This window comes from Halococcus sediminicola, from assembly GCF_000755245.1.
Lineage (GTDB): Archaea > Halobacteriota > Halobacteria > Halobacteriales > Halococcaceae > Halococcus > Halococcus sediminicola.
Map to the genome: position 1 here is coordinate 219653 of NZ_BBMP01000022.1, position 54588 is coordinate 274240.

The 54588-nt window shown below is 65.7% G+C and carries 60 protein-coding genes, 2 tRNA genes, 2 rRNA genes and 1 other RNA gene (2 of these 65 only partly in view); 28 read left to right on the forward strand and 37 right to left on the reverse strand.

The features are described from left to right. Both ACP97_RS10250 and ACP97_RS10255 read right to left on the reverse strand, forming a co-directional pair. Positions 1-11, reverse strand: the start of a protein-coding gene (locus tag ACP97_RS10250; RefSeq protein WP_049997727.1) for a DsbA family oxidoreductase. The gene continues 604 nt to the left of window position 1, outside the view; only the first 11 of its 615 coding nucleotides appear in the window; the start codon lies at positions 9-11; the stop codon falls past the left edge of the window. Between the two features lie 70 nt (positions 12-81). Then, on the reverse strand, positions 82-927 hold the full coding sequence (locus ACP97_RS10255; RefSeq protein WP_049997728.1) for a MinD/ParA family ATP-binding protein: 846 nt from the start codon (positions 925-927) through the stop codon (positions 82-84). A gap of 92 nt (positions 928-1019) precedes the next feature. On the opposite strand from ACP97_RS10255, the gene prf1 reads away from it, so the two are divergent. Both prf1 and ACP97_RS10265 read left to right on the forward strand, forming a co-directional pair. Then, positions 1020-2267, forward strand: a complete 1248-nt coding sequence (gene prf1, locus ACP97_RS10260) for a peptide chain release factor aRF-1 (RefSeq protein ID WP_049997729.1) — start codon at positions 1020-1022, stop codon at positions 2265-2267. 66 nt (positions 2268-2333) lie between these two features. Continuing rightward, positions 2334-3314, forward strand: coding sequence for a TackOD1 domain-containing metal-binding protein (locus tag ACP97_RS10265; protein ID WP_049997730.1), 981 nt, complete (start codon positions 2334-2336; stop codon positions 3312-3314). Here the strand turns inward: ACP97_RS10265 and ACP97_RS10270 are convergent. Together ACP97_RS10270 and ACP97_RS10275 are read right to left on the reverse strand one after the other, a co-directional pair. Beyond that, positions 3311-3691, reverse strand: coding sequence for a DUF6276 family protein (locus ACP97_RS10270; RefSeq protein ID WP_049997731.1), 381 nt, complete (start codon positions 3689-3691; stop codon positions 3311-3313). The genes ACP97_RS10265 and ACP97_RS10270 overlap by 4 nt on opposite strands. Positions 3692-3996: 305 nt before the next feature. Continuing rightward, positions 3997-5970, reverse strand: coding sequence for an aconitate hydratase (locus ACP97_RS10275; RefSeq protein WP_049997732.1), 1974 nt, complete (start codon positions 5968-5970; stop codon positions 3997-3999). Between the two features lie 361 nt (positions 5971-6331). Between ACP97_RS10275 and ACP97_RS10280 the strand changes: the two genes are divergently transcribed. Continuing rightward, positions 6332-6799, forward strand: coding sequence for a deoxyuridine 5'-triphosphate nucleotidohydrolase (locus ACP97_RS10280; protein WP_049997733.1), 468 nt, complete (start codon positions 6332-6334; stop codon positions 6797-6799). A gap of 4 nt (positions 6800-6803) precedes the next feature. Here the strand turns inward: ACP97_RS10280 and ACP97_RS10285 are convergent, their stop codons facing one another. Further along, positions 6804-7664 carry a PspA/IM30 family protein gene (locus ACP97_RS10285; protein ID WP_049997734.1) on the reverse strand — a complete coding sequence of 287 codons (861 nt, stop codon included), beginning with the start codon at positions 7662-7664 and terminating at the stop codon, positions 6804-6806. 54 nt (positions 7665-7718) lie between these two features. Here ACP97_RS10285 and ACP97_RS10290 point away from each other — a divergent pair, with 54 nt between their 5' ends. From ACP97_RS10290 to ACP97_RS10305, 4 genes are read left to right on the forward strand one after another with little or no spacing between them, the layout of a single operon-like run. Next, entirely contained in the window at positions 7719-8306 is a 588-nt protein-coding gene (locus ACP97_RS10290; protein ID WP_049997735.1) for an alpha/beta hydrolase, read from the forward strand. 51 nt (positions 8307-8357) lie between these two features. Further along, positions 8358-9992: a CTP synthase gene (locus ACP97_RS10295; protein WP_049997736.1), complete on the forward strand. Its 1635-nt coding sequence runs from the start codon at positions 8358-8360 to the stop codon at positions 9990-9992. Then, on the forward strand, positions 9992-10909 hold the full coding sequence (gene guaA, locus ACP97_RS10300; RefSeq protein ID WP_049997737.1) for a glutamine-hydrolyzing GMP synthase: 918 nt from the start codon (positions 9992-9994) through the stop codon (positions 10907-10909). Before ACP97_RS10295 ends, guaA begins: the two co-directional genes overlap by 1 nt. Next, a complete protein-coding gene (locus ACP97_RS10305) occupies positions 10906-11238 on the forward strand; it encodes a DUF7126 family protein (RefSeq protein WP_049997738.1) in 333 nt (110 codons plus the stop codon). Before guaA ends, ACP97_RS10305 begins: the two co-directional genes overlap by 4 nt. Here ACP97_RS10305 and ACP97_RS10310 read toward each other — a convergent pair. Genes ACP97_RS10310 through ACP97_RS10320 form a run of 3 tightly spaced genes read right to left on the reverse strand, consistent with a single transcriptional unit; the run spans position 11219 to position 13115 of the window. Further along, positions 11219-11548, reverse strand: coding sequence for a hypothetical protein (locus ACP97_RS10310; RefSeq protein WP_049997739.1), 330 nt, complete (start codon positions 11546-11548; stop codon positions 11219-11221). The two genes, ACP97_RS10305 and ACP97_RS10310, sit on opposite strands and share 20 nt — an antisense overlap. Positions 11549-11580: 32 nt before the next feature. Next, positions 11581-12249, reverse strand: coding sequence for an MBL fold metallo-hydrolase (locus ACP97_RS10315; RefSeq protein ID WP_049997740.1), 669 nt, complete (start codon positions 12247-12249; stop codon positions 11581-11583). 47 nt (positions 12250-12296) lie between these two features. After that, positions 12297-13115, reverse strand: coding sequence for an aldo/keto reductase (locus ACP97_RS10320; protein ID WP_049997741.1), 819 nt, complete (start codon positions 13113-13115; stop codon positions 12297-12299). 83 nt (positions 13116-13198) lie between these two features. Between ACP97_RS10320 and ACP97_RS10325 the strand changes: the two genes are divergently transcribed. After that, a complete protein-coding gene (locus ACP97_RS10325; protein ID WP_049997742.1) occupies positions 13199-13513 on the forward strand; it encodes a cupin domain-containing protein in 315 nt (104 codons plus the stop codon). Here the strand turns inward: ACP97_RS10325 and ACP97_RS10330 are convergent, their stop codons facing one another. Beyond that, complete coding sequence (locus tag ACP97_RS10330) at positions 13514-14131, reverse strand: MogA/MoaB family molybdenum cofactor biosynthesis protein (RefSeq protein ID WP_049997743.1); 618 nt, start codon at positions 14129-14131, stop codon at positions 13514-13516. Between the two features lie 105 nt (positions 14132-14236). On the opposite strand from ACP97_RS10330, the gene ACP97_RS10335 reads away from it, so the two are divergent. Beyond that, positions 14237-14530 carry a hypothetical protein gene (locus tag ACP97_RS10335; protein WP_049998480.1) on the forward strand — a complete coding sequence of 98 codons (294 nt, stop codon included), beginning with the start codon at positions 14237-14239 and terminating at the stop codon, positions 14528-14530. 351 nt (positions 14531-14881) lie between these two features. On the opposite strand, the gene ACP97_RS10340 is transcribed toward ACP97_RS10335, so the two are convergent. Next, on the reverse strand, positions 14882-16462 hold the full coding sequence (locus ACP97_RS10340; protein ID WP_049997744.1) for an acetolactate synthase large subunit: 1581 nt from the start codon (positions 16460-16462) through the stop codon (positions 14882-14884). A gap of 105 nt (positions 16463-16567) precedes the next feature. On the opposite strand from ACP97_RS10340, the gene ACP97_RS10345 reads away from it, so the two are divergent. Next, positions 16568-17920 (forward strand): MmgE/PrpD family protein, encoded by a 1353-nt coding sequence (locus ACP97_RS10345; protein ID WP_049997745.1) that lies wholly within the window; start codon positions 16568-16570, stop codon positions 17918-17920. A 45-nt stretch (positions 17921-17965) separates the two neighbouring features. Beyond that, positions 17966-18802, forward strand: a complete 837-nt coding sequence (locus ACP97_RS10350) for a phosphosulfolactate synthase (RefSeq protein ID WP_049998481.1) — start codon at positions 17966-17968, stop codon at positions 18800-18802. A gap of 14 nt (positions 18803-18816) precedes the next feature. On the opposite strand, the gene ACP97_RS10355 is transcribed toward ACP97_RS10350, so the two are convergent. After that, complete coding sequence (locus ACP97_RS10355; RefSeq protein WP_049997746.1) at positions 18817-19956, reverse strand: acyl-CoA dehydrogenase family protein; 1140 nt, start codon at positions 19954-19956, stop codon at positions 18817-18819. A 95-nt stretch (positions 19957-20051) separates the two neighbouring features. Here ACP97_RS10355 and ACP97_RS10360 point away from each other — a divergent pair, with 95 nt between their 5' ends. Continuing rightward, on the forward strand, positions 20052-20390 hold the full coding sequence (locus ACP97_RS10360; RefSeq protein WP_049997747.1) for a DsrE family protein: 339 nt from the start codon (positions 20052-20054) through the stop codon (positions 20388-20390). On the opposite strand, the gene ACP97_RS10365 is transcribed toward ACP97_RS10360, so the two are convergent. The 4 genes from ACP97_RS10365 to ACP97_RS10375 all read right to left on the reverse strand — a co-directional run bounded on the left by ACP97_RS10365 (position 20387) and on the right by ACP97_RS10375 (position 24791). Next, positions 20387-21310, reverse strand: coding sequence for a sulfite exporter TauE/SafE family protein (locus ACP97_RS10365; protein WP_049997748.1), 924 nt, complete (start codon positions 21308-21310; stop codon positions 20387-20389). The two genes, ACP97_RS10360 and ACP97_RS10365, sit on opposite strands and share 4 nt — an antisense overlap. Before the next feature lie 256 nt (positions 21311-21566). Beyond that, positions 21567-22038, reverse strand: an RNA gene (gene rnpB, locus ACP97_RS14280) — RNase P RNA component. Positions 22039-22079: 41 nt separating this feature from the next. Beyond that, a complete protein-coding gene (locus ACP97_RS10370; RefSeq protein ID WP_049997749.1) occupies positions 22080-23222 on the reverse strand; it encodes a nicotinate phosphoribosyltransferase in 1143 nt (380 codons plus the stop codon). A 36-nt stretch (positions 23223-23258) separates the two neighbouring features. Continuing rightward, the gene (locus ACP97_RS10375) at positions 23259-24791 is read right to left on the reverse strand and encodes an Hvo_1808 family surface protein (RefSeq protein WP_049997750.1); all 1533 of its coding nucleotides are present in this window, start codon (positions 24789-24791) and stop codon (positions 23259-23261) included. 76 nt (positions 24792-24867) lie between these two features. On the opposite strand from ACP97_RS10375, the gene ACP97_RS10380 reads away from it, so the two are divergent. Next, entirely contained in the window at positions 24868-25440 is a 573-nt protein-coding gene (locus tag ACP97_RS10380) for a cysteine hydrolase family protein (RefSeq protein ID WP_049997751.1), read from the forward strand. Between the two features lies 1 nt (position 25441). Here ACP97_RS10380 and ACP97_RS10385 read toward each other — a convergent pair whose 3' ends face one another. Next, the gene (locus tag ACP97_RS10385; RefSeq protein WP_049997752.1) at positions 25442-25903 is read right to left on the reverse strand and encodes a PaaI family thioesterase; all 462 of its coding nucleotides are present in this window, start codon (positions 25901-25903) and stop codon (positions 25442-25444) included. 87 nt (positions 25904-25990) lie between these two features. On the opposite strand from ACP97_RS10385, the gene ACP97_RS10390 reads away from it, so the two are divergent. Continuing rightward, entirely contained in the window at positions 25991-26431 is a 441-nt protein-coding gene (locus ACP97_RS10390; RefSeq protein WP_049997753.1) for a DUF4385 family protein, read from the forward strand. A gap of 12 nt (positions 26432-26443) precedes the next feature. Here ACP97_RS10390 and ACP97_RS10395 read toward each other — a convergent pair whose 3' ends face one another. Together ACP97_RS10395 and ACP97_RS10400 are read right to left on the reverse strand one after the other, a co-directional pair. After that, a complete protein-coding gene (locus tag ACP97_RS10395) occupies positions 26444-27619 on the reverse strand; it encodes an AI-2E family transporter (protein ID WP_079977614.1) in 1176 nt (391 codons plus the stop codon). Positions 27620-27667: 48 nt separating this feature from the next. Beyond that, positions 27668-28537: a hypothetical protein gene (locus tag ACP97_RS10400; protein ID WP_049997754.1), complete on the reverse strand. Its 870-nt coding sequence runs from the start codon at positions 28535-28537 to the stop codon at positions 27668-27670. Between the two features lie 155 nt (positions 28538-28692). Between ACP97_RS10400 and ACP97_RS10405 the strand changes: the two genes are divergently transcribed. Next, positions 28693-29370, forward strand: coding sequence for a lipoate--protein ligase family protein (locus tag ACP97_RS10405; RefSeq protein WP_049997755.1), 678 nt, complete (start codon positions 28693-28695; stop codon positions 29368-29370). Between the two features lie 24 nt (positions 29371-29394). Then, positions 29395-30708, forward strand: a complete 1314-nt coding sequence (locus ACP97_RS10410; protein WP_049997756.1) for a dihydroorotase — start codon at positions 29395-29397, stop codon at positions 30706-30708. On the opposite strand, the gene ACP97_RS10415 is transcribed toward ACP97_RS10410, so the two are convergent. The 5 genes from ACP97_RS10415 to ACP97_RS10435 all read right to left on the reverse strand — a co-directional run bounded on the left by ACP97_RS10415 (position 30697) and on the right by ACP97_RS10435 (position 37498). After that, a complete protein-coding gene (locus ACP97_RS10415) occupies positions 30697-31041 on the reverse strand; it encodes a DUF7268 family protein (protein ID WP_049997757.1) in 345 nt (114 codons plus the stop codon). The genes ACP97_RS10410 and ACP97_RS10415 overlap by 12 nt on opposite strands. Before the next feature lie 13 nt (positions 31042-31054). Continuing rightward, the gene (locus ACP97_RS10420) at positions 31055-32020 is read right to left on the reverse strand and encodes an ABC transporter permease (protein ID WP_049997758.1); all 966 of its coding nucleotides are present in this window, start codon (positions 32018-32020) and stop codon (positions 31055-31057) included. A 10-nt stretch (positions 32021-32030) separates the two neighbouring features. Then, positions 32031-33083: an ABC transporter permease gene (locus ACP97_RS10425; protein ID WP_049997759.1), complete on the reverse strand. Its 1053-nt coding sequence runs from the start codon at positions 33081-33083 to the stop codon at positions 32031-32033. Positions 33084-33197: 114 nt separating this feature from the next. After that, complete coding sequence (locus tag ACP97_RS10430) at positions 33198-34952, reverse strand: ABC transporter substrate-binding protein (protein ID WP_049997760.1); 1755 nt, start codon at positions 34950-34952, stop codon at positions 33198-33200. 59 nt (positions 34953-35011) lie between these two features. Next, the gene (locus ACP97_RS10435) at positions 35012-37498 is read right to left on the reverse strand and encodes an ABC transporter ATP-binding protein (protein WP_049997761.1); all 2487 of its coding nucleotides are present in this window, start codon (positions 37496-37498) and stop codon (positions 35012-35014) included. Positions 37499-37579: 81 nt separating this feature from the next. On the opposite strand from ACP97_RS10435, the gene ACP97_RS10440 reads away from it, so the two are divergent. Then, positions 37580-38029: a DUF7529 family protein gene (locus tag ACP97_RS10440; protein WP_049997762.1), complete on the forward strand. Its 450-nt coding sequence runs from the start codon at positions 37580-37582 to the stop codon at positions 38027-38029. 1 nt (position 38030) lies between these two features. Here ACP97_RS10440 and ACP97_RS10445 read toward each other — a convergent pair whose 3' ends face one another. After that, positions 38031-38660, reverse strand: a complete 630-nt coding sequence (locus ACP97_RS10445) for a DUF5806 family protein (RefSeq protein WP_049997763.1) — start codon at positions 38658-38660, stop codon at positions 38031-38033. 90 nt (positions 38661-38750) lie between these two features. Between ACP97_RS10445 and ACP97_RS10450 the strand changes: the two genes are divergently transcribed. From ACP97_RS10450 to ACP97_RS21050, 3 genes are all read left to right on the forward strand, one after another. Further along, positions 38751-39107 (forward strand): universal stress protein, encoded by a 357-nt coding sequence (locus ACP97_RS10450; RefSeq protein ID WP_049997764.1) that lies wholly within the window; start codon positions 38751-38753, stop codon positions 39105-39107. Beyond that, positions 39104-39622: a GNAT family N-acetyltransferase gene (locus ACP97_RS10455; protein WP_049997765.1), complete on the forward strand. Its 519-nt coding sequence runs from the start codon at positions 39104-39106 to the stop codon at positions 39620-39622. The genes ACP97_RS10450 and ACP97_RS10455 overlap by 4 nt, the downstream gene beginning before the upstream one ends. A gap of 65 nt (positions 39623-39687) precedes the next feature. Then, positions 39688-39822, forward strand: coding sequence for a hypothetical protein (locus tag ACP97_RS21050; RefSeq protein ID WP_272913447.1), 135 nt, complete (start codon positions 39688-39690; stop codon positions 39820-39822). 1 nt (position 39823) lies between these two features. Here the strand turns inward: ACP97_RS21050 and ACP97_RS10460 are convergent, their stop codons facing one another. Beyond that, on the reverse strand, positions 39824-40264 hold the full coding sequence (locus ACP97_RS10460) for a universal stress protein (RefSeq protein WP_049997766.1): 441 nt from the start codon (positions 40262-40264) through the stop codon (positions 39824-39826). An 81-nt stretch (positions 40265-40345) separates the two neighbouring features. On the opposite strand from ACP97_RS10460, the gene ACP97_RS10465 reads away from it, so the two are divergent. Both ACP97_RS10465 and ACP97_RS10470 read left to right on the forward strand, forming a co-directional pair. Further along, positions 40346-40777 carry a universal stress protein gene (locus tag ACP97_RS10465; RefSeq protein WP_049997767.1) on the forward strand — a complete coding sequence of 144 codons (432 nt, stop codon included), beginning with the start codon at positions 40346-40348 and terminating at the stop codon, positions 40775-40777. A gap of 38 nt (positions 40778-40815) precedes the next feature. Continuing rightward, the gene (locus ACP97_RS10470) at positions 40816-41892 is read left to right on the forward strand and encodes a DHH family phosphoesterase (protein WP_049997768.1); all 1077 of its coding nucleotides are present in this window, start codon (positions 40816-40818) and stop codon (positions 41890-41892) included. Positions 41893-41938: 46 nt separating this feature from the next. On the opposite strand, the gene ACP97_RS10475 is transcribed toward ACP97_RS10470, so the two are convergent. Genes ACP97_RS10475 through ACP97_RS10490 form a run of 4 tightly spaced genes read right to left on the reverse strand, consistent with a single transcriptional unit; the run spans position 41939 to position 44195 of the window. Beyond that, complete coding sequence (locus ACP97_RS10475; protein WP_049997769.1) at positions 41939-42793, reverse strand: NAD+ synthase; 855 nt, start codon at positions 42791-42793, stop codon at positions 41939-41941. Between the two features lie 57 nt (positions 42794-42850). Next, the gene (locus tag ACP97_RS10480) at positions 42851-43321 is read right to left on the reverse strand and encodes a DUF5807 family protein (protein WP_049997770.1); all 471 of its coding nucleotides are present in this window, start codon (positions 43319-43321) and stop codon (positions 42851-42853) included. A gap of 38 nt (positions 43322-43359) precedes the next feature. After that, positions 43360-43791, reverse strand: a complete 432-nt coding sequence (locus ACP97_RS10485; RefSeq protein ID WP_049997771.1) for a DUF7112 family protein — start codon at positions 43789-43791, stop codon at positions 43360-43362. After that, entirely contained in the window at positions 43788-44195 is a 408-nt protein-coding gene (locus ACP97_RS10490) for a 30S ribosomal protein S6e (protein WP_049997772.1), read from the reverse strand. The genes ACP97_RS10485 and ACP97_RS10490 overlap by 4 nt, the downstream gene beginning before the upstream one ends. A 120-nt stretch (positions 44196-44315) precedes the next feature. Here ACP97_RS10490 and ACP97_RS10495 point away from each other — a divergent pair, with 120 nt between their 5' ends. Next, positions 44316-45407: a hypothetical protein gene (locus ACP97_RS10495; protein WP_049997773.1), complete on the forward strand. Its 1092-nt coding sequence runs from the start codon at positions 44316-44318 to the stop codon at positions 45405-45407. A 45-nt stretch (positions 45408-45452) separates the two neighbouring features. Beyond that, positions 45453-46697, forward strand: coding sequence for an MBL fold metallo-hydrolase (locus ACP97_RS10500; RefSeq protein WP_049997774.1), 1245 nt, complete (start codon positions 45453-45455; stop codon positions 46695-46697). Here ACP97_RS10500 and ACP97_RS10505 read toward each other — a convergent pair whose 3' ends face one another. After that, the gene (locus ACP97_RS10505; protein WP_049997775.1) at positions 46698-47648 is read right to left on the reverse strand and encodes an oxidoreductase; all 951 of its coding nucleotides are present in this window, start codon (positions 47646-47648) and stop codon (positions 46698-46700) included. An 86-nt stretch (positions 47649-47734) separates the two neighbouring features. Here ACP97_RS10505 and ACP97_RS10510 point away from each other — a divergent pair, with 86 nt between their 5' ends. Next, positions 47735-48127, forward strand: a complete 393-nt coding sequence (locus ACP97_RS10510; RefSeq protein WP_049997776.1) for a hypothetical protein — start codon at positions 47735-47737, stop codon at positions 48125-48127. Positions 48128-48163: 36 nt separating this feature from the next. On the opposite strand, the gene ACP97_RS10515 is transcribed toward ACP97_RS10510, so the two are convergent. The 3 genes from ACP97_RS10515 to ACP97_RS10525 all read right to left on the reverse strand — a co-directional run bounded on the left by ACP97_RS10515 (position 48164) and on the right by ACP97_RS10525 (position 50649). After that, positions 48164-48448, reverse strand: coding sequence for a DUF6360 family protein (locus ACP97_RS10515; RefSeq protein WP_049997777.1), 285 nt, complete (start codon positions 48446-48448; stop codon positions 48164-48166). Between the two features lie 6 nt (positions 48449-48454). Further along, positions 48455-50227, reverse strand: a complete 1773-nt coding sequence (locus ACP97_RS10520) for a nitrite/sulfite reductase (protein ID WP_049997778.1) — start codon at positions 50225-50227, stop codon at positions 48455-48457. Between the two features lie 92 nt (positions 50228-50319). Continuing rightward, positions 50320-50649 (reverse strand): hypothetical protein, encoded by a 330-nt coding sequence (locus tag ACP97_RS10525; RefSeq protein ID WP_049997779.1) that lies wholly within the window; start codon positions 50647-50649, stop codon positions 50320-50322. Positions 50650-50937: 288 nt separating this feature from the next. Here ACP97_RS10525 and ACP97_RS21055 point away from each other — a divergent pair, with 288 nt between their 5' ends. The 3 genes from ACP97_RS21055 (at position 50938) to ACP97_RS10535 (ending at position 51913) form a co-directional block, all read left to right on the forward strand. Further along, entirely contained in the window at positions 50938-51060 is a 123-nt protein-coding gene (locus ACP97_RS21055; protein WP_272913448.1) for a hypothetical protein, read from the forward strand. Positions 51061-51120: 60 nt separating this feature from the next. After that, a complete protein-coding gene (locus ACP97_RS10530) occupies positions 51121-51810 on the forward strand; it encodes a DUF7119 family protein (RefSeq protein ID WP_049997780.1) in 690 nt (229 codons plus the stop codon). 29 nt (positions 51811-51839) lie between these two features. Continuing rightward, positions 51840-51913 (forward strand) — tRNA-Lys (locus ACP97_RS10535). Positions 51914-52088: 175 nt separating this feature from the next. Here the strand turns inward: ACP97_RS10535 and ACP97_RS10540 are convergent. The 4 genes from ACP97_RS10540 to ACP97_RS10555 form a co-directional block, all read right to left on the reverse strand. Next, the gene (locus ACP97_RS10540; RefSeq protein ID WP_049997781.1) at positions 52089-53072 is read right to left on the reverse strand and encodes a hypothetical protein; all 984 of its coding nucleotides are present in this window, start codon (positions 53070-53072) and stop codon (positions 52089-52091) included. A gap of 89 nt (positions 53073-53161) precedes the next feature. Next, a tRNA-Cys gene (locus ACP97_RS10545) sits at positions 53162-53237 on the reverse strand. A 221-nt stretch (positions 53238-53458) separates the two neighbouring features. Beyond that, positions 53459-53577: ribosomal RNA gene (gene rrf / locus ACP97_RS10550) — 5S ribosomal RNA — on the reverse strand. Between the two features lie 129 nt (positions 53578-53706). After that, positions 53707-54588 (reverse strand): 23S ribosomal RNA (locus ACP97_RS10555); it runs 2051 nt beyond the window's last position.

The window sequence follows — 54588 nt, forward strand, 5'->3', positions numbered from 1 at the left end:
TGATCGGCCATACACGGGGTACGGCCGCGACGGTATATGTGTCCCCCGACCCCGACGGGTGTTCGTCCCCGAATCGACCCTTCAGCCGTCCTCGCTCCGGTCGAGCATGCCCGAGAGACGACCGACGACGGTCGATTCGGTCGGGTTCGATTCGTCGGGTCGGTTCACGAGGTCGCTATCGGCGAACTCGCTCGTACCGGGGTCGCCACGCTCTGCGAGCGTCGCCGCGAGGCGCTCGTAGGCGTCGGCCGCGTAGCTCTCGGGAGCGCTCTCGACGAGCGGTTCGTCGCCGGCGGCGTCGGTGTCGGGCACGACCGCCAGCATCTCGACGCCGAGGTCGTCGGCGAGCAGCGAGACGTCGGTCTCCTCGCCAGCGTGTGTGAGCACCGTGCCGACGATCGTCCCGCCGGCGTGGGCGGCGAAGTCGATGGTCTTCTTCGCATCGGCGATGGCCACGGGGTCGGGCGTCGTCACCACGACCACGCCGTCGGCGACGCCGAGCGGGACGGTGCTCTCGTGGCTCAGCCCCGCGCCGGTGTCACAGAGCACGAAATCGGCTGCCTCGGCGAGCGAGCGCAACACGCCACCGAGGTCGCCGGGGTCGGCGGCGGCGAACGCATCGAGCGAGCGCGACCCCGGGACGGCGACCAGATGCGGCCCCTCGTCGGGCGGCGAGCGCGTCGGCGGATCATTACTGGGGAGCCAGACCAGCGCTTCATGCAGAGCGGCTTCGTCCGCGAGCACGTCGTGCAGCGTCGGCCCGGAGAGAACGTCGACCATCGCACCGAGGTTCGCCATCGCGAGGTCGGCATCGACGACGACCGTATCGTAGCCCGCCGCGCGCAGCGCCGCGCCGAGGTTGATGGTCGAAGTGGTCTTACCGACGCCACCCTTGCCGCCCGCGAGCGCGTAGACGTGTCCGGTCATGGTCGTGCTAACCACGACCGCCTACATAAAACTGCCCGCGGTGTGAGAGGGCTGCCAAAGGGTACTTACCCCGGAAGGCGGTATTGTGGCCAATGAGTACCCAACAAACCGAACAGTCCGACCGGAAGAAATACGAGTTCCGGCGGGTCATCGAGGACCTCAAAGAACACGAGGGGTCGGGCACCCAGTTGGTGAGCATCTACATCACGCCCGACGAGCAGATCTCGAGCGTCGTCGCTCACGTCAACGAGGAGTATTCCGAAGCCTCGAACATCAAATCCAAGCAGACCCGCACGAACGTCCAGGACGCCCTGAAATCCATCAAGGACCGTCTCAGGTACTACGACACGTTCCCGCCCGAGAACGGTCTCGTGGTGTTCAGCGGAGCCATCGACATCGGTGGTGGTCGTACCGAGATGGTCACCAAAGTGCTCGAGGACCCGCCACAGCCGATCCAGTCCTCGCTTTACCGCTGTTCGTCGGAGTTCGTCACCGAACCCTTAGAGCAGATGCTCGCCGACCAGGGACTCTTTGGACTCGTCGTGCTCGACCGACGGGAGGCCAACGTCGGCTGGCTCAAGGGCAAGCGCATCGAGGCAGTCAAGTCGGCGAGTTCGCTGGTGCCCGGCAAGCAGCGAAAGGGTGGCCAGTCCGCCCAGCGATTCGCCCGCCTGCGTCTGGAGGCCATCGACAACTTCTATCAGGAGGTGGCGGGGATGGCAGACGACCTGATGGTGCCCAAACGCCACGACATCGACGGCGTGCTCGTCGGTGGGCCGTCCCCTACCAAGGACGAGTTCCTCGACGGCGACTACCTCCATCACGAGCTCCAGGACAAGGTCGTCGGGAAGTTCGACGTCGCCTACACCGACGAGTCCGGCCTCTCGGACCTCGTCGACGCCGCGAGCGACGCGCTGGCCGACCAGGAAGTGATGCAGGACAAGGCGGAGATGGAGGAGTTCTTCGCCGAACTTCACGGAGGTGACCTCGCCACCTACGGGTTCGCCCCCACGAGGGAGAACCTCGTGCTCGGCTCGGTGGATAGATTGCTGATCTCGGAGGACCTCCGCAAGGACGCCGTCACCTACGACTGCCCGGAGGGCCACGAAGACCACGAACTCGTCGACCCGCGTGCCGAGACGCCCGACCACACCTGCGAGCAGTGCGGTGCGGAGCCGGTCGAAGTCGAGCGCGAGGACGCCATCGACCACCTCATCTCCATCGCCGAACAGCGCGGCACCGAAACCCGATTCATCTCGTCTGACTTCGAGAAGGGCGAACAGCTGTTGAACGCCTTCGGCGGCATCGCCGGCATCCTGCGGTACTCGACGGGCGTCTGAACCGTTCGGCAGTCGCGTCGTGGAAGAAACTATATACCGTCGGCGACGGAGTGAACGGTATCGACCATGGTTTCGCCCGGCACACTCACGGCGCTCACCGCGCTCGCGGACGGCTCACAGGCGGAGTACGAACCCACCATCGACACCGACAGCGGCACGGTAAGCTATCCCGACGCCGCAGCGCGCCTCGGCACGGGCGATCCCGCGGCCTTCGAGGTGCTCGAAGCACTCGCCCGACGCGGGATCCTCGGCAAGACCTTCGAGGAGAAGGTGTATCTCTGTCCCGGCTGTGGCGCGGAGGGGATGGCCTACACCACCGCCTGTCCGGGCTGTGGGTCGGCCCACACGGTCGAAACCGAACTGTTCGAACACATGACGTGTGGCCACATCGCCCCGCGCGAGGAGTTCGAGGTCGGCCCGGAGGAGTACGTCTGCCCCGACTGCGAGGCACGCCTCGACTCGCTGGATGGCGTCGAACGTGGGATGCGCCACGTCTGCCAGGACTGTGGGTCGTACTCCGAGTCACCGGAACACGGGCTTCGCTGTCGTGACTGTGGCGACATCTACGCACCCGGCGACGCGACCGAGCGCGTGCTCTGTCGGTACGCGCTCACCGACGAGGGAACGCGCTGGGTCGAGGCACAACTGGCCGCCCGCGAGTCGATGGTCGAGACCTTGGAAGAACGCGGGTTCGACGCGCGCGCGAACACCACCGTCGACACGGGAGGGAGCGAGCAGCCGGTACACGTCTACGGCGAGGACGCCCTACTCGACAGCCGCGTCGTGGCGGCGGTCCACGAGCGGCCCGGACGCGAGGCTGCGACCCAGTTGCGCGACATCGCGGCCGCCACGGACGCACGACCGTATCTCGTGACGACGCTCGGTGCCGTCGAGGAGGGTGTCGTGGCGATAGCCGAAGGGGCCGACATGCGCATCCTGAGTGCCGACAGGGATGGCAGCCTCAGCAACGACTATCAGGTCGCCGAGGACAGACGCACCTCGCCGTCACTGGTACAGCGCATCGCCTCGGCGGTCAAACAGCCCTAATCGCGAAACTGCGCGACTTGCCGGCGGCGCGTCGCGAGGTCGATTTTCGGGTCGAGTTCCGGCTCGGACGCCAACCGATCGAGGACGAGCAGCGGGTCCGTCCCCTTCCGTTCGACCCGTTCGAGCAGCGTCTCGACCGCGTTTCGGTGGAGTACGAGGGAATCGAGCAGTCCAACCGTGAGCGCCATTGGCACCGCCGCCGCACCGGTCGGGAAGTCGTCACTGATGGCCGTGAAATCGGGGTTCGCGTCGCTCCTCTCGGTAGAATGGAGCGCGAGACAGCGCGTGCAGAGCGCGGCCGTGGGTTCGTCGAATCCGTCGAGGTCGTCGGGGACCGCGAACGCGACCGTGGTGGCCCCGCAGTCGGGACAGTCCATGCCCGCGTCAGGGAGTCGGCAGTGAAAAGCCTGCCCGGCGGCGGTTGCGGCGCGGCCGCCGTCGCGGTGCGGGTGCGGTTGGCGGTTGTGGCGCGGTCCTGGTGGATGAAAGGTGAGCGACCGTAGGGAGCGAGGGCTTCTGCGGAGGCGGTGCTGTGCGGAGAGCATCAGCATCCGCGCGAGTGTAACGAGCGCGGTCCACCGTGAGCGACCGCAGGGAGCGAACGGGAGTTTTTAGTCCAGGTTTTTGCGACGAGTGGTCGGCGAACGGAGTGAGCCGACCCGAGGAGTAAAAAAGTGGGTGCTTAGTCGTCAGCCGGAGCGGCGCCCGAGCCACCCTCCTGCTGGGCCTTGGTGTGGGGCAGCTTGCCGCCGGCGGCGAGGATGTCGCGCTCGCGTTCGGAGGCTTTGAGGATTCCTGTGGTCTCCCAGTCGTCGTTCACGCGGATCGTGAACTCCTCGGTGCCGGAGCGGACGGCCTCCTCGACGTCGTCGACGATCTCGATATCGTCGCCTTCCGCGATCTTCTCCTGTGCGTCAGCGTCGATCTCCAAAGGAAGGAGCCCGAAGTTGAAGAGGTTCGCCTTGTGGATGCGGGCGAAACTCTGTGCGAGGACGCCCTCAACACCGAGATACATCGGGCAGAGGGCGGCGTGCTCTCTCGAAGAGCCTTGGCCGTAGTTCTCGCCGGCGACGAGGAAGCCGCCGTCGGCGTCGAGCGCGCGCTGGGCGAACTCCTCGTCGACGCGCGAGAGGGTGAACTCCGAGAGCTTCGGGATGTTCGACCGGTACATCAGGATGTCCTGCGTTGCGGGAATGATGTGGTCGGTCGTGATGTTGTCGCCCATCTTGAGCAGCGCGGAGCCTTCGAGGTGGGCGTCGAGCGGGTCTTTGAGGGGGACGTCGCCGATGTTCGGCCCCTTCACGAGACCGTCGTCGACGGACTCGTCGGGCGCGATGAGGTCGGCCGTCGAGCCGTCGTAGGTGTCGGCCATCTCGAATCCGGGGTCTTCGAGGTCGCCGAGTTCCTCGGCGAGGTCGCGCGGATCGACGATCTCGCCGGCGAGCGCCGAGGCCGTGGCGACCTCCGGCGAACAGAGGTAGACCGAGTCGTCCTCGATGCCCGAGCGGCCCTCGAAGTTGCGGTTGAAGGTTCTGAGACTCACCGAGTCGGAGGCGGGCACGTGGCCGATGCCGATGCAGGCACCACAGGTCGCCTCGGAGAAGTTGACGCCGGCGGCCATCATCTCGGCGCTCCAGCCCTCGCGGGCGAGCAGTTCGGAGGCCTGTTTCGAGCCAGGCGCGACGATCATCTCGGTGCGCTTGTCGATCTCGCGGCCTTCGAGCATCTTCGCCCCCGGAAGGATGTCCTCGTAGGCACCGTTGGTACAGGAACCGATGATGACCTGGTCGACGTCCTCGCCGGCGACCTCGCTGACGGGCACGACGTTGTCGGGCATCGACGGCGTAGCGATGAGCGGCTCCAGACTACTGAGGTCGACGTCGATCTGGTCGTCGTATTCGGCGTCGTCGTCCGGACCGATCTCGACGTGTTCGTCCTCGCGGCCGAGCCGCGAGAGGAACTCGTGAGTTCGGTCGTCGGTCGGGAAGATCGAGGTCGTCGCGCCGAGTTCGGTGCCCATGTTGGTGATCGTGGTCCGCTCGGGCACCGAGAGGTTCTCGACACCGGGGCCGGTGTATTCGAGCACCTTGCCGACGCCGCCCTTCACCGAGAGCTCGCCGAGCAGGTGAAGGATGACGTCCTTGGCGGTCGCCCACTCGGGGAGTTCGCCTTCGAGGTGGACGTTGACGACCTCGGGCATCTCGATGTAGTACTGGCCGCCGCCCATCGCAACGGCGACATCGAGTCCGCCGGAGCCGATGGCGAGTTCGCCCATACCCCCAGGAGTCGGGGTGTGCGAGTCGCTGCCGAGCATCGTCTTGCCCGGTGCGGCGAACCGTTCTTTGTGGACTTGGTGGCAGATGCCGTTGCCGGGGCGCGAGAAGTGTGCGCCGAAGGTGCCGGCGGCCGAACGGAGGAAGCGGTGGTCGTCGGAGTTCTTGAAGTCGAACTGGTAGGTCTGGTGGTCGCAGTACTGGGCGGCGAGTTCGGTCTGGACCTCGTCGAGGCCGAGCGCCTCGAACTGGAGCCACACGAGAGTCCCCGTCGTGTCCTGTGTGAGTACCTGGTCGATGTCGATGCCGATCTCCTCGCCGGTTTCGAGTTCGCCCTCGACAAGGTGGTCGTCGAGGATCTTCTCGGTCAGCGTTTTTCCCATAGCACCGAACACTCGGCTACCCATCGGTATAAATCCCCTGCGTCTCTCCGCAACGATCGTCACACACCGCAAATATTGCCATCCCGCTCAGCAGAATCATGGGGCAAGAATCCGACCGCTGACGAAAGCGGTGGCGCGCGATGAATCCGGCCGGTGGCCGGAGAACGCGCGAGGGATGAGTGAACGACCGTAGAGTGAGCGAATCGGTTGGGGAGGGTGTGGCTTGCGGTTCTCATTGGCGTCGGGATCCGTAGCGGGGTGTGGGCCGTCGTAGCTACTCCCCACCAAACCAGTTTGATGGTCCCGAGAAGACAATGCGACAGCTTCGATACGCATTTACTCGCGGCTGGAAAGGATGGATATGTACGAGAGCGGTTCGTTCGTCGCCGCACAGCTCGCGCCCGTGGCGGACGAGCAGATCCAGCCCAACGGCGTCGACCTCACCCTCGATGCCGTCTTCGAACAGCAAGAACCGGGCCGTATCGGCGTCGACGGCAAGACGGTCGGCGAGCGCCGGGAACTCGGCACCGATGGTTCAGGCAGCTATTCGCTCGCGCCGGGTGGGTACGTCGCGCGCTACGGCGAGCGAATCAGCATCCCTGACGACCACGTGGGATTCGTCTACCCGCGCTCGTCGCTCATGCGCAATTCGTGTATGCTCCACACCGCCGTCTGGGATTCGGGTTACGAGGGCCGTGGCGAGGGTCTCTTGCAGGTTCACCACGACATCGAACTCGAACGCGGCGCGCGCGTCGCGCAGTTCGTGCTCGCCGACGCCGACCACGAGGAAACCTACGCCGGAAGCTATCAGGGCGAGAACATCGAGTAGCGACTCAGTTGTCGGGGTCGTTCTGTAGCTCTTCGAGTTCGGCCTCGACTTCGGGGTCGGACCCTTCGCTGCCGGAACCGTCTACGCCATCGGCAGCGCTCGCCTCGTTGGTCTCGGTTTCTGTACTCTCGTCGGTCGACTCGCTTGTGGAGTCGTCCGTGGTCGTTCCCTCGCCCATCTCGGCTTGCAGGGTTTCGAGTTCGGCGTCGACCTCGCTGTCGGTGCTCAGCGATTCGAGTTCGCGGTCGATGTTGTCCTGGTCGGACAGCGCGTCCTCGAACGCGCCCGACTCCTCAAGTTCGTCCATCGCGGCCGCGCGGGCCTCCATGTCCTCGGTGCGCTCGTTGGCGCGCTCGATCGAGCGGCCGACATCTTCCATCTCATCGCCAGCGCCCGTCATCGCCTCCGATACACGAGTGCTCGCCTCGGCGGCCTCGTAGCGCGCTTTCATCGTCTCCTTCTGGGTGCGGAACTCCTCGATGCGCCCCTGAAGAGTATTTTTCTTCTCGACGAGTTGGTCCTGGGTGTTCTGGAGGTCGGCGATCTGACCCTCCAAATCCTCGATCTGCGTCATCTTCTGCTTTTTCTTTTCGAGGGCCTGTCTGGCGAGGTCCTCGCGGTCCTGCCGGACGGCCTCGCGGGCCTGCTCGTTGTGTTTCTCGACGTTCTCTTCGAGCCGGCGCTTCTGGATTTCGAGGCGCTTCTTCTGGGTCGTGAGGTCGGCGATGCCGCCCTTGACGTCTTGGAGTTGGTCGCGGAGCTGTTCGTAGGAGTAATCGAGCTGTTCGCCCGGGTCCTCGGCGCTGTTGAGGATTGAATTGAGCCGTGATCGGACGACGTACGACGCGCGCGAGAGGATGCCCATAGCGGCCACTAGCGCTCCGCCATCTTAAAACACCGTCCACCCGGTAAGCGAGTGATGGACGTCGTACTCCCCGGCGGCCGGGACGCCCGCGGCACGCTCGACGAACCGGACGACGAGGCGACCGAAATCGTCGTCGCCTGCCCGCCCCATCCCCAGCAAGGCGGCACACGCTCGGACCAACGGCTCACGGCCGTGAGCGACGCACTCGGCGAGCAGAGCATCGCCTGTCTGCGATTCGATTATGGGGCATGGAACGAGGGCCGCGGCGAGCAGACAGATGTCAAAAACGCCGTCCGGTGGGCACGCGAGCGCTACGACAGGGTGGGACTCTTTGGATTTAGTTTCGGCGCGACGATGGCGCTGTGTACCGCTCCCGGAATCGACGACCTGTGGGCGGTCTGTGCGCTCGCGCCCGACAGCGGCCGGGAGGGAGCCGACGCGGTGGTCGCACTCGACGACATCGACGCGCCAGTGAAAATCCTGTACGCCGAACGCGATTCGACCGCCGACTGGGAGCCGGTGGTCGAGCGCGCCCGCGAACTCGGCATGGCTGTCGAGGGACTGTCGGCAGACCATTTCTTCCTCGGTCAGTCGGGGAAAGTGGCCGCGCGCGTCGTGGCGGTTTTCGATAGCTTCCGATAGGAACGTCGTGCGCTCCGAAACGTCTTTCCCTACCGCTTGCTCACCGTTGCTATGCCGACCGATTCGGGTCCCGATTCGGGACCGAAGTTCGTCTTCGTCACCGGAGGAGTGATGAGCGGTCTCGGGAAGGGAATCACGGCCGCGAGCACAGGACGGTTGCTCGAAAACGCGGGGTTCGACGTCACCGCCGTCAAAATCGATCCGTATCTCAACGTCGATGCCGGGACGATGAACCCCTACCAGCACGGCGAGGTCTACGTCCTCAAGGACGGCGGCGAGGTCGATCTCGATTTGGGAAACTACGAGCGCTTCCTCGACGCGGACATGGCCTTCGACCAGAACATCACGACTGGCAAGCTCTACAAGAACGTGATCGAGAAGGAGCGCGCGGGCGACTACCTCGGGAAGACAGTTCAGATAATTCCCCACATCACCGACGACATCAAGCGCCGGGTTCGGGCGGCCGCGGCGGGCCACGACGTCTGTCTCATCGAGGTCGGCGGCACGGTCGGCGATATCGAGGGCGGTCCCTACTACGAGGCGATCCGCCAGTTCGCCCACGAGGAGCGCGAAGAAGACGTTCTGCTCGCCCACGTCACCTTGGTTCCCTACTCGAAAAACGGCGAGCAGAAGACCAAACCCACCCAGCACAGCGTGAAGGAACTCCGCTCTATCGGGCTGCAGCCGGACATCGTGGTCGGGCGGTGCGAGGACGAACTCGACGCCGACACCAAGGAGAAGATCGCGCTCTTCTGTGACGTGCCCACCGAGGCGGTCTTTTCGAACCCCGACGTCGAGGACATCTATCACGTGCCGCTGGTGGTCGAAGAGGAGGGGCTCGACGAGTACGTGATGGACAGGTTGGAGATCGGCGAGGCGGCCCGGCCGAAAACCGAGCGCGCGAGTCAGTGGCGTGACATCGTGACCCGCGAGCAGTCCGGTACCGTGACCGTGGCACTCGTCGGGAAATACGCCCTCGAAGACGCCTACCTCTCGATCCACGAGGCGCTCAAACACGCCGGTCTCGAACACGGCGTCGAGGTCGAAGTCCTGTGGGTCGACGCCGAGGAGATGGCCAACACCCACGAGCGCCGTCTCAAGGAGGCCGACGGCATCGTCGTGCCGGGCGGGTTCGGCACGCGGGGCACCGGCGAGAAGATCGCCGCGGCGCGCTACGCCCGCGAGAACCGGGTGCCCTTCCTAGGGCTGTGTCTCGGCTTCCAGATGGCCGTCATCGAGCACGCGAGAAACGTCTGTGGAATGGAAGACGCACACTCGACGGAGATGGAACCCGAAACGCCACATCCCGTCATCGCCCTGCTACCCGAACAGTACGACGTCGAGGACCTCGGTGGGACGATGCGACTCGGTGCCCACGAGACCGATATCGAACCGGGAACGCTTGCGGCGGACCTTTACGGCGGTTCGTGTGTCGAGCGCCACCGCCACCGCTACGAGGTCAACCCCGAATACATCGAGGAGTTGGAATCAGGGGGAATGACCTTCTCGGGCCGCGCGAACAACCGAATGGAGATCCTCGAACTGCCATCCCATCCGTTCTTCTTCGGCACGCAGTTTCATCCAGAATTTCGGTCGCGGCCTGGGCGGGCGAGTCCCCCATTTGTCGGGTTTCTCGACGCCGCCATCGACGAGCGCGAACAGCGGGTCGGCGAGGTGGAAGCCTGATGGTCGAAGTACAGAAGTTCATCGACGACGCCATCGCCGAGATCGACGAGGAAGTCGGCGATTCGAGCGCCGTGATTGCCCTCTCGGGCGGCGTGGACTCGTCGGTGGCGGCCGCGCTCGCCTACGAGGCGCTCGGCGACCAACTCACACCAGTCTACGTCGACACGGGATTGATGCGCAAGGGCGAGACCGAGCAGGTCGAAGAAACCTTCGCGTACATGGAGGGGTTGCGCATCGTCGACGCCCACGAGCGGTTCCTCGACGCGCTCTCGGGAGTGACCGACCCAGAGGAGAAGCGAAAGATCGTCGGCGAGCGCTTCATCCGCGAGTTCGAGCGCGAGGCCCGCGAGACCGAGGCGGAGTATCTCGTACAGGGCACCATCTACCCCGACCGCATCGAATCGGAGGGGAACATCAAGTCCCATCACAACGTCGGGGGCCTGCCCGAGGTCGTGGATTTCGAGGGTCTCGTCGAACCCGTTCGCGAACTCTACAAGGACGAAGTCCGCGAGGTCGCCCGCGCGCTCGACCTCGACGAGTTAGTGGCAGAACGGATGCCGTTTCCCGGTCCGGGTCTCGCAGTACGAGTGCTCGGTGAAGTCACCGAGGAGAAGCTCCGCGTGGCGCGCGAGGCGACCCACATCGTCGAAGAAGAATTGGAGGAGTACGACCCGTGGCAGGCGCTCGCGGCGGTCATCGGCAAGGCCACAGGGGTCAAGGGCGACAACCGGGTCCACGGCTGGGTGGTCGCGGTACGGGCGGTCGAGTCGCGCGACGGGATGACCGCTCGCGCCCAGGAACTCGACTGGGAGACCCTCCAGCGCCTCCAGAGTCGGATCACGGGCTCTCTCGACGACGTCTCCCGCGTCGTCTACGACGTCACGCACAAACCGCCCGCGACCATCGAGTACGAATGACGAAAACGGTCCTCGCCGGTCCTGACCCCGACGGACTGGGCGACGCGCTCGAAGCCGAAGGCATGGACGTGGTGCGCATCGACGGCATCGCCGACGGCGCGGCGCTCAAAGAGAGCGGTATCGGGAGTGGGGATATCTACGTTCTCACGGACGTCGGACAGGCGACCTCGATACCCGTGGCCGTGGACCTCGTCGGGGAGATTCGGGTGGTGGTCTATTCGCGCGAGTCGCTGCCGGAGTTCGCCAAGGGACAGGCCGACTTGCTGCTCGACCCCGCGCTCTTCGACCCCGAAACCGTCGCCGAGGAGCTCACCGGAACGATGCAATGACCGCTTCGGCACTCTCCTCGCCCCCGGCGCAGCGCTCGTTGTAGGACTCCATGAACTCACGGGCGGCCTCGATGGCGCTGTCGCGGCCCTCGATACCCTCTCGGAGCGGTTCGGTCGCCTTGTGGTCCGCGCCGATGACGTTGAGCCGCCAGACGTCTTGGCCCGTATCCGGAGTATTGGTCGCCGGTTGGAGGTGAACCTCGATACCGTCGCGCTCGTAGCGGATCGGCTGCTGTGGGTTGTACTGGCCGGCCTGTGCCTCGGAGTCCGGTCTGTTCCAGCCGTCGGGGAGTTCGTCGCCGTCGGTCATGGAATCGCTCGGTGCCGAACCGGCAAAGGTCCTCAGTTAGCGGCGAGGTCCGCGAGGCGCTCGTCGCCGCCCCGGACGAAGGGCACGCCGTGGCCCATGCCGAGGACGTCGAAGGGCGGTGTGCGCTCGGCGAGCGACCGCACACTCGTTTCGACCTGTGCGGTATCGTAGCTCACGAGCCACGGCGAGGACGTGAGTGCACCACTCCCCTCGAAGACGAGGTCGCCGAGAAAGCCCGCCGAGCGCTCCTCGCTCACGAAGGCGGTGTGACCGGGGGTGTGCCCCGGCGTGTGATGAGCCGTGAACGAACCCACTCGTTCGCCGTCGGCGATCGGCTCGACGGGGAAGACGGGTGAACGGACGAACGGCCCGGTCGCGCGCTGGAGCAGTCCCTTGTGGTTGCCGAGTGGTGGCTTGCGCTCCCCGGTCAGGAGGCCGGCGTCGATCGCGCCCGCACGGACCGTCGCATCGAGGTCAGTGAGGTGGGCGAGCGCGCCCGCGTGGTCGAAATCGTAGTGCGTCAGGAGGACCCGTTCGACGTCGCCGACCGTGTGACCGGCGTCCTTGATGCCCGCCTCGATGGCGGGGGCGTCGAACGGCGTGCCGGCGTCGACGAGCGTGAGCACGTCGTCTTCGACGAGGTAGGCGTTCACGCCAGTTAGCTCGAACCAGTGGATGCCGTCTGCGAGTTCGGTGGCCATAGCGAAGCGACGAGGGGCGGGAAGGAAAGCGGTCGGGTCGGCGAACCTCAGAACGGCAGTCGTGCACGGAGGAAACTCGACGCCGTGCGGGAAATCGAGGGGCGTCGAATCGCGCGCATCTCCTCGTCGGTGAGTGCGAAGTCGAATATCTGGAGGTTGCTTTCCAGATGGGCGGGACTCGTCGATTTCGGCACCGTCGAGACGTTATCTTGTTGAACCAGCCAGCGAAGCGCGACCTGGGCTGGCGTCCGCTCGTAGCGCGCGCCGATCTCTTCGAGGACGTCGTCGTCGACCGCGCCGCCGTGGGCCAGCGGGCTATATGCTGTGAGCATGAGGTCGTGGATCTGACAGTAGTCGACCATCGAGGTCTGGTCCCAGAAGGGATGGTACTGGACCTGGTTCGTGAGGATCGGCGCGGTCGCGTGCTCGCGGGCGGCGTGGAGGCGCGAGACGCCGAAGTTCGAGACGCCGATGTGCTCGACGAGTCCCTCGGAAACGAGGTCGTCCATCGCGCCGATGGTCTCGTCGAGCGGCGTCCGGGTGTTCGGCTGGTGGATGAGCAGCAAGTCCACGTAGTCGGTTTCGAGTTTCCGAAGGCTCTCGCGGGTCGACTCCAGGACGGAGTCGTGATCGCGGTTCGAGGAGCCGAGTTTCGTCGTCAGAAACAACTCCTCGCGGGCGACATCGGACCCGGCGATGGCCGCGCCGACCTGTCGCTCGTTGCCGTAGGCCTGGGCGGTGTCGATGTGGCGATAACCGAGGTCGAGGGCGGTCGCCACGGCACGCCGGCAGGTCGGACCCTGCATGCGCCACGTGCCGAGTCCGAGCGCCGGAATCTCCGTCTCCTGAACGGTGACGTACTCCATACCGGAGAGTGCATCGGCAGGCGTTTAATTCCTGTCTCCGGCAGCGCCGAAAGGACTACGCCGCTCGCGCCCGCTCTCCATCTGTGCTCGATACGTACCCCGACCTCGACCCCGCGGAGGGCGAGGTCCTGACCGAAGAACTGTTCGTGAGCGACGACGTGCTCGTGAAGGCGTTCGCCCTCGGTCCCGGCGCGAGCGTCGACCCCCACGATCACGAGAACGCGACCAACGTCTTTCACGTGCTCGAAGGGAATGTGATCGTGACCCGCGACGACGAGGAAGAGACCGTCGACGCGCCGGGCGTCGTCCCGAACGCACGCGGTGCGGTCCACGGCGCGCGCAACGAGAGCGAGGAGCGGGCGGTGCTCACCGCGAGCCTCTGTCCACTGCCGTCGTAGTCAGTTTTCGGTTCCGTCGTCGCCCGATTCGTCCACGTCGGTCTCGTCCACCTCGCCGTCAGCACCGTCGTTCGCGTCGCGCCCGGCGAGACCGACGAGATGGCCGGCCTCCGCGACGACGATCTCCGCACCGAGTCGGGCGGCGTCCTCGCTGCCCGGCAGACAGAACACGGCCACGCCGTCTGCGACGCCACCCGTAGCGCGCGTGGCGACGACGCGCGTACCAATCTCCTCGCGCGAACGGGCACGGAAGAGTTCGCCGAAGCCGGGCAGTTCCTTCGAGAAGAGCGGTCGGACCGCCTCGATGGTCACGTCGTCGGGCGTTACCCCTGTTCCGCCAGTCATGACGATGCAGTCGACGTCCTCGCGACTCGCGAGCGCATCGACCGTTCCCTGTACCTCGTCGTACTCGTCGGGGACGAGTTCGCGCGTGACCAGTTCGTTTCCCTCCTCGACGGCCGCCGCGATGGCGTCGCCCGCCGGGTCGTCTTCGAGCGTCCGCGAGGTCGAGACCGTCACGACGGCGACCCCGACCGGGCCGAAGTCGTAGTCGTGGGCGTGGACCGCCTCATTCTCGTCGTGGTCGTGGTGTGCCGAATCGTCGTGTGCGTCGCTCATACCGTGGCTCCGGTCGCCGGAAGGAAAACTCCCCACCCTTTTGGTCGTGCCAGCCCTTCGGCGGGGTATGTGGCAGCGAACGCGACGGCAGCGGAGCGGGCCGCCATGAGCGACGAGGGCTACGTCCACGAGCCGGAAAGCGACGAGCGGCCCCGGAGCGAGTACGACGCGGTCGCCGCCCGTGCCCACGAACGCGAGTTCGACTGGCGCGGTTGGGTGCTCGTCGGCGTCATCGTCGTCGCCTTTCTCGTGGTTCCCGCAACGATTCTCGCGCTCCCGCACGCCGGCGGCGTGCTCGCCGCGTTCGGGCTGACGTGGCGCGATACCTTCCTCGTGCTCCCGCTCGCGCCCGCGCTCGCGCTCGGTGTCGTGGCCATCTGGGCGACCGCACGCGTCTGACCGACCGCACGAAACGCCAATCAAACGACGTAGCTACGCGGTCGGCGCGCGGGAGCGAAGCGCGGTCCGACCGAAGGGAGGGTCGCGGATGCGAACGGGGAGCGCAAGCGACCCGTGAGCGCCCGGAGGCGCGACTCGCGCGAGCACGGCGAGTGCAGGCTCGTCAGAACTACGTTCTGACGGTGGATGAGCACCGAAGCGAACGGAGTGAGCAAAGGAGTCGGCTGGGGAGGTATGTGGCTCGCGGTTCTCGTGTGTCGGGATCGAGGTGGTTCGAAAACCGGCAACAGCTATCGAAACTATCCCCGGCGAGTCATCGGACATCGTCGTGACGCCGTTGCTGCCGGCTCGTCAGACCACCGGCACTTCGACGAGCGCCATCTCGTCGCGCGGCACGACCGTCTCCAGTACCTCGTCGAGTTCGGCCCAGCTCTCGGGTCGGTGGGCCTCGATACCGAAACTCTCGGCGAACGCCGTGAATTCGGGGTTCGTGAGTCGCGTACCGGTGTGCTCGCCCCGATGGTTCTCCTGTTTTTCGGAGATCAATCCGTAATCGTCGTCGGTGAACAGCAGGATGGTGAAGCCACAACCCAGCCGCGTCGCGGTCTCGATCTCGGCGGCGTTCATCAGGAAGCCGCCGTCGCCGGTGGCGGCCACGACATTGGAATCGACCGCGAGGTCGGCGGCCACCGCACCGGGTACCGAAATCCCCATCGTCGCCAAACCATTGGAGATGATGCAGGTGTTCGGGTCATATGTAGGAAAGTTCTGGGCGATGGCCATCTTGTGGCTGCCCGTATCCGAGAGCAAGACGTCGTCGTCGGCCATTGCCTCCCGGAGGAGCGGAAGCGTGCGCCGGACCGAAAAGTCCTCGCCGGGGTCCGGTCGGCGGGTCACGTCGGCGAGGATCGACTCGCGCAGGTCGGCGTACCACTCGGTGTCGGTATCGATGGTCACATCGGTCTGCTGAATCGCGCGCAGGCCCGCTGAGACATCCGACACGACCTCGACCTGCGGGTTGTAGTGTTCGTAGACCTCCGCCGGCTCGAAATCGAGGTGGATGACGCGCTTTTCGCCCGCCGGATTCCAGTTCTCGGGGTCGTGTTCGGCGATGTCGTAGCCCACAGCGAGCACCACGTCGGCGCGTTCGATGGCGCTCGCGGCCTGTTCGTCGCCGCCGGAATCGAGCGTCAGTAGCGAGTGCTCGTCGGCGTCCGAGACCGCACCCTTGCCCATGTAGGTGGCGACGACGGGGATGTTCGTCTCGTCGACGAACGAGCGCAGGCGCTCGGACGAACGGGTGCGGATACCGCCGTTGCCCGCCAGCACGATCGGCCGGTCGGCGTCGGCGAGGAGCGCCGCGGCGCGCTCGACGGCCTTGTCGTCGGGGCTGGGCCGGCGGACACGGTTGCGCGACGGCAACGGTCGTCGGTCGGTTTCTTCGGCCGCGATGTCCTCGGGGAATTCGAGGTGAGTAGCTCCTGGCTTCTCGTGTTCGGCGAGTTTGAACGCCTTGCGCACCGACTCGTTGACGATCTCCGGATCGGATATTTGGGTATTCCACTTCGTGATCGGCTCGAACAGGCCGACGACGTCGAGGTTCTGGTGGCTCTCCTTGTGCAGGCGTTCGAGACCGCCCTGCCCGGTGATGGCGACGACTGGACTCTTGTCGAGGTGGGCGTCGGCAACTCCAGTCAGAAGGTTCGTCGCGCCCGGTCCCAATGTACTGAGACAGACGCCGGCGTCGCCCGTGAGCCGGCCGTGGACGTCGGCCATGAAGGCCGCGCCCTGTTCGTGGCGGACGGGGACGAATTCGATCGTCGAGTCGCGCAGCGAAAAGAGAATGTCCTCTAACTCCTCGCCCGGCAGGCCGAAGACGTACTCGACGCCCTCGACTTCGAGGCTCTCGACGAGCAGGTCGGCAGCGTTCATGGCGTGTGAACGACCTCGTCGCACATGACTCCACCGCCGGCGCTCGCGGCGAGTCGTGAGCACACGGCGGCGAAAGCTTTTGCGCCTATCGGTGATAGAACAAGTATGACGACCACTGACGGACTTGCCGATCTCGTCGACGAAGTTTCCTACGACGACCTCTCGGAGGACGTCCGCGAGGAGTTGAAAAAGCGCGTGCTCGACTCGGTGGGCATCGCGATTGGCGCGCTCGGGGCCGACGCGACCGAGAGCGTTCGCCGGACTGTCGCGGAGACCGCCGGCGGCGACGCAGCCCGAATCTGGGGGTCCGAAAAACGGGCGAGTCCGACCGGTGCAGCCACGTACAACACCTCACTAACCCGGTATCTCGACTTCATGGACTCGTTTCTCGCGCCGGGCGAGACGCCCCATCCGAGCGACAACATCGGCAGTCTGATCGCCTGCGGCGAACACGCCGATGCCTCTGGTACTCAGCTCATCGAGGCCGTGGGGACGAGCTACGAGATTCAGGGCGAACTCGCGTGGAACGCCCCGGTCAGGGACCGCGGCTACGACCACGTGACCCACACCGTCATCTCGGCGGCCGCTGGCTCCGGGAAGATTCTCGGATTGGACCACGAACAACTCCGCAACGCCATCGGCATCGCCGGCACCGCCCACAACGCGCTCCGGGTCACCCGAACAGGAGGAATCAACGAGTGGAAGGGGATCGCGAGCGCGAACGCCGCCCGCAACGCGGTGTATTCGGCGCTGCTCGCCCGAAACGGGATGGAGGGCCCCGTCGATCTCTTCGAGGGCCAGAAGGGCTGGAAACAGGTAATCTCGGGCGACTTCTCGGTGGATCTCGATCCGTCCTGCGAGCGCGTCTTCGACACGATGACCAAGCGCTACGTCGCCGAGACCTACGCCCAGTCGGCGGTCGAAGGCGTCATCGAACTCGCCGAGGAGGCCGACATCGACCCCGAGCAGGTGAACTCCATCCATCTCGACACGTTCCACGGCGCGAAACTCATCATCGGCGGCGGTGAAGGGTCGCGCTACGAGGTCGAAACGAAAGCCCAGGCCGATCACTCCCTCCCGTACATGCTCGCGGCCGCACTCATCGACCGCGAGATGACCAACGCGGCCTACGACCCGGAACGCATCCGACAGGAGGACGTTCAGGAACTGCTCCGGAAGGTCGAAGTCGAGGAGAACGACGAACTCACCGACCGGTTCGAAGGAGGAGAGATGCCCGCCGTCATCGACATCGCGCTCGGCGACGACTCGACCCGTCACGTCGAAAAGGACGCGTTCAACGGCCATCCGACGAACCCGATGACGTGGGAACAAGTCGAGGAGAAGTTCACCACGATGACCGAAGAGCGCTACGACGAGGACCGGCGCGAGGAGATCGTCGACGTGGTCGAAAACCTCGAAGACCACGCGGTGGCCGACCTCACCGCACTGCTCGACTGAACGGTCACCAACGACTAAGTGCTCGGCACGCGAACACGAACGGGTATGGCAAACAGACCGTTCGACAGGGCCTTCGACTTCCTGCACGTCAACGAGCGCCCGGACAAGCCGAGAGAGAAGGGAATCACGGAGATGCGTGGGCCGTACTACGACCCGATGGGCCCCCGAGAGCTACGGGACATCCTGGAGACGATGGGTTGGTACGTCGACATCTACAAGTTCTCCGGCGGGTCCTTTTCGCTGATGCCAGAAGAGGCGGTGCGTGAACTCATCGACATCTGTCACGAGTACGATGTCAAAGTCTCCACCGGAGGATTCATCGAGAACGTGCTGATCCGTGATAACGACAAAGTGGATCGGTACGTCGAGGAGTGTGCCGAGATGGGCTTCGACATCGTGGAGATCTCCTCGGGCTTCCTCGCCATCGACGCCGACGACATGGTGGCGATGACGGAGATGGTTTCGGAGGTCGACGGCGTCGAGCCGAAACCCGAGATCAACGTCCAGTTCGGCGCGGGTGGAGCCTCCGACCCCGAGGACCTGGAGGAAGGCCAGCAGGACCCCGAGATGGCGATTCGGGAAGGCGAGCGCCATCTCGACGCCGGCGCGGAACTGCTGATGGTCGAGGCCGAGGGCATCACCGAGGAAGTCGTCGAGTGGCGCACGGACGTCGCCTACCAGATCGCCAATCAACTCGGGGCCGAAAACTGCGTCTTCGAGGCCCCCGGCCCGGAGATGTTCGAATGGTACATCAAGAACTTCGGTCCCAACGTGAACCTGTTCGTCGACAACTCACAGATCGTCGAACTCGAATGCATGCGTTCCGGTCTCTGGGGTAAGACCACCAGTTGGGGGCGCACCACGACCTACAGCAGCGACTGAGAGGTTCGAAACGGCTACTCGCCGAGAACCGCATCGGCGAGCGTATTTCGATGGAGTTCGTTCGGCCCGCCGGCGATGGTGAGCAGGCGCGCGTCCCGGAGATAGCGCTCGACGTCGCGCTCGGCCGTGTAGCCGATACCGCCGTGAAGCTGGAGCGCCTCGTTCGTGTTCGTGACGGCGGCCTCGGTCGCCTGAATTTTCGCCATGCTCGACTCACGGCTCGCGTCTTCGCCGCGGTCGGCGCGGTCGGCCGCCCGGAGCGTGAGCAGGCGGGCGGTATCGGTGCGAGTAGCCATCTCGCCGACGCGCCAGCGAATCCCCTGAAAGTCGCCGATTGACTGGCCGAACTGCTCGCGGCCGGAGACGTGAGCCACGGTGTCGTCGAGCGCCGCTCGCGCGATGCCGACCGCGCGGGCGGGGACGTTGACGCCCGTGTTTATCCGACCGCGCTCGACGTACGCTTCATCCTCCTCGCCCACGAGCCGCTCGGCCGGCACGCGGACGTCCGACAGCGAGACCTTGGGTGATTTGACGCTCCGCGCGCCGAGGGTCTCCCAGACGGTCTCGACGGCGAACTCGTCAGTGGGAATCAAGAATGCGCTAACGTTGTGCGGTGCGTCGCTCTCCGGGCCGGTCTTCGCGTAGGTAAGCACCGTATCGGCGTCGAAGAAATTCGTCACCCAGCGCTTGTGACCATTGAGGATCCAGTCGTCTCCGCGTCCGCCGGCGCGCTCGGCTCGTGTCTCCATCGCCAGTTTGTCGCTTCCAGCATGGTCCTCGCTGAGACCGAGCGCGCCGACGGTCTCGAAGCGCGCCATCGCGGGCAGGTACTCCGCTTTGAGTCGCTCCGAGCCGAAGCGCTCGACGACCGTCGCCACGCCGAGATGCAGCGCGAGCGCGCTCGCGACGGGCATCATCGCCGCCGCGAGTTCCTCGATGGCGATCACGAGTTCGACGAGACCCGCACCGCGACCGCCGTATTTCTCGGGTAAGGTGAGTCCCGTGAAGCGTCGCTCGCCGAGATCGGCGAGGATCTCCTCTGGATACTCCTCGTTTCGATCGAGTGCGCCGGCGCGCGGGACGACCTCGCTCCGTGCGTACTCGCGGAGTTCGTCCCGGAGATCGCACTGGGCGTCGGTGAGTTCGAAGCGCATGATGGGTATCGAACGATTCACTGCATGACGATAGGGATAGCGGCAAACGGCGGGCGAACCGGTCCGTTTGAACCCTCGGCGCTCGTCCCGTCGCCGTGAACGTCGTATTCCACCACACCGAGGACGACCCCGACTTCCACGCACGCGTCACCGGCAACATCGAGAACCTGCTGGACGACGAGACGGTCGAGACGGATTCGGTTGTACTCGTCTCGAACGGCGGCGGTATCGCGCTGCTCACCGAGGACTCACCACGGCGCGCGGCGGTCGAGGATCTCCAGAAACGTGGCGTCGCGTTCAAACAGTGCTCGAACACGCTCACGGGCATCGACATTACTGAATCGGACCTCATCGACGGCGTCGAACTCGTCTCGTCGGGCGTGGGCGAAGTCGCCCGGCTCGAAGCGGCCGGCTACGTCTACATCACGCCCTAGAGGAACAGCGCCGGGATCGTGTTCCGGAAGATGTTGAGCGAGATGATAAAGAGCAGCCCGATGACGAACCACGTGAATTTCTGCTCGTCGATCTCGATGCGCCGGAGGTAGGTTCCCAAGAGGAGGCCGACGATGGCGACGACGGCGATGATCGACCCGAGCCAGAGGCGATAGGGCGTCATCAGGTCGGTGAAAAAGGTCATGAGAACGATGCGGGTGGCGAAGATCGTGCCGAGCGCCATCGATAGCCCGCCGATGTATTTCTCGGCGTCGCGCTCGAAGGTGTGGAAGTACGCCGGCAGCACGGGGCCGAGGTTTGCGGCGGCGAGCAAGAATCCCTCGACGAGTCCGATCGCACCCAGCGCGATGGGATGGTGGGCCTCCTCGATGACGACGAAGTTCTCGACGACCTGGAAGACGACGTAGGCGAGGATGATGAGACCGATGAGAAACGGAACGAGCGGGCCGGTGCTGAACTGTGTGAGAAAGACCACGCCGATGACGGTGCCGATAATGGCGAGGATCATCAGCGGCCACTGCTCGCGGATGAATCCGATGCCGGTGCCGGTATCGCCCATCTGAAACACGTTGATGATCAGCGGCGGGACGGCGAGGACGACCACCGCGAGCGTCGGGTCGATGACGCTCACGAGGACGGGGGTAACGATGAGCGAAAACCCGAACCCAAGCATCCCCATGACCGTTCCGGCGAGGACGGCGACGCCGACGAGCAGGACGAACAGACCCTCCGAGACGTCCGATTGGATCCCCTGTGTGATGTTCTCCGTCCCCGGAAAGAGCACGATCGCCGTCGCGATGGCGGCGAAGGTCGCACCCGTCATCAGCACTTCGCGATAGTGAAAGTGGGTGAGATTGTCGATGAACTGTGCGACGTCGATGCTGGATTCGCGTGTTCCCATTCGATGAATACTCCTCGAAGATGGCCGACAGCGTGCCGACCGCACTTACCGAGTATACGCACAGCACACGTATGGGGGTGCGGTCCTCGGAGAGAACTGCGTGTACGTGAGTCGAAATCGTGGTCGTTCGTCCGTCGATGCCGACGCTCACGACCCCGCTACCGATGGTAATCGACTGATCGCGACCGTCGCTAAAAGGGGCAATACTGTCCTACAATATCGTTCGATCGACGACCCGTCGGTCGTTGAGAACGATGGCTGAGAGGAGTAAGCCCCCTTCTGTTCGTCCCGGCATTCGGCTGAGCGTCCACGTCCCTGCCGGGCTACCGTGCGGCTCGCGCCGCGTGGCGTGGACTTGCACCGGTGAGGATTCGCCGTTCCATCCGTTCTCCACCCTCATCCCTCGACGGGTTAGCTCCCCGTTGCTTTGTCCGACCAACGGCCGTTTTGCGCGGGGTTCGCACGCTCGCGGCATGGGAGACGGCGGAGCCGTCTCCTTTCGAGGCGGTGAAACCGCCTCGCGCCGCTCGCGCCGAGGCGGTGGCGATGCCACCGCCCGCGTCGCATCGGTCGGGCGGAGGGGTCTCGTTGCTGTTCCAGCGCCGACGGTCTCCCGTCCCGGGGTTTCCCCGGTCACCTGCCCGGCGGTGGGGGGACTTTCCTCGCGTGCGCGCCTGCTGGTACGTGTGCGCCGGCAGGCGTGCCGCGGTGGCCAGGCTCTCTCTGCCGATTCACGATAGGCTGGCAACCATGAAAAGCGGTTCGCTCGTCACGTGAACCCGACCGTATCGGCGTCCGCGGCGGCGCGCTCGGTCGCCTCGTCGATGTCGAACTCCCGAACGAGGTCGCCGTCACGAATCAGCGGGGAGAGCAGCGGTTCACCCTCCGACTCGTGGTCGGCGAGGGCGACGTGATGGCCACCGTCGCCCGTTCGATAGACCTGTTTTTTCCCCGAGAGCTTGCCCCGTTTGGCGGCTGGTTCGCCGTCGATCTCGACGATGTCGAGCGCGAAATCCACCGGGTCCGCGTTCGAGACGTAGCCGCCGACGCCGAAGCCGGCGGCGTCGCCGCGGAGTTCGTGGAGCGAATCGGGATCGAGACCGCCGCTGACGAACACTTCCACGTCCTCGCGCCCGCGCGCGTCGAGTTCCCAGCGCACCTCGCGGATGATATGGCGGATGTCGCCCCGCCGGGAACTCGTCGTGTCGATGCGTACGCTGTCGAGGTTTTCGCCGAGCGCGTCGGCTGCGCGCAGCACTTCATCGACTTCGTCCGAGTAGGTGTCACAGAGCGTGATGCGGGGGACTGAATCGGCAACCGCCTCGTCGAAGGCTGTCCACGCTTCCTCTTGATTACCCTTGCCGAAGGCGATGACGAGCGCGTGGGGCATCGTCCCGCTCGGCTCCCGGCTGAGTAACTCGCCCGCGGCCACGTGCGAGAAGCCGTCGAATCCGCCCACGAGCGCGCTCCGCTCGACGACAGCCGCGATGGACGGATGAACGTGGCGCGCGCCGAAACTCAAGAGTGAGGAATCGGGGGCCGCCCGCCGCGCACGCAGCGCGTTCGTCGCCATCCCCGACGCCTGCGAGAGAAATCCCAGGAGAGCCGTTTCGAGCCGGGCGAATTCGAGATACGAACCTTCGATGGACAGCACGGGACCGCCGTCGAACAACCGGCCTTCGTGTAGGGCGTCCACGTCGATACCCCGACCGGCGAGCAGACGGGCGGCGTCGGCGACACCCGCGAAGACCTCGAACTCACCCGTTGGAAACTGGTCGGCCGTCACCTCGGCGACGACGTGAGGGTTTTTCCCGGCGTGGTCGAGCGTCTCGACGGTGCGCTCGAAGTAGGCGTCGGTCGCGCGGCCCTCGCGGATGGTCGCGGGCGAGATGACGTCGAACGGGTCGGACATGGGGAGAGTGGTTGGTCGGCCGGCAAAAACCATTCGTCACCCGCCCGCATGAACCGCGTCGAGGTCGCCCGTCTGCGGCGCATTGACGATGGTCACCGTATCGCCCTGTCGAGAAATCCGGAAGGCGTCGGCGAAGGGACTCGACCGCTCGACCTCCCAGACGCCCTGTCGGCCGAGCACGCGCTCGCCGCCCCAGTGGGTGAGTAGTTGGCGGTAGCCACGGACGAACTCACGAGCCTCCTGTGGGGAATCCCACGCGAGTTTCCAGACGTACCCGGTCCGATTGTCCTTCTGGTAGACGGCCATCCGGTCGCCGTCCCAGCCGTTCGTGTAGTCGAGACCGTACTCGAACGGGTCGGTTCGGTTGACGTTCCCTCCTTCGAGGTTGAGGAACGATTCGGGCGGGATGGCCGGCGACTGATTGTAGCTGTCGTAGATGGTGTAGCCGAACATCGCCGACAGCGCCGATTGGCCGAGCGTGGCGTAGTCCGGTCGGCCGTCGGGTCGCACCCGCTCCCAGCCCGCGGAATTCGAATCCCGGATCGTGAGGTTCGTCGGCGTGTCGTTGCCGTATTTCTCGGGGTGGATGATCTGCTCGGTGCTCTCGGGGACGTCCTCGTGGAGGGCGTTCACCCCGTCCCAGCCGGCGCGCTCGTAGACCGCATCGACGAACGCCGGCCCGTCGGCGTACGGGAAGTATTCGAGCGCGTAGACGCCGAGATGCAGGCCACCCCCGCCGCCACTGCCGCCAGCAGCACCGACATCGAGACAGCGCCACTGGCCGCCACAGTTGCCCTCGTAGCGGCGCTGGACGTAGTTCGCCTCGCCCTCGACGAGTCCGTTGCGGGCGTTGTAGCCGTCGCGGGTCGGCGGCGCGTTTCGCGAAAGGTCGAACTGCTGGTCCTGGAGCGCGTGGACCAGTTCGTGGGCGAGCGTCGAGCGCCCGAGTTTCGGGGTGGCGCTGTCCGAGACCACCACGATGGAATCGTTGCGTGGGCTGTAGTAGCCGAGGACGTTCTGATTACGGTTAGACTGCTGGACGGCCAGCGAGTTGTTCCCCTCGCCGATGAGGAAGAGTCCCTCGAACTTCGCGTTGTCGAAGGTGCGGAACGCCGCCGAGCGCGCCCCGCCGCCGGTCGCGTTCGGTCGGCCCTGGAACTCCTCGCGCGAGATGACCTTCACGGGAACGGTGCTCTCGAACTCCAACTCCCGAACGCGCTCGATGCGGGCCATCGTCCGGTTGACGAGCGCGGACTGTTCGCTCTCGTTGAGACCGTCTGCTCCGGTGACCGGGACCGACTCGTTGTACCAATACCCCCCTTCCCAGCCGAGAACGTCCTCGGGCGGGTCGGCGAGGTTCGTGGCCGGGGCGTCGGCGGTCGCGGTGCCGGTTCCGTCCGCCGAGGATCCACCCGAACCACCCGCCGAAGAGCCGTTCGAGCCGTTCGCCGCGGGACCCGCCGGCCCGTCGGTCGCGGCGGGTGTCCCCTCGCCCCCGAGCGAGAAAGGGGCGCTACAGCCGGCGAGGACGACGAACAGCACACACAGGAGGGCAGCGAGCGGTCGCATAGCACGAGGAGGGATGCGGCGGGCAAAAAAGGTCCGACTGGCGAAAGGATTTGTCGAGGCCGGGAGAACGGAGGATATGGAGTTCGATTCCGAGCGAACGGCCGTCGTGGTGGTGGACATGCAAGACGGGTTCTGTCACCCCGACGGCAGCCTCCACGCCCCGACGAGCGAGCGCGTCGTCGACCCCATCGCCGAACTGCTCGATGCGGCCCGCACGGCGGGCGCGTCGGTGGTGTTCACCAAGGACGTCCATCCCGAAGAACAGTTCGGCGACACCCACTACTACGACGAGTTCGACCGCTGGGGCGAACACGTCGTCGAGGGCACGTGGGAGACCGACATCGTCGACGGTCTCGACGTCGAGGCGAACGACCACGTGGTCGAAAAGCACACCTACGACGCCTTTCACGAAACCGAGTTAGCGGGCTGGCTCGACGCCCACGGCATCGACGACCTCCTGTTCTGTGGCACGCTCGCGAACGTCTGCGTGCTCCACACCGCGGGCAGCGCCGGCCTGCGCGACTACAGACCCGTGCTCGTCGAGGATGCCATCGGCTACATCGAGGAGGACCATCACGAGTACGCGCTCGACCACGCCGACTGGCTGTTCGGGGAAGTCACCGAGCGTGAGGATATCGAGTTCGTCTGAGTCAGTTCCGGAAGAGCCGGTAGGCTCCCTGGCCGGTGGCGACGGCTTTGCTCTCGCCGTCGGGTGCGTCGCTCTCGACGGTCACCGTGGAAACGCCGACGCTCGACCCTGCGCGGATCACCTCGGCGGTCGCCGTGAGGTCGCTGCCGGCGGGACGGAGGTAGTTGAGATTCAAATTGATGGTCGCCACGTCGTCGTTCATCGGGTCGTCGAGGAAGGGCCGGAGCGCGATGCCACCGGCGGTGTCGATGAGTGTCGCGGCGATACCGCCGTGGATGCGCGCTGGCGTCTCGCCGCCCTCGCCCGGCCGCGAGTTCGTCAGTTTCTCGTCGAACGGGATGGTCATCACGAGCGTTCCGTAGTCCATCGACTCGACTTGCGTGCCGAGCCACGAGAGATAGCCGTGGGCGTCGATGTAGCGCTGGAGCAGGTCGGTCGTCTGCTCTGGGATTTCGTCGCTCATGACGATGCGTGACCGGCGAACGGTTTGTACCCGTCGGTAGCGTCAACCGACCGATAGCCTCAGGCGAGCGCGGACCTTCATCCAGCCATGACCGACGGCCCGGAGTACGACGTCGATTTTCGCGCCCAGCCCGAACAGTACGACGTCGGCCGCGGTGAAGAGGGCGTTTTCAAAGTCGAGCCGTACAAGAGCGAACTGCTCGACCTGTGGGGGTACGCCGACCGCGAGACCGCCGACGAGGCGGGCGAAAGAATCTACGAGAAGTACCGAGAGTACCGCGAGCGCGAGGAGTTTCCGGGGATGGACATGGCGCGCAAGTACCTTCAGATGGGCTATACGCGGGCGATGCGATACGCGCGCTATCCCGGCGGGCAGAAATACCGTGATGGCAAAGAGCGCGACCCCGAGTTCTGGGCCGACCACGACAAGCGCGAGGCGGCCCTCGTCTACGAGGTGTGGTGGGAGATGGTCGAAGACGACGAGCGCTATCGGGAATTGAAAACACGCCACCGCGAGCAGTACGACTGAACGGCGCGAGCCTCAGTGCTCGTTCGTGTCGTCTTCCGTCTCGACCGACGTTTCGTCGTCGGCTGTCCCCTCCTCGGTCGGCGTCCGAACAGCGGTCCGGCGTCGGTCGGGACCGACCATCCGGGGGAAGACGAGTTCGAGGAACTGAACGACGACGACCATCAGTAGTGGTCCGAGGAAGATGCCGTACCAGCCGAATATCGGCGGACCGAGCAGGTACGCGAACATGATCAGCCCGTTGTGGAACAGCCGCCCGGAGAGGTACGGTCGGATGTAGGTGCGGACGAGGTTGTCGAAGACGAGTCCCATCAGCACGTAGAACAGCACCGGAAACCACAGCCGCGTCGGGTCGGTCCGCAGCGCGATCAGCGAGAGATAGGCGACGATGACGACGTAGACGATGGAGCGGCCGACGAGCGGCACGACCGTCGCGAGACCGGTCGCCACGGCCGCGAGAACCGGCTGTGGAATCGCGAGTCCCGGCGGCGCGAGGAGGTTGAGTGCGGTGTAGATGAGCGCCGAGAGGACCATGATGGCGAAGATCGTGAGCGTGTAGCCGAAGAACACCGAGTCCAGCCCGCGGTCGACCGCCCGGAGGTACTCGTCGGTGGTGGTCCCCTCGCCGACGACGTTCGCCCGGACCCAGCCGGCGAGTCGGTCCTCGTCGCGCACGAGGAAGAACACGAAGATCAGCGCGAGAAACCCGTTGTACGCCTGTGCGGCTGACGCCCCGACGACGCCCTGCACCCATCCGAGCGCCGACTGGACGGACGGGTCGCCGAGCAAATCGGTCGCCGCACGGTACAGTTGGTCGGGGGCGGTCGGAATCACTCCCGTATCGAGGCCGGGAGCGAGCGTTTCGAGCAAGGTCTCGACGTCCGCCGGCCGGACCGCCGAGAGCTGTCCGACTGCGACGGCGACGAGGAGCGCGAGGATCGTGACGAACGGCAGGACGATGACGAGCATCGTCAGCCCGGCGGTCACGCTCGGTGAGCCGATACGGGACCCGAGCCGCCTGTTGATCGGTCGTGCGACGTAGTAGAGGAAGACGCCGAAGACGAGCCAGCCCACGTAGGCATCGAGAGTCACGACCAGCACGGCCGCCAGCACGGCGGCGAACAGCCACCATCCGACCCCCGGACGAACCGGTTCGTCCGGGGGCCGATCTCCCTGCCCTTGCTCGCCCATGCGGACGTATTGACTATCTTAGTATTATGAGCATCGGTCGCGTCACTCTCAGCCGAGTCGCACCGGGTCGTTGCTCGGACGGAGTTCCACCGCTACCTCCTCGCCGACGGCGAACGCCCGGTCGGGACAGACGAGTTTCGCGCCGAAGGTCTCGCGGGCACAGAACAGCGACAGTCCGGTGATCGGGTCTCCGTCGACGAGGACCGCGAGACCGTTCCATTCGACGGTACGGCCCGAGGCATGGCCGATCTGTCGACCCAGCAACGATACCGGCCCAGCCCCGCCGCCGAACGCTCCCGCACCCGCGTAGTGGACGAGACCGCCGTCGAGAACCGCCCCGCCGTCGCTCGCGAGACCTACGAACCGCTCGCCCGGCGCGGGGTGAGCGGGTGCGTCGAGGACGGCGTAAGTCTCGCCGGTCTCGACGACAGTCCCCGAACCGTCCCACGCCAGCCCCTCGATGTCGACGTCGATAGTGAGCGGTTCGGAGCCGCTCGCCCGGTAGGGGTTCGCTTCGGAATCGCGGAGTTCGAGGTGCACGTGGTCGTCGACCCACGGCGCGAAAAAGCCCGCACGGACGAGTGTGCCCATCTCGTCGCCAATGTCGAGCGTGTCGCCCGGTTCGACTGCCGGCTCGACGTGGAGGATACGGGCGACGTGCTCGCCCGTATCGACGAGCACGAGATGATCGTTTTCGGCGGCATAGGGTTTCGGCGGTGCACGAACAGTACGAGTATCGAGCACCCTGCCGGCGACGGGCGCGGGGGCCGGCGAGCGCGTGCCGTCGGTGGTCGGGCCGAAGCCCGGGTTCGGGTAGAGATCGATGGCACAGCCCCAGTCGTGGGCGGCGTAGGGCGAGTTGTACAGCGAGAAGCGCCGGTAGTGTGAGAGCGCGTCCGCCGGGAGGGTGACGGCCATCGTCGATAGAAGGACCCGTGGGAGTTTATACGGACGGTTGTGGCTCCGTACCGCGATGCGAAGCCGAAGGGGTATCGACGGCGAAGTACTCCCGCGAGGGTTCCGCCGAAAGCACTCACGACAGCCCCAATACCCCTCCCGCTCGTAAATCGACCATGCGCGTCTTCGACGGCCGGACTGCGGACATCGAGGCGGACAGGGAGCGGACCCGGGCGATGTTCGCGTTCACCAAAGAGACCGGCGAACCGGCCGTGCGCGCGTGGGTTCCGCACCGACAGGTCGCCTTTGGCCGGCGCGACGCCCGCGCGGCGGGCTACGAGCGGGCGAAATCGGCCGCCGAGGAGCGAGATTTCCCGGCCGTCGAGCGCTCGGTCGGTGGCCGGGCGGTCGCCTATACTGGTTCGACGGTCGCGTTCGCACGGGCCGAACCCACCGACGGGCGGGAGATCCAGCAGCGGTACACGCGGACGACGGACGATCTACAGAGCGCCTTTCGCCGTCTCGGCGTCGAGGCACGTCCCGGCGAACCACCGGATTCGTTCTGTCCGGGGTCGCACTCGCTGCAAGCCGACGGCAAGATTGCAGGGCTTGCCCAGCGCGTCACGGGCGAGGGGGCGCTCGTCGCCGGCATCGTCCTCACCCGCGACGCCGACGAGATAGCAGGGGTGCTCGACCCCGTATATACCGCGCTCGACGTCCCGTTCGACCCAGGTAGCGTGGGCAGCATCGAACGCGCCGGCGGCGAGAGCGAGCCCGCGACCGTCGCCGACGAGATCGAGAGTGCGCTCGTCGAAGGCTATCGTGAATCCAACGGAAGCGACCGACAGGATTAGGCCCGCAGGCACGCCAGCGAAGGCATGTTGATTCGGGACGCGACGCTCGCCGACGGCCGCCGGCGCGACGTTCGTATCGAGGGCGAACGCATCGCCGCCGTCGGCCACGGGCTGTCAACGGCGACCGACGAGACGGTGATCGACGCCGACGGGAAGCTCCTCCTGCCGGGGATGATAGATTCACACGTCCACTTCCGCCAGCCGGGGTTCCCCGAAAAGGAGACGTGGGCGAGCGGCAGTCGGGCGGCGGCAGCGGGCGGCGTCACCACCGTGGTGGATCAGCCGAACACCCAACCGCCGACGGTCGATGGGGAAAGTTTCGCCGAAAAGCAGGAACTGGCCGCCGATTCGTTGGTGGATTTCGGCATCAACGGCGGTGTCACGCCCGACTGGTCGCCCAGAGAGCTGTTCGAGCGGCCGCTGTTGGCCCTCGGCGAAGTCTTTCTCGCGGATTCCACAGGTGAAATGGGAATCGACGCCGATCTGTTCGCGGCGGCCGTCGAGCGGGCCACCGAGCGGGACGTTCCCGTGACCGTCCACGCCGAGGACGCCAGCGAGTTCGACGAGAGTGTGTTGTCGAGTACGGAGACCACGAGCGCGAAAGAGCACGCGGACGCCGATGTGTGGAGCGCCTTTCGGACCGCGGAGGCCGAACTCGCCGCCGTCGAGCGCGCCTGCGAGGTCGGTCGAGAGGCGGGCGCACGGCTCCACATCGCCCACACGAGCACCCCCGAGGGCATCGATCGCGCGGATGAGTCGGGCATGACCTGCGAGGTGACGCCCCATCACCTCCTGCTCTCGCGCGACGACCTCGACGAACTGGGAACGCAGGGACGGATGAACCCGCCGCTGCGGAGCGAGGAGCGACGGGAGACTGTGTATCAGCGCGTCGCCGACGGGGTAGTCGAGATGGTGGCGACCGACCACGCGCCCCACACCCTCGCCGAGAAGGACACGGGGATCTGGGACGCTCCGAGCGGTGTGCCGGGCGTCGAGACCGCGCTGCCGTTGCTGTTGGCCGAGGCTCGTGCGGGAAAACTGAGTTACGAGCGCGTACGCGACCTCACGGCGGCGAACCCGGCGCGCGTGTTCGACCTGCCACGAAAGGGAGGCATCGAGGCAGGCAAAGACGCCGACCTCGCCCTGTTCGACCCCGACGAAACCCGCGAGATTCGTGGTGCGGATCTCCACTCGAAGGCTGGCTGGACGCCGTTCGAGGGTCGGGAGGGTGTGTTCCCGGAATGGACGATGGTGCGCGGAGAGATGGTTTACGAGCGGGACGAAAACGGGGAACGGTTCGGCGATGTACGCGGGGCGAACGTTCGGTCAGGCGAGTAACGTCGTTCCGAGTACGACGCCGACCATCACGCCAGCGCCGAAGCCCGCGATGCGAGCCATTGCCCGCCGGGAGTCGCGTTCGGTCCAGTCGGAACCCGCGTCGAGATAGCGCTGGAGCGCCTCGATAGCGCCGCCGGCGAGCACCGACCCCGACCAGCCGAGCACGCCGAAGCCGAGCGCGAGCGCGCCGACCGCGAAGGTCTGTGTGCTGGCAAAGCGAAGCGTCCGCAGGCCGGCGAGCACGACGAGTGCGAGACCTCCCACGAGAATGCCGGTCGCACCCGCCGTGGCGAGCAGTCGGATCCGCGGGCGGAGCCACGCGCGCGGCGTCATCCGGCCGACGACATCAGTCGATGGCCTCGCGCATCCGCGGGTCGAGCGCGTCGCGCATCCCGTCCCCGAGGAGATTGAAGCCCAGTACCGTGATGGCGAGCAGGAGACCGGGGAAGAACGACCACCACCACTGGCCCGTGAGTAGCCCCTGCTCAACACCGTTCGAGAGCATCAGCCCCCACGATGGCGTGCCCGTCGCCGCGCCGAAGCCAAGAAACGAGAGCGCCGCGAGATCGATGATGGCCAGCCCGAAATTGAGTGTGCTCTGGACGGTGATGGGCGCGAGGCAGTTCGGCAGGATGTGCCGGACGATGACCCGCGGGTCGGTCGCGCCGAGTGCGACCGTAGCATCGACGTACTCGTCTTCGAGCACCGCGAGCGCCGCGCCGCGGATGACGCGGGCGAATCGCGGGGTGTAGACCAGCGTGAGCGCGGCGACCGCCCGCCAGAGCCCGAGTCCGTCGGGGAAGATGGCGACCAGCGCGAGTGCCAACAGGAGCGAGGGGAAGGCGAGCAGCACGTCCATCGTTCGCATCACGACGTTGTCGGTGAGGTCGCCGAAGTAGGCCGCGACGATGCCGAGACCCACACCCGCGATCGTGGAGACGCCGACCGTGATCGTCCCGTAGAGCATCGCGTACCACGCGCCGTAGAGCACGCGCGGGAAGATGTCGCGGGCCTGGCCATCCGTCCCGAAGGGATACTCGAAGAAACCGACCGTCTGGGGACCGCTCCCGAAGAGGTTCGCCCACCAGCCCGGAGCCTGTCGGGGCGGGTTCTGGCCGAACTGCGTCAGCGAGATGGCTTCGAGGTCGATGAACAGCCGGGCGTAGATCGCGACGACGACCATCACGAAGATCACGGTGAGCCCGGCGAGCGCGAGGCGATTCGACAGCAGGTCCGAGAGAAACGGCGAGGCGCGCAGTCGGTCGAGGACGCCGCGCGTTTGGCCGCTCCGAGTCTCCGTTTCGGTGCTCATGGCTGTCCTCTCATTGTTGTATCCTCGGATCGAGCGCGGAGTAGGTGATGTCCACGCCGAGATTGACGAGCGTGAACAGGAAGGCGAATACCAATACTGTGCCCTGCACCACCGGATAGTCGCCGACCTCGATGGCCTGCACCAGGAGGGTGCCGATGCCACCGATGCCGAAGACAGTCTCGGTCAACACCGCCCCACCCAGCAGCGATCCGAACTGGATGCCGATCACGGTGATGACGGGAATCATCGCGTTGCGGAGACCGTGTTTCATGAGTGTGATCTTCGCCCCCTGGCCCTTCGCCCGGGCGGTGCGGATGTAGTCCTGTCTGATGACTTCGAGCATCGACGAGCGCATCATCCGCGAGATGAGTGCCATCGAGTAAATCCCGATCGTCGCCGCCGGCAGTATCATGTGCTCAACCGCCGAGAAGAAGGGCGCGAAGTTCGAGGGCTGAAAGCCGCTTGAAAGCGTCTCCACGACACCGTTTATCAAGGTATCGACCGTGATGAGACCGGTGATGGTGTCGATGGTGAAGCGCTGGGCGTCGATGCGACCGCTCGTCGGCAGCCACCCCAGGATCTGCGAAAAGAGCAGGATGACGAGCGGGCCGCTCCAGAAGATGGGAATCGAGATGCCCGAGAGTGCGCCCACGCGGGTGAGGTGGTCGGTGAGCGTATCCTGTTTGATCGCACTGATGATGCCAAGCGGGATCCCCAGCAGAACGCCGATGAGCTGGCCGTAGAGCGCGAGTTCGAGCGTGACGGGGAGTTTGTTCACGAGGATCGTACTGACCGGCGTGTTGCGCTGGATGATGTAGGAGTCACCGAAGTCGAATCGAGCGACGTCCGCGAGGAAGCGCCCGTACTGCACCCAAATGGGGTCGTTCAGTCCGAGTTCGCGTTCGATCTGCCGCACGAACGCCTCGGAGGCACGCTGGCCCGCGATCACTCGGGCCGGGTTGCCCGGCGAGAGCTGGAGGATGGCGAAGACGAGCGTCGCAACCCCGAAGAGAACGGGGACGAGGAGCAACAGCCGTTTGACCACGAACCGCAGCGATACCATTACGCCGAAGGCTGGACGGCAACGGTATAAACTTCCCGTTCGTTCGTGGGCGTTTTTGGAACACGGCGGCCGCTCACGACCGGGGAGCGGTCGACGCGAGCGGTCGACGAGCCGTCAGTTGACCGTGACGAGTCGGAGGAACGGCCCGCCGATGGCCGCGACCGTGTAGTTCGAGACGCGACCGGACACGCCACGGAGCTCCTTCGCGTGATCGATGAACACCCACGGCGCTTCGTCGCGAGCGATCTTGTTCGCCTGTTCGTACTTCTTGCGCCGGGTCGCCTCGTCGTAGGTCGCCTGCCCTTCCTCGACGAGTTTCATGTACTCACGATTTGCCCACGCCGCGCGATTCGAGGTGTTGTAGCCCTCGGTGTCGAAGCTCACCCAATCCTGTCCTTGGGTGAGTTTGCTCTTGTCTACCTGCGGGTGCAACAGGACATAAAGGAAGTTGTCCGGGTCGGCGTTGTCGGTGTACCAGCCGAGGAAACAGGCGTCGTGTTTGCCCTGGGCGGTGTATTCGAGGAACGGATCGAACGACATCTGGTTGATCGACACGTCGATACCGATCTCCGAGAGGTTCGACTTGACAGTCTGAGCCGTCGGCAGCGGCGAGGGATTGTAGCCGCGCGGGTTCTTGAACGTCGCCAGTTCGAACGAGAAGCCGTCGCCGTAGCCCGCCTTCTCCAGCAACGATTTGGCCTTCTCGACGTTCTGTGGGTAGGGATTCAGGTTCTTGTTGTGACCGAGCACGGCCGGCGGCACGGGCTGGGCGGCCTGTTCGGCAAAGCCCGCGTAGATCTGATTAACGATGGCCTTGGTGTTGACCGCGTAGCTGATCGCCTTGCGCACCTGCTTGCTCTGGAACGGCTCGACGTTCATGTTGAACGCCATGTAGCCCGTGTTGATGCCCTCGACCGAACGGAGCTGTGCGCCCTCCGCACCCTGTACCTGCTGGGATGACTGTGCGCCGAGTCCGTCGGCGATGTCGACCTCGCCGTTGGCGAGCGACTGGGCGCGCGTCGAGTTCTGGCCGATGGTCTCGAAGACCACTTCCGAAACCTGCGGTCCCTTGCCCCAGTAGTCGTTGTAGGCCGACAGCCGAATGACCTCGTTGCCGTCGTCGAGGTTCTTGAGTTCGAACGCGCCCGTCCCGACGGGCTTCTTGCTGAGCTTGATGCTGTCGTCCTCGATGGCTTTCTTCGAGTGGACGGCTGCCGCGAAGATGGCCAGGTTCCGCAGGAACGGTGCGTACTTCTGGGTCAGCGAGATGGTGAGGTTGTAGTCACCGTCGGCCGAGATGTCCTTCACCCAGTCGCCGAACGTGAACGGCCCGTAGGCCGAGACGTAGTCGTCGCCGGCGTAGTACTGGTACTCCGTGTCGACGAACCGCCGGAAGGTGGCGATGAAGTCGTCGGCGGTGAACTCCTCGCCGTTGTGGAAGGTGACGCCTTCACGGAGTTTCAACGTCGCCTTCTTGCCCTCCAGACTGTAATCGGTCGCCAGTTCGCTGGTCAGTTTGGCCTTGCCCGGCACGAAGCCGATGAGCGAGTCGTAGATCTGCTCGGTGACTTTGGCGACCTCGCCGCTGGTCGAGTTCTGGAAGTCGAGCGTCGGCGAGTGACTGCCGCGTGCGTACGCGAGCGTGCCGCCGCCCCCGCCACCGCCGCCACCGCTCTGGTTGCCGCCACCGCCACCGCCACCGCCACCACCGCTACCACCGCCGGAGCCGTTACCGCCTCCGCCACCACCGCCGGAGCCGTTGTCGTCGCCGGTCTGGCCGCCGAGACAGCCCGCGATGGCCGTCGCGGCGGCCGCACCGCCGGCGGCTTTCAGGAAAGAACGTCTGTCCGTGCTGCTATCGGATGGCATGTGACGAACTGACGAGAGAGCCTTAATAAGAGTACCGGATAAATTTGCGCCGCGATCGGTTACTCGGTGTTCTCCGGTTGGTCGTAGAGATGACAGGCCGCCGGATGAGCCTCCTCTTGCAGCGCGGGTCGTTGTCGTTCACAGACGCTCTCGAATCGCTCGCGCAGCACCGACGCAGCCTCGTCCCACTCGCCCGCGGCGACGTGCTCGAAGGAGGCCTCGATGACCGTTCTGGATTTTCCGTCGAGTTCGTCGGCGTGCTCGAACAGTCCCTCCCAGAGCGCCCGCGTCGGCACGCCACCGCCGTCGGCCGCGACCGCCCGGTCGGCGTCGGCTTCGGCCCGCACGTCGTCGACCGAAATCGACTCGCGCTCGACGCGCTCGCGGTAGTCCATCACCTCACGATAACTCTCTTGAGGGATGTCTAGATTCTCCGGCGGGATGACCGACGGACACCGGGTTCTGAACCGACAGCCGGACGGCGGGTCGATGGGGCTCGGCACGTCGCCTTCGAGCACCATCCTGTCGGTGTCGCTCGTCGGGTCGGGTTCGGGAATCGACGAGAGTAGTGCTCGCGTGTAGGGATGTTTCGGGTCGGCGAACAGTTCTTCGGTGCCAGCGACCTCGACGATCTCGCCAAGATACATCACAGCCACGCGGTCGCAGATGTGGCGCACGACCGAGAGGTCGTGGGCGATGAACAGGAAGGTGAGTCCGAACTCCTCCTGGAGGTCTTCGAGGAGATTCAGGATCTGGGCCTGTACGGAGACGTCGAGCGCGCTCACGGGTTCGTCACAGACGATGAAATCGGGATCGACGGCCAAGGCCCGGGCGATGCCGACGCGCTGGCGCTGCCCACCGGAGAGTTCGTGCGGGTAGCGCTCGCGCTGTGAGGGATCGAGTCCCACGGCCTCGATGAGTTCGTCGACGCGCTCGCGACGGCTCTGTCCGGTCGAGTCACCCGCCGAGTCGGGCAGGTCGTGGATCTTCAAAGGTTCGGCGATGGTCGCGCCCACGTTCATCCGCGGGTCCAGACTGCTCATCGGGTCCTGGAAGATCATCTGCATCTCGCGGCGCTTCGCCCGGAGTTCGTCCTTGTCGAGGGTACCCAAGTTCTCGCCGGCGAAGACCACCCGCCCGTCGGTGGGTTCGAGCAGTCGCAGCAGCGTTCGCCCGGTCGTGGATTTCCCACAGCCCGACTCGCCAACCAGCCCGAGCGTTTCGCCCTCGTAGACCTCGAAGTCCACGCCGTCGACCGCTCGCACCGGCCTGTCGTCGCCGCCGAGCCACGAGTCGAGCAGATCGTCGGCCTGCGAGAAGTGTTTTTCCAACCCCTCGACGCTGAGCAGCGGTCCGGTCGCGCCCTCCCGGACGGCGGCGCTCTCCGTAGTCCGGGTGGCGCGCTCGTCGGTCGCCGCCACCCCCTCCTCGACGCCGTACTCGCTCGTGTCGAAGTCCTCCAGAATGCACTTCGAGCGGTGGTTCACCTCCTCGGGACCGTGCTGGAGATAGGGAATCTCGCCCTCGCGGCACTCGGGTTGGGCCCACGGACAGCGCGGCGCGAAGTTACAGCCCTCGGGCAGGTCCACGAGGTCGGGGACGTTCCCCTCGATCGGCGTCAGGCGGTCGGCGTCCTCGCTTGGGATGGATTCGAGCAGCGTGTAGGTGTAGGGATGAGAGGGATTAGCGAAGATCTCCTCGACGGGACCCTCCTCGACGATCTCGCCGGCGTACATCACTGCTACTCGGTCGCAGGTCTCGGCCACGACGCCGAGATCGTGAGTGATGAAGAGGACGGACATCCCGAACTCCTCCTGGAGGTCGTTGATGAGGTCGAGGATCTGGGCTTGGATGGTGACGTCGAGCGCCGTCGTCGGTTCGTCGGCGATCAACAACTGGGGTCGACAGGCGAGTGCGATGGCGATGAGCACCCGTTGACGCATCCCGCCCGAGAACTCGTGGGGGTACTCGTCGACGCGCGCGGCGGGTTCGGGGATGCCGACCTCGGCGAGCATCTCGACGGTGTCGTCCAAAATTTCATTATCGATATCGGAGCCGGTTCGGGGCAGGATTTCGCGGACGGCGTTCAGCCACGAGTCCTTCCGTCGACCGCCGTACTGGTGGAGGCGGAGGCTCTCGGCGACCTGCTCGCCGACGGGAATAGCGGGATTGAGCGACGTCATCGGGTCCTGAAAGATCATGCTCATCTCGCCGCCGCGCACCGCCCGCATCGCGTCCTCGGGTGCACGCGTGAGGTCGACGGTCCCCGCTTCGGGGTCGGTGAACCCCTCACCGTACTCGTCGGCGAACGAGCGCGCGAGGTCCGCGTCGTGGAATTCGACCGTGCCGTCGGCGACGGTTCCGGGGTTGTCGACCAGCCCCATCGCCGACAGCGCCGTCACCGACTTGCCCGACCCGCTTTCGCCGACCAGTCCGACGGTCTCGCCGCTCTCGATGGTGAGGTCGAGACCGTCGACGGCCTTGACGGTACCGCGGTCGGTGGCGAACTGCGTCCGCAGGCCCGATATCGAGAGGAGGTCACTCACGCCGTGGCGTTTGGAACCGTGGTATATACGTTTGCCGCAACCGAAAGGAAGGCTTTTGCTCGCCACCCCCACACGAAGCCTGTGTCCGAGAACAACCCGTTCGAGCGCGTCGCCGAACCGTGGGAGGCGGTCGTCGCGGATATGGAAGCCACGGCCGATGGCTACCGCGAGGCCGACTGGGAAGTCCTCGAACTCCACCCCGGCGACGTCACGGTGGACGAACAGGGACTCGACGTGCTCGTGCCCGGCGACGAGTTCGAGACGTTGGAGTCACGCACCGCCGACGCGGCCTTCGACACTTACGAAGTCTACCGCGCCGCCGAATCAGAGATGGTCTTCGCGCTGGTCGTGCTCGAAGATACCGAAACCGAGCGCGCGGTCTGTTGTCCGATCTACTACGAACGCGAGGCAATCGAGGGAGTGCGCGAGCGTATCGGCGACGGTGTGCTCTACACCCACATCCGTCCGCTGAACGACGACCGCATGGTGACGTTCAGCTACGAAGAGCCCGAACTGTTCGTTCCGGAGTGAGTCAGTCCGAAGCGTCGGCGGCATCGTCCGTGGCGGCGTCGCTCGCCGTGAACTCCTCGCCGCAGTGCGGACAGGTGAGTTCGTCGTGGCGCAGCGCCGCGCTTTGGGCGCGCACCTCGCGCATCGTACTGGAGATACGCTCCTCGCCATCGAGTTCCGCGCCGACCGCGAGGTCGACGCCCTCGACTTCCAGCAGGAACTTCGCCACCTCGGTCGCCTCGTACATCACGTCGTCCAACTGCTCGGCGGTGAAGAAATCACACATCGCCCCGTACAGAAAGGTCGCGCCCGCCTTGCGGACTTTCTCCTCGAAGGCCGCCCGCGCCTGATTGACGGCTTGTGGGGTGTAGGTGTCGGTCATGAACGGGACGAGTTCGGGGAGATGGTTCCCGATCTTCGTCATCTCGACGCCGGTCTCGGTGCGAAAGTCCGCACAGAGCCGGGCGATGGCCCACTCGCGGGCGGTGATGTAGGTCCGGTCGCGCAGGAAGTCGTTGGCCCGCTCGTAGCGCGCGCCGTCCATCTTCGTGAATCGCTCGTAGCGGCGCACGTCCTCGGGGATCTCGATGTCATCGACGTCGGTATCCCCGTTCTCGGCGGGTGCTGTGGGCGATGGTGAGTCCTCGGTCATTGCTCGGGATTGCGAGCGCCCGGGAAAAAGCGTGTCGTGTCCCGGCATGGGCAACACAACGGTTTTGCCCCGACCGCCCCATCGCTCGGCATGAACGTCGTAGTGGGTATCGACGGCAGCGACGATTCGTTCGCCGTCTTCGAGCGCGCCGTCACTCGCGCACGCGAGACCGGCGACGACCTCACCGTGGCACTCGTCGAGAGCACGCTGGACGATGCGACGGTGGTCGCACGCCGCGTCCGCGAGACGCTCGGTGAGACGGGCCTCGACGCCGCGATACAGCACGTCGCCGGCGACGGCGAACTGGTCGAGCTAGCCGATAGGGAGGGCTTCGACAGGCTCGTCGTCAGCGGCGGCGAGCGGACGCCGACCGGGAAGCTCTCGTTCAGCCGGACCACCGAGTTCGTCCTCATGAACGCCGACACGTCGGTGACGCTCGCGCGATGAACCGTCCCTATCCCGACGAGCGCGCCGACGGGTTCGAGCGCCCACCCATCCGGTTCACCGACGCCCACGACCGCGACATCCGGATCGAGGTCTACACCGACGCCGACCGCACGGCGCTCGCGGAGATGTACGTCTCCTTCGACCCCGCCGACCGCGCACAGGGCATCCCGCCGACCGAGCGCGGGGCCATCGAGGAGTGGCTCGACACCATCCTCGACGGCAGCTACAACGTCGTCGCCAGCCACGGCGAGGAGTGCGTCGGCCACGCGACGCTCGTGCCCGACGGGGAGGCCTCCTACGAACTCGCCATCTTCGTCCTCGACACCCACCAGCAGGCCGGCGTCGGCTCGCGGCTGCTCGAGGGGTTGCTCGGTCACGCCGAAGCCGAGGGCGCAGAGCGCGTCTGGCTCACCGTCGAGCGCTGGAACGGTCCCGCCATCGCCCTCTACCGGAAGGTCGGCTTCGAGACCTGCGACAGCGAGAGCTTCGAGATGGAGATGTCACTGCGTTTGTAACCCCGTCAAAGCAGGCATGCAATCGCATGCCACGGTGTTAGGGTGGCGGAAGCCGTACGCGACACATGTCACCGTACCAGCGCTGTCCGTACTGTGAGACGGCCATCGAGATCGTCTCCGACGACAAGCGGCGGCTGAGGCGTCACATCCGCGTCGAGCACACGGAACGCGAACCGGCCGAGCGCCGTCGGGCGACCTAACTCAGACCGAGAGCACGGGCTGGGTCGCGTACTGGAGGACGTACTCGGCGGCGCGCCCGAGCGGTTCGTCGGGGTCGCCCGAGACCGGTTCGCGCGGGATGACGATGAAATCGACCGCGACGTCCTCAGCGGCATCGAGCACCACACTGCCGGGGTGGCGGGTCTTCATCGTCGGCGAGAAGCCGTAGGCCGACGAGTGCGTCAGCGAAACGCTCTCGGGAGCGAGCGCACGCGCCTCCTCGATGAACGCCTCGCTGGCGGCAGCGACGGCGTCGTCGCCCTCGCCGAAGGCGGCCTCGCGGGCGTGCTCCTCGTCGACGACGTACAGCGCGTGGACGCCGGCGTCGTATCGTTCGGCGATGGCGACGGCGTATTCGACGGCGCGCATGGATTTGTCGCTGCCATCGACCGGCGTAAGGACGGTCTCGACCGCGAGCGTCATGGCGGTCCATCGCGGTCGGCACGCAAAAATCCACCGAGAGCGGCGCGCGGGCTTTATGCCGCGAGAAGTGAAAACGGAGGTATGTTCGAGACTGTGGTCATCGCAACCGACGGCTCGGAGAGTGCGGGGCGGGCGGTCACGGCCGCACTCGACCTCGCCCACCGCTTCGATGCCGACGTCCACGCGCTGTACGTCGTCGAGGAGGACGACATCGCCGCCGCACCGGAGGACGTCCGCGAACGCCTCCGGACGGCGCTCGAAGACAGCGGCGAGGAGGCCGTCGCGAGCGTCCGCGCGGCCGACGGGAGCGTGACGACCGCCGTCCGGGAGGGCCATCCGGCCGAGGAGATCAGACGGTACGCCGACGACCACGACGCCGACCTCGTGGCGACCGGTACGCGCGGCCGCCACGGCGAGTACCGCTTCGTCCTCGGGAGCGTCGCCGAGGCGCTCGTCAGGAATCTGACCATCCCGGTGCTCACCGTTCGTCAGCTCGAAAGCCAGGAGGGCTGAAGCGAGGAGTACTTCGGCGGCGATGGCTTGTGAGGGGTATGAACGACCGACTCATCGACGACGAGGGGCTTTCGCTGGCCCGGAAATCGCTGCTACCGGGCACGGGCTTTTTCCATCCCGACTCGTTCGACGCCGAGCGCGCCGAGCGCGAGACCCGTGACGCGGTCACGGGTGCGGAGCGTGTCGTCGTCGCCGACCCGGACGCCGACGGACTGGCCTGCGTTGCCCTCATCCGGGAGACGTTCGGCCCGACTGCACTCGTGCCGGCCGGTCCCCACGAGTTGAGCGACGCCATCGACCGGGTGGCCGACCACCTCGAACCGGACGCACGGGTGTTCGTCTGTGACCTCGTGCCCGACGACTTCCACTACATCGCCGGGCAGTTCGAGCGGCTCACGGAGCGCGCCAGCGAGGTGAGCTGGTTCGATCACCACCAGTGGGACGAGACGGACATGGAGAAGGTGCGCAGCCACGGCGCACGCCTCGTCGTCGGCGACAGTGAGAAGGTGTGCTCGGCCGACGTCACCCTCGAAGCGCTCGACCACGAGTTCGACGCCCGATACACCGACCTCGCCGCCGTGACCCGCGACCACGATCTCTGGCTGCGCGAGGATCCTCGTAGTGATGATCTCGCGGATTTCGCCTACTGGGCCGATCCCGAGGAGTACGTCGCAACCGTCAGCGAGCACGGTGCGGACCTCCCCGCCGACATCGAGATATATCTCGACGAGCAACGCGTCGAGAAGGAGGCGCTCATCGAGCGGGCGGTTGAACGGGCGGAATTCGAGGACGTCGGTCCGTGGACGGTCGGCGTCACCTACGGGCGCTGCTCACAGAACGAAGTCTGTGAGGCACTGCGCGAGGCGGGGGCCGACGCCGCCGTCGTGGTCAAGCCATCGGGCAGCGCCTCGATCCGCGGCACTGAGAACTTCGAGCGCTGTCACGAGGTCGCCGGACAGGTGAACGGGGGCGGTCATCCGAAGGCCGCCGGCTGCAAACCCGACATCTACGACGACATGCTCGACTACGCCCACCACTGGACGACCCGCGGTGCGGTGACCAAACGGGTGATACTCGAAGCGTTCGGGCGGCTAGCCGAGGAAGACGGAGAATAGCTCGGCAACCAACGAGAAGCCTCAATCCACACGCCGATACTCGTAACTAGGAATCGGAACTCGGCGTCGGTGGCGCGGTCCGTTTGTGTTCGTTCTCGCGGTACATCTCCCGGATGTGTTCGACGGTCTCGGGCGTCGTCTCGGCGATGTCGGCGACTGCAGCGGTCGGAACGTCGCCGTCAATGGCGAGTGCGAGAATCGCGTCGATGGTGTCGTATTCGACGCCGATCTCCTCCTCGTCGGTCTCGTAGTCGACCATTCCGCCAGTGGGGGTCTTCTGGACGAGTTCCGCGTCGGCCCCGAGGTCGGCGGCGAGCTGGCGGACCTGCTGTTTGTAGCAGTTGCCGATCGGATTGCAGTCGACGCCGCCGTCGCCGTACTTGGTGACGTAGCCGAGCGCGAGTTCGACGCGGTTGCCGGTGCCGAGCACCAGTCTGTTCTCCTTGTTGGCGACGAGGTAGTTGACGGTCATGCGCACGCGCGCGCTCGTGTTGCCGATGAAGCGGCTCTCCCAGCCGTCGTCGTCGCTCGCATCACCGGCCTCGATGGCGAGGAACTCCTCGACCATCGGGTCGATATCGATGACATCGTAGGGGATTTCGAGGTCGTTGGCGACACGCTCGGCGTCGCTCATGTTCGCGTCGCTGTTGACCTCGCGGGGGAGCACGAGACCGTGAACGGCCTCGCGGCCGAGCGCCTCGACGGCGAGATGGGCGACCGCCGTGCTGTCGACGCCGCCCGAGAGACCGAGCACGACGCCGTCGGCGTCGTGGCGGTCGACTTGCTCTTGGATGAACGACGTGATCCGCTCGCGCTCGGCGGCGAGTTCGTCGCTCGAAAACCGCAGATCGAGCGGTGCTATCTCCGCGTCGAGTTTGCGCCGTTGCTGGGGTGTTTCCACGGCCGTACACGGCCGTCAGCGTATATAAACTGTGTGATGCGCCACGACCCCGATCCGTCAGGACGCGCCGGCGACCCAGCGCTCGGAGTAGACCCCGCCGCACTCGCAGACCGCGTAGGCGTGAATCACGTCGCCCTCGGCGTAGATGCCGCCCACCTCCTCGTTTCGCTCCTCGGCGAAGGCGAAGGCGAACCGTGGGGCGTGCTCGTCGGCGGCGTCGGTGCCGGCGGTGTTGGCATCGTCGGCGTCAGTATCCTCGGTCTCGGGGCAACACCCCGCAAAGGAGTCGAGATCGATCGCTCCCGTCGAATCCATCGCCGCGCTCGCGAGAGTCATCGGGTCGACGCCGGTCGCTCCCTCGAAGGCGCTCCGGCCGCGCTCCGCTTCCAAAACCAGCGAAACGCCCCGTTCTACTCGTTCGCCGTGCTGGGCGAGCATGCCGAGGTCCGAGACGGCCGATTCGGCGAAAAAGACGAGCACGTCCTCGGGGCGCTCGCCGTCGATGAACTCGCGTCGGTCGGGATTCATGCGGGTGTTACGCGCAGGCCGGACAAAAGGCCGGTGAATCAGCGCTCGTCCGCTTCGAGGTCGCGGGCGATATTCGCAAGTCCCTCGTCGGGCGATTCGACGGCGTCGTAGACGACACGCTCGCCGGGTTCGCGGACGCCGTAGAGAAATCCCACCTCAACCATGTCGACGAGCACGCTCCGCCCGTAGTCGATTCCCGAGGATCGCCGCCACGCTTCGAGGCGATCCTCGCCGTCACGTTCGCGCGCGAGGCGGGCGTTGTCGTACGTGCCGTCGATCGCGACGCCCGACGTGCGAGTGCGCTCGATGCGGGTGTGAAAGACGTCGCCATCGAGAGCGAGACGAACGGTTGTTAGTGGAAAGCGGTCGTCCGTCGGCAGTTCGAGCCGCGAGCGGGTGCGCCCGCGACGGGCGAGCGTCGCGCGCACCGTCTCGACGGACGGATGGTCGCTCGGCAGCCGGTCGGTCACTCGTCGTCTTCGTTCTCGCCCTCGTCCTCGCCGAACAGTTCGTCGACCGACTGGTCGCCGCGGGCGGTGATGGTCGCGTTTATCTGGCGCGTCTCCTCGCCGACCTCGCGTCCGCGGACGGTGACGCGCTTTCGCTCGCCGTCACGGGTGGGGTTGAAGCCTGTCCCGCCCGAGAGCAGGACGGCGTTGAGCGCCGGCCCGGCGATATCCTCGCGCATCGGTCGGCCGGCTGTGTCGGATCCTCCGGTGAGTTCGACGGTATAGCCGTCGAGACCGACCGCACTCCCATCGACCTCGTCGCCGATGGAGCGCCCGACGAAGCGGTTCGCGTCCTGTCCCTCGACCGCACGCTGGTAGGCCGCCCCGTCCTCGGGGTCGGCGACGACGACCGTGAAATCAGCCATGCCCGAGTAAGTCGGTCGGTCTTCAAAAGCGTATTGAAAGCTCCACGGCCGAGTTCGTGCTTTCCGAACACCGTACACAACCAGCAGATTAATATTTACCCCAAATACAGATGGTAAGCAATGACACGACGAACGGTGCTCACGGTCTTCGTCGTCGCGCTCGTGCTGCTGGCCGGCTGCAGCTCGTTCGCCGACGACCCGCTCGATTCCTCATCGGCCAACGGAACCACGGCTGCCACGGAAACACCGTCGACGGCGGCCACGACTTCGCTGGCCACCGAGACGCAAGCGCCGACGGCAACGGCCACCGTCGCAACGGCCACATCGACGGCAACACCGACCGCCACGGACACCGCAACGCCGACGCCGACCGAAACCGCGACCGACACGCCGACGCCGACACCGACGGCCACGGAGACGCCAACGCCAACGCCGACCGCCACGGACACCGCAACGCTGACACCGACCGAAACCGCGACCGACACACCAACCGCGACGGACACGCCGACGGAGACACCGACGCCGACCGAGACCGCGACGCAGGAGTCATCGAACGCGGCCGTCGGACCGGAACCGCCGCTCGACGGCGACAGCATCGCAGACGCCCACATCGACGGGTTGCGAGCGGCCGGAAGCTTCGCCATCGCGGACAGTTCGACGATACAGGGTGGCGAGGGCGAATCGGAGACCGACGACCGCACCGGGCGGGCGGACCTCGATGCGAACACCGCCCGACTGGTTTCGAAGCCGACCGACGAAGCGACCCGCCACACCTACGCCGAAGGGGCGACGGCCTACGAGAAAACCGAGTTCGCGAGCATGGACGAACCGCAGTACGAGGTCTCGGAACTCGGCCGGCCGCTCGCCGGGAGCCTGCTCACCGCCACCGAGATCGCCGAAACCGTTCGCGCGGTCGACTACGAGCGCTCGGAGACCGTCACTCGGGATGGACAGAAACTGGCCGTCTACGTCGCCAACGGCACCGACAGCCTCAGCACTGACGTCCTCTTCCGTGGCGAGGAGATCACGGAGTTCAGTTCGACGCTCGTCGTCGACCCCGAGACGGGCGTCGTCCACACACTGAAGACCGAGCGGACGACCGACAAGTTCAGTTCGGGTGAGCCGAACACCATCACGGAGACGCTCGAATTCTCGAAGGTCGGGTCGGCCGGGGTCGACCAACCCGGCTGGGTCGACGACCTGAAGGAATAGTTCGAAATCGACGGGTCGAAAGCCCGCAAACGAGAACGGCGGGCAATGGACATCGACTTCCTCGGCGGCGCGCGCGAGGTCGGCCGGAGCGCGGTGCTGGTCAACGACGACCTGTTGCTCGATTACGGCATGCAAAGCGGGACGCCGCCCGGCTATCCGGTCGGGTCGGTCGATCCGGAGGCGGTCGTCGTCTCGCACGGTCACCTCGACCACGTCGGGGCGCTCCCGGCGCTGCTGTCGGGCGATGCACGCCCCGCAATCCACTGGACGCCGCCGACGCGCGAACTCGCGCTGACGCTCGCACGCGATACCCTGAAACTACATGGTGGAACCTACGGCTGTCCGTTCACCGAAACCGAACTCCGGCGGCTCACGGAGGTCTCGAAGACCCACGACTACGGTGAATCGTTCGAAGCGGCCGGCCACGAGATCACGCTGTACGACGCCGGACATATCCCGGGGAGCGCACACGTCCTCGTCGATGATGGTGAAACACGGCTCTGTTACACCGGTGACTTCCACACCGGCCATCCGGACCGCGGCCAGCGCCTCGTTTCCCCCTCGACCGCCCGGCCCGACGCCGACGTCGTGATCTGTGAGAGTACCTACTCCGACACCGAACACGACCCCCGCGAGCGCGTCGAGGAACGGTTCGCCGAGAGCGTCAGACGAACCCTCTGGAACGGCGGGACTGTCGTCGTGCCGGCCTTCGCCATCGGTCGGACGCAGGAGCTACTCCTGGTCTGTGCGGCCCACGACATCGATTGCTACGTCGACGGAATGGGGAAAGGCGTCACCGAGATGTGCCGCCGGCATTCGAAGTTCGTCCGCGACGGCGACGCGCTCGATCGGGCGGCGGGCCACGCACGGTTCGTCACCGGGCGCGACGGCCAGCGAGAACGCATCGCCGCCGAGAGCACGGCGATCGTCACCACCAGCGGGATGCTCTCGGGCGGTCCGGCGATGTCGTACATCCCCGAGATTCGGGCGAACCCGACGAATCTGATTGCCATGACCGGCCATCAGGTCGCGGGCACGCCCGGCCGCGAACTGCTCGACACCGGTCGAGCCGAAATCGACGGTCGCGTGATGGCCGTGAGCGCGCGGGTCGAAGCCTACGATTTCTCGGCACACGCCGACCGACGCGGCCTGCTCGCGTTCCTGGATTCGTACCGTGACGCCGAAGTGCTCTGCGTCCACGGCGACCGCTGTCCGGCCTTCGCCGACGAACTACAGGAAGCGGGGTTCGACGCGAGCGCACCCGAGCGCGGCGAGCGGGTCGTGGTCTGACTAGTTCGAATCGAGACCGTAGCGTACGCCGGTCAGCTCCTCGGAGACGTCCCAGAGCCGTTTCGCGGTCGTCTCGTCGTACGAACGGCCGCTGGAGCGCTGTTTCTCGGGATGGCCACGCATATTTTGAAAACCACCCGGGCCGATATACTCGCCGCCGTCGATTTCGGGAGCCGTCGCGGCGTAGAGCATCGGGAGCGCACCCGTCGCGGCGTCCTGTGCGAGCACGGCGTTGGCGGCCTTCATCCCCCACAGCCCCAGCGTCGACCCCGACTGCTCGGGACCGCGCTGCTGGAGGTTCGTGTCGGCGTAGCCGGGATGGCAGGCGACGCTCTCGACGCTCTCGATGCCCGCGCCCCGGAGTCGGCGCTGGAGTTCGTAGGCGAAGAGGAGATTGGCGAGCTTACTCTGGCCGTAGGCCCCCCACTCGTCGTAGGAGTGCGCGCTCTGGAGATCGTCGAAATCGATTTCGCCGTTCTCGTGCAGGCCGCTCGACTGGGTGACGACGCGCGTCTCGCCGTCGGTCCCGCGCAACTGGTCGAGCAGCAGGCCCGTGAGCGCGAAGTGGCCCAGATGATTCACGCCGAACTGTGTCTCGAACCCGTCGGCGGTCTCGCTACGGGGAATCGCCATCACGCCGGCGTTGTTGCAGAGCACGTGCAGGTCGTCGTGCGTGTCGGCGAAACTCGTGGCGAACGCCCGAATCGAGTCGAGGTCCGCGAGGTCGAGTTCGACGACCGTCAGTCGGGTTGCGGGAGCGTCGTCCCGGATACGCTCGCCCGCCGCGACGCCGCGCTCGACGCTCCGACAGGCCAACGCGACGTTCGCGCCGTGTGTGGCGAACGCTCTCGCGGCCTCGAAGCCCAGCCCGCTGTTCGCGCCAGTGACGATCACTGTCTTGTCGCTCATATCGCCCATCCGTTCCGTCGTCCAGTCGTCGTTCGTGCTCATGCACGGTATGAAAGCGGCCCGCGGAAAGCGGTTGGCGTTGCGGCGACGCCACCAAACGTTTTGGTCGTTCTCGGCGAGGAGAGCGCATGGACGACCAACAGGGACTGAACGAGAGTGAGCGGGCGGCGCTCCACGACCTCCAGCTCGGCATCGAACACCTCCACCGGGGCTACGGCCACCTGCTCGCCTTCCACCACGCGGTCGGCCGCGGCATGAACCGCTTCGACGACGCCCGCGAGAAACTCCGCGCGAGCGGGCACGACGAGCACGCCGACGCGCTCCGCGACGACCTCCTCCCGGCGGGCGTCGTCGACGGACAGTGGACCTACGAACTGGTCGAGGCGTTCGTCGACGAGTTCCTGGATCCCGTCGACGAGTTCGAGGCGGCCGTCCGCGAGGAACTGGCCGACGGTCGACGCCACGTCACAGAGGATCGCCAGCGGCGGGCGTGGCGCGAGCGCAGCGAGAAGGACTGGTAAGCGAACGGGCGAGAAGGAGAGGGGGAGGGGGTCGGTTCAGTCGTCGGTCGCGTTCTCGACCGTCTCGGCACGTTCTTCGAGGGCGGCGGCGACCGTCCGGGCCTGCTCTGGCGTGAGTTCGATCTCGTCGGCGTGGGCCGGCACGGCGTCGAGATCGGTGTTGTCGAGTTCGATCTGGAGTTTCACGGCATCGGGGTTCTTCCGATCGGCCGTGACGTTCAGCACCGCGGACGCGTGTTCCTCGAAGCCGTGGCCCTCCGCCCGCCCGTCGAGGAGATCGAGCGTCGTGTAGGCGTTGACCTTCAAAATGCGATCGCTCATCGGCGATCAGTCGTCCGCCGAGATGGGCGTGCCGTCGGCACGGGCCGGCGTCGGCCGGTCGTCCATCTCGTCCTCCTCGGCGTAGGGATACCACGTCATCTTCGTGTTGTGCATGTACGGGTCCTCGTAGTCGGTCTCCGCGGGGTCGGCGAGTTCCTCCAACGCTTCCTCGTCGCGCGCGGCGATGAATTCCCGAAAGCTCTCGTCGTCCGACTCGGCTTCGTAGGCCGCGAGCACGTTCCGGATATAACCTGGCACCTCGTCGGCGGCGACACGCATGGCGATCCAGTCGGCAAAGTGGGGATCCTCACCGAGACCTCCTCCAAGGCCGATGTCGAACGCCTCAACCGGCTCGCCGTCCTTTCTGGTCTTCATTCCTCGAAGACTGATGTCGGCGATCTGGGGCTGGGCACAGGAGGCGGTACAGCCCGAGAGATGGATGTGGAAGTCCTGGATTCCCTCGGGAAGCGCGACGTTCTCCTTCAGCCAGCGGGCGTACCGGACCTGCCGATTCTTCGTCTCGACGATCGACAGCGAGCAGAATTCGGTACCCGTACAGGCAATCGACCCGCGCATGAACGGATGCGGGTCGGGCGAGTAGTCCTCCAGAAGCGGTTCGTCGAGGAACGCGTCGAGGTTTTCCTTCGGAACGTCGGTGACAATGGCGTTCTGGCGCTGGGTGAGCCGCACCTCGCCGGAGCCGTACTCGTCAGCGAGCGTGGCGAGTTCACGGACGTCGCCGGCGCCCATTCGTCCGACCATGACGTTCAACCCCACGTAGTAGTTGCCGTCGGGCTGTTCGCGTACTCCGATGTGGTCGCCGTGCTCGTCCTGTCGGCCCGCGTTGTAGGTGTACTGTTCGCGGAGGTCCTCGCCCGCCGAGGGGAGTTCGTAATCGACGTACTCCTCCTGGAGCGTCTCTCGAATCTTCTCGGTGCCCCACTCGTCGACGAGGAACTTGATGCGGGCGTTGAACCGGTCGTCGCGGTCGCCGTGATCGCGAAAGAGCGCGGACATCCCCGCCGACACCGTGGGGGCGTCCTCGGGCGTACAGAACACGTCGATATCGCGGGCGAAGCGGGGTTCCTTCCGCGAGAGACCGCCGCCGACGCGAACGTTGAACCCCATCGTCTCCTCGCCGTCCACTTCTTTCTGTGCGGGTTCGAACGCGAGATCGTTGATGTCGCCCTGGCCACAGCCCTCGTCACAGCCGGTGACTGAAACTTTCCACTTCCGAGGGAGGTTCTCGTAGGCGTCGTTGCCCTTGAACTCCTCGTGAAGCTCTTGGGCTACTGGCCACGCGTCGACGTGCTCGTGTTCGTCTTTGCCGGCGACCGGACAGCCGACGATGTTGCGCCAGGAATCGCCGCAGGCCTGGATCGTCGACAGCCCGTTGGCTTCGAGTTTCTCGAAGATTTCGGGGACGTCCTCGATCCGGATCCAGTGGAGCTGGATCGACTGGCGCGTGGTCCAGTCGCAGTACGCGCCGCCGAACTCGGGGTTGTCGGCCGGGCCGCGGGCGTACTCGTCAGCGATGTCGGCGACGACTTCGAGTTGACCGGGTTCAAGCACGCCGTTGGGCGTCCCGATCCGCATCATGAAGTAGCTCTCCTGGCCGTTGCGCTGGTGGTACAGCCCCCACCATTTGAACCGCTCGAACCAGGCGTCGTGCTCGTCGTCGGGGATCGACTCCCAGCCCTCCTTGGCGAACTCGAAGAGATGCTCGCGGATCTCCTCGCCATACACATCGTCCTTCCAGCCTTCGACGTTGGTCGGCATACCGTCGCAAGTAGCCCGACTCCTAAACCCTCCTCCGTGGTGTCAAACCTCCCCGCGTCTCGGTGAACGAGGATGATGTTTCCTGATTCTGGCTACACAGTATGGGCAAGTCGGGTGCGTCGGCGCGGAATATGGACGCTCTCGGGCACGACGGGGCGGAATTCGCCGTCGAGCACGCGACCGACGACGAGCCAGTCGGTGACGCCGCTCGCGCCACAGGCGATGCACTGACCGGCGATGCGCGCCTCGATATCCCGCGTGTCGACGCCGACTTCGACGAATCCCTCGGCGAGGAAATCAGCCAGCTCGCAGCCACAGAACCCCTGTCTGGCGAGTCGCCAGAGGTCGCTCACGCTCACTTCGCGGCTGTCGTTGACGCTGATCCACGCGCCGGCGTCGAGCTGATGGACGTCGATCGACACACCGTCCGTTCGACCCCCACTGCACTATGTCTGTCGCCCGCCCAGCGCCGAGTTCGTGGTGACGGACGGCTTCCGAAAAACCACACGACGGCGACGCGATTCGTCGATAAATCGTGTCGAAGGTAAAGGCAAATATTGCTCTGAAGTGAGAGCCGGGGTAGCGCTTACGGGTGAGCGCGTGTTTATGCTGCCAACGTCCCTATCGAAGACGATGTCAGACACCGACGGCGCGCGTCAGCACGTTTCGGCCGACGTCGCGCCAGAGCTGTACGAGCCGGAGGACGAACGATGAGCGAGACGGACCCGGACGAGGAGCCGGCGACCGACCATCTCGACGACGTCGCGGACGGCTGTGGCTGCACCGAGATCTGGGAACACCTCTCCGAGCAGCGCGACGCCGACGCCGATTGACAGTGTACGAGCGGCACACAGCGGCGGGGCGCTTTTGTCCGTTGCCGTCTCGGATAGGGTATGACCCCTGACGACACGCCGGACGGACCGACCGACCGCGAGTCACCCGTCGGTGAGCCGGTCGTCAGGGGTGATCCGACCTTCGCCGGCGAACACGCCCAGCAGGCGGTCCAGTTCGACCCCGACGACCCCGAAAGCCTCGCGCGTGCTGCCGAAATCGTCGAGCGATTCGCCGACGACTCGGTGGGCGCGGCCGACAGCGTCTACATGCTCCGCGGGGCGGCCGCCTGTGCGGCGCTCGTCCGCGGCGAAGGCTCCTACAAGGCCGCTGCCGAGCGGACCGGTGGCGACGTGACGGTCTCGTTCATCCGCAAGTGGGCACGCGTCCACGACCTCCCGCGGTCCATCCGCCAGTACGTCGCCACGGGCGACATCGCCCCGACGGCGGCCAAGCACATCGCGCGCGTCACCGACCAGTCGCGGTATCTCCTCGCGTGGGCGGTCCTCGACGGCGACCTGACGGTACGGGACGTGCGGTCGGTGGCGAGCGCCATCAACGCCGGCACCGCCCCCGACGAAGTACTCGCGGCACACGGCGTGACACTCGGCGAGATGACGCTACGCCTGCCACAGGAGACCTACGCCGACCTCAGACGCCGGGCCGCACGGAAAGGCGTCGATCCAGTGGTGCTGGTCACGGAGGCGCTCGACGAGCAGTCGACCGACTCCGCGACCGCCGAACGGTACTGATTTAGGGCCACCGTCCCGACTCCGGGCGAGGGCTGGTAGCTCAGTTAGGCAGAGCGTCTGGCTTTTAACCAGACGGTCGGGGGTTCGAATCCCTCCCAGCCCGCTTCTGCGAAAAGTAGAGCGAAGCGGCGACGAAAAGATCGAAACAGGGAGCGAAGCGACCGTGATTCGGGCTCGTCTTCGACACTCGCGGTGAGAGGGTACTCAACTCGCCAGAGGTCGTCACGGCGAAAATCGGCTTCGAGTGGTATCCGAAAAGAGGGTTCGGAGACGCCGATTCAGCCTCGGACCGGCATGTACGCCAGCGCGATGATGAGGACGGCGGCGAACAGGCTGATGATGACGATTCCCCAGAGACCGAGAATCCGGTTGTTGAATCCCGCGACGGCCGCCTGCTCGGCCTGATAGCCCGACACGTTCTCCGAGAGTGTCAGGGTACTGTTTTCGGGGAAGTGGGCGACGTATTTCGTCCCGCCGAGTGTGACGTTCGTCCCCTCCTCGAAGTCCTGCGAGCGGGTCAGTCGCCCCTCCCACGTGAGCGTCGCACCGCTGGTGTTGATGCTCTCGACGGTCGTCGAGTTGTTCTTGTAGGGGAACGAGTCTCCGACCGAGACGTTCCGAACCTCGGGTGCGGGGAGGTACTCGTCGAGGCGCTGGCTCGTCCCGTTGCGATAGCGAACGTACTGCGTACCGTTCTCGGCGGTGAGCGTCACGTCGGCGACCGACGGGTCCTCACGCAGGCGCTCGCTCGTCTCGAACTGCTGGCGAAGGGTGAACGACGTGACGTTCGTCGCGTTTCCACCGGAGCCGTTCGAACCGGAAGCGTTCGGAACGGCGACCAGGAATCGAGTCGCCGAGTCGTTGCTCGCCCCCTCGCCGGTCGAGACGCCGGTACCGGTGGTGCCGGGAGTGCCAGGCCCGCCGGGACTCGCGCTCGGTGAGGCACTCCCCGTGCCGGTCCCTGCTCCGCCGCCGGAACCGTTCGGAGCGGGGCGATACTCACCCTCGCTGAACAGCAGTGACGAGTTGTTCGCCAGCGAACCCGTGAACCGAGCGGACTCGTTGACCGACGAGAGGTTCCCCTCACCATCCATGACGTTGACCGTCCACTGCGTGCCGTCGGCACGGATGGTATCGCCCTGCGAGTAGTTCTGGCCATCGACCGACACCGACGGCTGCTGTGCCACTGTCGTCAGCGAGTACGCACCGATGGCGACGAGTACGAAGAAAATCACGTAGATCGCCGCAGCCCGTCGTTGCATGTTCGCCAGAAACGTTCCCCATGGTATAATCGTTGCTTTTCGCCGGGACCGCTCGCCGACCGAACGCACGGTTCGATGAAGTCGAAAGAAGCCAAGGGCCGGATTTGAACCGGCGATGGGCGGCTCTGCAGGCCGCTGCGTTAGGCCGGACTCTGCCACCTTGGCACGGATACTACTACCGTCGTGCGTGGTATAACGATAGCGATTGGGACCGAGCGTTGCCACTCCGCGAGTGATGATGAGTGGGCTACCGAAAGGTAGCCCGAAGTATGAATGGGAGGCGGCGAACCACTAGTTACGAGCCGTTGTAACGGAACGGTCTCGGGTTCCACCGGGACGGACCCTGCGTGTACTTCCGATTGCGTTCCTGGGCTCGCACTTGGCCCCTCTTGCGAGGCAGTTTTCCCAGAGGTTCGCACACTCCAGTACTCGCTGGAACGCTGGCGGGCTTATCTGCCGTGTTCGGGATGGGTACGGGAGTCGCCCCGCCGCTGTGGCCGCCTTAATGCCGATCCGCGGAGTCGAACCGCGCAAACCTGTGATCGGTGGGCCGATGCGTTCGGGTTGTGAATGTGACGTGCGATCCAGTTAGCGCCTGGACCCGTCCAGCAGGACGGATTCCAATGCGATATGACTGATGTGGCTTGGTCTGTTAGTGCTCGCGGGCTGAACGCCTCGTTGCCTCGGCGCGTACACCCCGAGTCTATCGAACTCGTCTTCTACGAGTGACCTCGGCGGTACCTCTTTTCCGGGTGGGTTTCGAGCTTAGATGCGTTCAGCTCTTACCCCGTGTCGCGTGGCTGCCCGGCACGTGCCCTCTCGGACAACCGGTACACCAGTGGCGACCAATCGTAGTTCCTCTCGTACTATACGATCGTTCCCGTCAGGTACCATGACACCCCCAATAGATAGCAGCCGACCTGTCTCACGACGGTCTAAACCCAGCTCACGACCTCCTTTAATAGGCGAACAACCTCACCCTTGCCCGCTGCTGCACGGGCAGGATGGAGGGAACCGACATCGAGGTAGCAAGCCACCCGGTCGATATGTGCTCTTGCGGGTGACGACTCTGTTATCCCTAAGGTAGCTTTTCTGTCGTAAATGGCCCGCATCAAGCAGGCTCATCCGTTCGCTAGACCACGCTTTCGCGTCAGCGTTCCCGTGTTAGAGAGAACACTGTCAGACCACCTTTTGCTCTTACGCTCTTTTCCGGGTCTCCGACCCGGATGAGGTGATCTTCGGGCGCGCTCGATATTCTTTCAAGCGCGTACCGCCCCAGTCAAACTGCCCAGCTACCGGTGTCCTCCTCCCGGAGTAAGGGTCACAGTCACTAGTGGGTAGTATTTCAGTGATGTCTCGGCGGCCCGCTAGCGCGGGTGCCTGCGTAACGACTCCTACCTATCCTGCACACTAGCGACCGTGTCCCAGCGACAGCTTGCAGTAAAGCTCTATAGGGTCTTCGCTTCCCCTTGGGGGTCTCCAGACTCCGCACTGGAACGTACAGTTCACCGGGCCC

Coding starts and splice junctions, on each gene's coding strand:
- ACP97_RS10255 (WP_049997728.1), bottom strand. CDS start 927: ATGACCGGACACGTCTACGCGCTCGCGGGCGGCAAGGGTGGCGTCGGT.
- prf1 (WP_049997729.1), top strand. CDS start 1,020: ATGAGTACCCAACAAACCGAACAGTCCGACCGGAAGAAATACGAGTTC.
- ACP97_RS10265 (WP_049997730.1), top strand. CDS start 2,334: ATGGTTTCGCCCGGCACACTCACGGCGCTCACCGCGCTCGCGGACGGC.
- ACP97_RS10270 (WP_049997731.1), bottom strand. CDS start 3,691: ATGGACTGTCCCGACTGCGGGGCCACCACGGTCGCGTTCGCGGTCCCC.
- ACP97_RS10275 (WP_049997732.1), bottom strand. CDS start 5,970: ATGGGAAAAACGCTGACCGAGAAGATCCTCGACGACCACCTTGTCGAG.
- ACP97_RS10280 (WP_049997733.1), top strand. CDS start 6,332: ATGTACGAGAGCGGTTCGTTCGTCGCCGCACAGCTCGCGCCCGTGGCG.
- ACP97_RS10285 (WP_049997734.1), bottom strand. CDS start 7,664: ATGGGCATCCTCTCGCGCGCGTCGTACGTCGTCCGATCACGGCTCAAT.
- ACP97_RS10290 (WP_049997735.1), top strand. CDS start 7,719: ATGGACGTCGTACTCCCCGGCGGCCGGGACGCCCGCGGCACGCTCGAC.
- ACP97_RS10295 (WP_049997736.1), top strand. CDS start 8,358: ATGCCGACCGATTCGGGTCCCGATTCGGGACCGAAGTTCGTCTTCGTC.
- guaA (WP_049997737.1), top strand. CDS start 9,992: ATGGTCGAAGTACAGAAGTTCATCGACGACGCCATCGCCGAGATCGAC.
- ACP97_RS10305 (WP_049997738.1), top strand. CDS start 10,906: ATGACGAAAACGGTCCTCGCCGGTCCTGACCCCGACGGACTGGGCGAC.
- ACP97_RS10310 (WP_049997739.1), bottom strand. CDS start 11,548: ATGACCGACGGCGACGAACTCCCCGACGGCTGGAACAGACCGGACTCC.
- ACP97_RS10315 (WP_049997740.1), bottom strand. CDS start 12,249: ATGGCCACCGAACTCGCAGACGGCATCCACTGGTTCGAGCTAACTGGC.
- ACP97_RS10320 (WP_049997741.1), bottom strand. CDS start 13,115: ATGGAGTACGTCACCGTTCAGGAGACGGAGATTCCGGCGCTCGGACTC.
- ACP97_RS10330 (WP_049997743.1), bottom strand. CDS start 14,131: ATGAGCGACGCACACGACGATTCGGCACACCACGACCACGACGAGAAT.
- ACP97_RS10335 (WP_049998480.1), top strand. CDS start 14,237: ATGAGCGACGAGGGCTACGTCCACGAGCCGGAAAGCGACGAGCGGCCC.
- ACP97_RS10340 (WP_049997744.1), bottom strand. CDS start 16,462: ATGAACGCTGCCGACCTGCTCGTCGAGAGCCTCGAAGTCGAGGGCGTC.
- ACP97_RS10345 (WP_049997745.1), top strand. CDS start 16,568: ATGACGACCACTGACGGACTTGCCGATCTCGTCGACGAAGTTTCCTAC.
- ACP97_RS10350 (WP_049998481.1), top strand. CDS start 17,966: ATGGCAAACAGACCGTTCGACAGGGCCTTCGACTTCCTGCACGTCAAC.
- ACP97_RS10355 (WP_049997746.1), bottom strand. CDS start 19,956: ATGCGCTTCGAACTCACCGACGCCCAGTGCGATCTCCGGGACGAACTC.
- ACP97_RS10365 (WP_049997748.1), bottom strand. CDS start 21,310: ATGGGAACACGCGAATCCAGCATCGACGTCGCACAGTTCATCGACAAT.
- ACP97_RS10370 (WP_049997749.1), bottom strand. CDS start 23,222: ATGTCCGACCCGTTCGACGTCATCTCGCCCGCGACCATCCGCGAGGGC.
- ACP97_RS10375 (WP_049997750.1), bottom strand. CDS start 24,791: ATGCGACCGCTCGCTGCCCTCCTGTGTGTGCTGTTCGTCGTCCTCGCC.
- ACP97_RS10380 (WP_049997751.1), top strand. CDS start 24,868: ATGGAGTTCGATTCCGAGCGAACGGCCGTCGTGGTGGTGGACATGCAA.
- ACP97_RS10385 (WP_049997752.1), bottom strand. CDS start 25,903: ATGAGCGACGAAATCCCAGAGCAGACGACCGACCTGCTCCAGCGCTAC.
- ACP97_RS10390 (WP_049997753.1), top strand. CDS start 25,991: ATGACCGACGGCCCGGAGTACGACGTCGATTTTCGCGCCCAGCCCGAA.
- ACP97_RS10395 (WP_079977614.1), bottom strand. CDS start 27,619: ATGGGCGAGCAAGGGCAGGGAGATCGGCCCCCGGACGAACCGGTTCGT.
- ACP97_RS10400 (WP_049997754.1), bottom strand. CDS start 28,537: ATGGCCGTCACCCTCCCGGCGGACGCGCTCTCACACTACCGGCGCTTC.
- ACP97_RS10405 (WP_049997755.1), top strand. CDS start 28,693: ATGCGCGTCTTCGACGGCCGGACTGCGGACATCGAGGCGGACAGGGAG.
- ACP97_RS10410 (WP_049997756.1), top strand. CDS start 29,395: ATGTTGATTCGGGACGCGACGCTCGCCGACGGCCGCCGGCGCGACGTT.
- ACP97_RS10415 (WP_049997757.1), bottom strand. CDS start 31,041: ATGACGCCGCGCGCGTGGCTCCGCCCGCGGATCCGACTGCTCGCCACG.
- ACP97_RS10420 (WP_049997758.1), bottom strand. CDS start 32,020: ATGAGCACCGAAACGGAGACTCGGAGCGGCCAAACGCGCGGCGTCCTC.
- ACP97_RS10425 (WP_049997759.1), bottom strand. CDS start 33,083: ATGGTATCGCTGCGGTTCGTGGTCAAACGGCTGTTGCTCCTCGTCCCC.
- ACP97_RS10430 (WP_049997760.1), bottom strand. CDS start 34,952: ATGCCATCCGATAGCAGCACGGACAGACGTTCTTTCCTGAAAGCCGCC.
- ACP97_RS10445 (WP_049997763.1), bottom strand. CDS start 38,660: ATGACCGAGGACTCACCATCGCCCACAGCACCCGCCGAGAACGGGGAT.
- ACP97_RS10450 (WP_049997764.1), top strand. CDS start 38,751: ATGAACGTCGTAGTGGGTATCGACGGCAGCGACGATTCGTTCGCCGTC.
- ACP97_RS10455 (WP_049997765.1), top strand. CDS start 39,104: ATGAACCGTCCCTATCCCGACGAGCGCGCCGACGGGTTCGAGCGCCCA.
- ACP97_RS21050 (WP_272913447.1), top strand. CDS start 39,688: ATGTCACCGTACCAGCGCTGTCCGTACTGTGAGACGGCCATCGAGATC.
- ACP97_RS10460 (WP_049997766.1), bottom strand. CDS start 40,264: ATGACGCTCGCGGTCGAGACCGTCCTTACGCCGGTCGATGGCAGCGAC.
- ACP97_RS10465 (WP_049997767.1), top strand. CDS start 40,346: ATGTTCGAGACTGTGGTCATCGCAACCGACGGCTCGGAGAGTGCGGGG.
- ACP97_RS10470 (WP_049997768.1), top strand. CDS start 40,816: ATGAACGACCGACTCATCGACGACGAGGGGCTTTCGCTGGCCCGGAAA.
- ACP97_RS10480 (WP_049997770.1), bottom strand. CDS start 43,321: ATGAATCCCGACCGACGCGAGTTCATCGACGGCGAGCGCCCCGAGGAC.
- ACP97_RS10490 (WP_049997772.1), bottom strand. CDS start 44,195: ATGGCTGATTTCACGGTCGTCGTCGCCGACCCCGAGGACGGGGCGGCC.
- ACP97_RS10495 (WP_049997773.1), top strand. CDS start 44,316: ATGACACGACGAACGGTGCTCACGGTCTTCGTCGTCGCGCTCGTGCTG.
- ACP97_RS10500 (WP_049997774.1), top strand. CDS start 45,453: ATGGACATCGACTTCCTCGGCGGCGCGCGCGAGGTCGGCCGGAGCGCG.
- ACP97_RS10505 (WP_049997775.1), bottom strand. CDS start 47,648: ATGAGCACGAACGACGACTGGACGACGGAACGGATGGGCGATATGAGC.
- ACP97_RS10510 (WP_049997776.1), top strand. CDS start 47,735: ATGGACGACCAACAGGGACTGAACGAGAGTGAGCGGGCGGCGCTCCAC.
- ACP97_RS10515 (WP_049997777.1), bottom strand. CDS start 48,448: ATGAGCGATCGCATTTTGAAGGTCAACGCCTACACGACGCTCGATCTC.
- ACP97_RS10520 (WP_049997778.1), bottom strand. CDS start 50,227: ATGCCGACCAACGTCGAAGGCTGGAAGGACGATGTGTATGGCGAGGAG.
- ACP97_RS21055 (WP_272913448.1), top strand. CDS start 50,938: ATGAGCGAGACGGACCCGGACGAGGAGCCGGCGACCGACCATCTCGAC.
- ACP97_RS10530 (WP_049997780.1), top strand. CDS start 51,121: ATGACCCCTGACGACACGCCGGACGGACCGACCGACCGCGAGTCACCC.
- ACP97_RS10540 (WP_049997781.1), bottom strand. CDS start 53,072: ATGCAACGACGGGCTGCGGCGATCTACGTGATTTTCTTCGTACTCGTC.